The organism is Proteus sp. G2673, from assembly GCF_009915125.1.
GTDB lineage: Bacteria > Pseudomonadota > Gammaproteobacteria > Enterobacterales > Enterobacteriaceae > Proteus > Proteus penneri.
In genome coordinates this window covers 115,343-173,013 of sequence record NZ_JAABLT010000018.1, presented here as the reverse complement: position 1 = coordinate 173,013, position 57,671 = coordinate 115,343, and the positions used below count along the sequence as shown (strand labels likewise).

The following is a 57,671-nucleotide window of genomic DNA, read 5'->3' as shown; positions in this document are numbered from 1 at the left end:
GAATAAGCCAAATGACATTTCCTGCAGCTAATGCGCTGGTCAGTAATGAGAGCAACAGTGCCGCTTGCACTAATGCTTTCTTACCTATTCCGCACGCATTCATGACGGTTATCTCACTTTCAACATAAAGTTTGCTGTAAGTCATCAGAAGCCCAAGAAAAAGGCTTAATGGAAGAATAAGCTGTGCCATCTCAGGAATTCCCAGCCACAGCAGAGAAACCACGAGGTTTGTAGGAATGTTACCTTCAACAGCAGCCCCTAAAATTTCAACCAGTTTCTGGCTAAAAAAGATAAGCATCAAAATAAATAAGATGGCTATCTGGCTTTTAAGGGTTTCCCGAGCTAAATATCGAATTATAATCACGCTAGTTATGCCTGTGAAAACTTGTCTTTTTGCAGGAAAATCGCTAACTTCGTTGTATATCTATCATTTGTGCATCTCAGTTAGACATTCTTGCAGCCCAAATGATATCAAAACATGCTATAAACAGGTTCCCAATAAGAACAAGCTTATAAGTTAGCTAAATTAGTTGTGTTCAATTAATGCATTTAGCTTAACATAAAAAGTAAACTTTCTATGGGGTAGATTAATGCGGATCACTATTCTAAACGATACTTTCCGTTTTTGTCTTTAATATTCAGGAGAACGCATGGAGTTTAATGTAAAAAGCGGCAGCCCAGAGAAACAACGCAGCGCTTGTATTATCGTGGGGGTGTTTGAGCCTCGTCGTTTATCTCCGATCGCGGAGCAACTTGATAAAATCAGTGATGGCTATATCAGTGCCTTATTACGCCGAGGTGAGCTGGAAGGCAAAGTTGGACAATCACTGCTGTTACATCATGTACCTAATGTTCTCTCTGAGCGCGTTTTACTGATTGGTTGTGGTAAAGAGCGTGAATTGGATGAACGTCAGTATAAACAGATCATTCAAAAAACCATTAACACGCTCAATGAGACTGGCTCCATGGAAGCCGTATGCTTTCTGACTGAGTTACATGTTAAAGGTCGTAATAATTACTGGAAAGTACGTCAAGCGGTTGAGACTGCAAAAGACTGCCTCTATACCTTTGATCAACTAAAGAGCAATAAGACAGAATTACGTCGCCCATTACGTAAGATGGTCTTTAATGTTCCTACTCGCCGTGAACTACCTAGTGGTGAGCGAGCCATTGCTCATGGCTTAGCTATCGCATCAGGCATTAAAGCATGTAAAGATTTAGCAAACATGCCACCAAATATCTGTAATGCTGCTTATTTAGCTTCTCAAGCGCGTCAATTAGCAGACTCCTCTTCAAATGTTTCTACGCGTGTTATTGGCGAAGAGCAAATGAAAGAGCTCAATATGAATGCTTACCTTGCGGTAGGACAAGGCTCTCAAAATGAATCTTTAATGTCGATTATCGAATATAAAGGCAATAAAGATCCTGAAGCTCGCCCAATTGTGTTAGTCGGTAAAGGGCTGACATTTGACTCGGGTGGTATTTCTATCAAACCTGCTGATGGCATGGATGAGATGAAATATGACATGTGTGGTGCTGCAACGGTTTATGGTGTGATGCGTGTTGTTGCTGAACTCCAGTTACCGATTAACGTCATTGGTGTACTTGCGGGCTGTGAAAATATGCCGGGTGGAAAAGCCTATCGTCCTGGTGATATCTTAACAACAATGTCCGGCCAAACCGTTGAAGTATTAAACACCGATGCTGAAGGTCGCTTAGTATTATGTGATACGTTAACTTATGTTGAGCGCTTTGAGCCTGAGTTAGTTGTTGATATCGCAACATTAACAGGTGCATGTATGGTGGCTTTAGGGCATCACTATAGCGGATTAATGTCTAACCATAATCCATTAGCACATGAGTTAATGAATGCATCAGAGCAAGCGGGTGACCGAGCTTGGCGTCTACCATTAGGCGATGAGTTCTATGAACAAATCGAATCTAATTTTGCTGACTTAGCAAATACAGGTGGCCGTTTAGGTGGCGCAATTACTGCCGGTTGTTTCTTAGCGCGTTTTGCGACGAAATATAACTGGGCTCACTTGGATATTGCGGGTACAGCATGGCGTTCTGGTAAAGCCAAAGGCGCAACAGGTCGTCCTGTTTCTTTACTGTCTCAGTTCTTACTTAATCGCGCGGGTTTGAATAGCGACGAGTAATACCGCATAATTATCAGGGTTAAGGTATTACCCTATTATTAGGGTAAATAGAGCAGACTCCAAGAAGGGTATTGCAACGCAATACCCTTCTGTTATCGGGATATCATGAAAAACGCCACGTTTTATTTAATGGAACACCCATCAATACACGATGATTTACAGGCTCATGAGTGGCTTGCCTGTCAACTTACCGCTGAACATTGGCGATTAGGCAAACGTATTTTGTTGGTTTGTGAGTCTCAGGCTCAAGCTGAATTGCTTGATGAGGCATTATGGGCAAGAGAACCTCATCAGTTTGTTCCTCATAATCTTGCAGGTGAAGGGCCTCGTTATGGCGCTCCTGTTGAATTATGTTGGCCTGGAAAACGTGGTAATGCACCTCGTGATCTCTTGATTAATTTGCAATCTCAATTCGTAGACTTTGCCACAGCTTTCCATGAAGTGATAGACTTTGTACCTATCGATGAACAATTAAAACAGTTGGCGCGTGAACGATATAAAATTTATCGTAGCGTCGGCTTTACTTTGACAATGGCTACGCCGCCAACCTATTGAATACGTAAAGAATATGGAAAATAAATCCGCACCGAAAGAGCCATCGCTCGACACAACTTATAACCCCGCAGAGATTGAACAACCTCTGTATCAGCATTGGGAAAAAAACGGCTATTTCAAAGCCAATGGCGATACAACAAAAGAAAGCTTCTGTATCGTGATCCCACCGCCAAACGTCACAGGTAGCCTACATATGGGTCATGCTTTCCAGCAGACCATTATGGATACCATGATCCGTTATCAGCGCATGCAAGGTAAAAACACCTTATGGCAGTCAGGGACTGACCATGCGGGTATCGCGACTCAAATGGTCGTTGAGCGTAAAATTGCCGCTGAAGAAGGTAAAACTCGTCATGACTATGGTCGTGATGCGTTTATCGACAAAATTTGGGAATGGAAAGCCGAATCAGGCGGTAACATCTCTAACCAAATGCGTCGTTTAGGTAACTCGGTTGATTGGGAACGTGAACGTTTCACCATGGACGAGGGTTTATCTAAAGCGGTTAAAGAAGCTTTTGTGCGTTTACACAAAGAAGATCTTATCTACCGTGGTAAACGCCTTGTTAACTGGGACCCTAAATTACACACTGCGATTTCTGATCTTGAAGTCGAAAACCGTGAAGTTAAAGGATCTATGTGGCATCTGCGTTATCCTTTAGCGGATGGGGCAAAAACAGCAGAAGGTAAAGATTACCTGATTGTTGCAACAACACGTCCTGAAACCATGTTAGGTGATACTGGTGTTGCGGTTAACCCAGAAGATCCTCGCTATAAAGATTTAATTGGTAAAGAAATTATTCTACCAATCGTTAACCGTCGTATTCCTATTTTAGCGGACGAACACGCGGATATGGAAAAAGGTACCGGTTGCGTAAAAATCACCCCTGCTCACGACTTTAATGACTATGAAGTTGGACGTCGTCATCAATTACCAATGATTAATATCATGGATTTTGACGGCAATATCCGTGTGAGTGCAGAAGTATTAGATACTAATGGTGTTGAGTCTGATATTTACAGCACTGAAATTCCAGCAGCCTACCAAGGTATGGAACGCTTTGCTGCCCGCAAAGCAATTGTCGCTGAATTTGAACGTCTAGGTTTACTAGAAGAGATCAAGCCTCACGATTTAACCGTACCTTACGGCGACCGTGGTGGCGTGGTTATCGAGCCTTTATTAACAGACCAATGGTATGTTCGCACAGCACCTTTAGCGAAACCCGCAGTTGAAGCCGTTAAAAATGGCGATATCCAATTTGTACCAAAACAGTACGAAAATATGTACTTCTCATGGATGAATGATATCCAAGATTGGTGTATTTCTCGTCAACTGTGGTGGGGTCACCGTATCCCTGCTTGGTACGACAATGAAGGTAATGTCTATGTCGGTCGTGACGAAGAAGAAGTTCGTCGTGAAAACAATATCGCCGCTAATGTGGCATTACGCCAAGATGATGACGTATTGGATACATGGTTCTCATCTGCACTATGGACATTCTCAACATTAGGCTGGCCTGAAAATACTGAAGCACTGAAAACATTCCATCCAACGAATGTCTTAGTCAGTGGATTCGATATTATATTCTTCTGGATCGCTCGCATGATCATGATGACCATGCACTTTATCAAAGACGAAGACGGTAAACCGCAAGTTCCATTTAATACGGTTTATATGACAGGTCTTATTCGTGATGAAGAAGGCCAGAAGATGTCAAAATCCAAAGGTAACGTACTAGATCCTCTGGATATGATCGACGGTATTTCATTAGAGAACCTGTTAGAAAAACGTACTGGTAATATGATGCAGCCACAAATGGCTGAAAAAATTGCTAAACGTACTCGCAAAGAGTTCCCAGAAGGGATTGAAGCACACGGTACAGATGCGCTGCGCTTTACCTTAGCCGCATTAGCGTCAACAGGTCGCGATATTAACTGGGATATGAAACGTCTATCTGGTTACCGTAACTTCTGTAACAAGCTGTGGAACGCAAGCCGCTTTGTTCTGATGAATACTGAAGAGCAAGATTGTGGTTACCAAGGTGGCGAAATGACATTCTCACTCGCTGACCGTTGGATCTTAGCTGAATTTAACAATACCGTTAAAGCCTATCGTGAAGCATTAGACAACTATCGTTTCGATATCGCTGCCGGTATTTTATATGAGTTCACTTGGAACCAATTCTGTGACTGGTATCTGGAGCTATCAAAACCTGCAGTACACAAAGGTAATGATGCACAAAAACGCGCAGCTCGTCATACTCTGATTGAAGTGTTAGAAGGCTTACTGCGTCTTGCTCATCCAATCATTCCATTTATCACAGAAACCATCTGGCAACGAGTGAAGGAAGTGAAAGGCATTGAAGGTGAAACCATCATGCTACAAGCTTTCCCTGAGTTTGATGCTTCGCTGGTGGATGAACAAGCACTTAACGATCTTGAGTGGATCAAAGAAGTGATTGTTGCCGTTCGTAATATCCGTGCTGAAATGAATATTGCACCAGGTAAACCACTTGACGTTATCTTACGTGGCGCTGATGACAATGCTAAACGCCGTGTTAGTGACAATATTGGTTTCTTAAAAGCTATGGGTCGTTTAGCTGATATTCGTCCATTAGCAGAAGGTGAAGAAGCACCATTATCAGTGACTAAACTGGTTAGCGGTGCAGAATTGCTGATCCCAATGGCTGGCTTTATCGATAAAGATGCAGAGCTTGCACGTTTAGATAAAGAGATTGAAAAAGTAGAGAAAGATATCACAACTTTAGACAGCAAATTATCTAACGATGGCTTTGTTAGCCGTGCGCCAGAAGCAGTTGTTGCTAAAGAGCGTGAACGCTTAGCGACATGTCTAAGCGCAAAAGAAAAGCTCATTGCACAGAAAGTCTCTATCGCCTCTTTATAAGCACTATCGCTTTAAAGTCACAGAGATTGATAATGAAAACCCGCGTTTATCGCGGGTTTTTACTTAGTTTCTTTCAGTCAAAAAATAAAACCATTTTTCACTTTATTTCTTATTATTCTCGGTTCTATTCTCGTTAATATGTCTTTCTATTACTTATTTTCTCTTAAATTTAATCACCCACTAAAATATAACGCTAGCAATAAAGAGGGTAAGTAAGCAAAGAAAAAAGGTTTACGGTTTACAAACACGCTTAATCAATTAAGATAGTTTTTGTAGCCATCCGCGCTACTTTCAATGAAGAAGTTCCTTTCCGGTGCTCTCTCAATAAATAATCAAAAAATATTCTACTAATAAGTGAAACGATGAGTGCAACTATGACTGCAATCCAAACTATAACCCCAAATATTGTTATCCGAGCTATTGAAGAAAAAGACAACGCAGGTATTGCACGCGTTATTCGTGAAGTCTCTGCGGAGCATGGTTTAACTGCTGATAAAGGCTTTGCGGTTGCCGATCCGATTTTAGATACTCTCTATGAAGTTTATCATCAACCGCGCAGTGCTTACTGGGTGGTAGAAATGGATGGAGAAATTGTTGGCGGTGGCGGTGTCGCACCACTTGCTGGTGGTGATGGCAATACTTGTGAATTACAAAAAATGTATCTTTCATCCAAGCTGCGCGGCAAAGGTATTGCGAAAAAAATCGTTCTGCAATCTCTTGAATTTGGTAAAGAGCAAGGCTTTAGCCGCTGCTATTTAGAAACCACAGATATCTTAAAAGCGGCTGTCGGTTTATACGAAAAACTAGGATTCGAATTTATTGATGAAGCATTAGGTAACACTGGACATAGTGATTGTGAGATCCGTATGGTGAAGCCACTTTAAGCGTTCTTGCTGTTCCCTACGCCATACCATAAATAAAATAAGCTCTACTTTACCCGTATTTCTTATGCGGGTTTTTATTAGCCCCAATAGCATCTATTAGCACAAATTCTATTCATCAAAATGGTATAAACACAGTATATTTCTATGTTTGTTTTCATAATTAGTTTCTTAATTAAATATCATTAAAAAATTATTAATGAATTTTTTATCTTAAATATTATTAAAACTCACAAGTTTAAATTATTTTCCATTTTACTCTAGATAATTAGATCCCCCCTCTTAAATAAAATATTATTTATCTTGTTTTATATTTTAAAAAAAAGATTTTTTTATATTGCTATTTATAGCTAATTTAATATCTTTATACAGATAAAGTCATGTGTTGGCTTTTATAACTCTAAAATTTAAAAGGAATTTTTGATGAAAAACTTTGTTAAAATTGCACTTATTGCTTCTGTCATTACTGTAATGACTGGTTGTACTGGTAGCGTATACAATAAAGAAAAAGACTGTAACTATGACTACTTACTGCACCCAGCCGTTTCTGTTTCTAAAATTATTGGTGGTTGTGGCGACACAAATAAATAAAGTTTAAGAAACAATCGTATTAATAAACTACATTCTGGCTTATTGTTGCTAAGAAAGAATGTAGTTTTTTCTATTTAATAGAAAAAACAATAATTAAATTTATTCAATTAAAATATCCTTACTCAATTATTCAAATATAACCTATTTATTGTTTCTATTTTCTTTATTACAGATCTTTTATTTTTATCCACTCAAGTTATTCATTTTTTTTGAACACCATCAACAAAATCCCCCTATTTTGTTCATATCGCGAACACTTTATGATCAGCTTCATTAAGAAATCGCAATAATCTGTATTACCTCCTTCTGTGTCTTGGTTATTGCGGTTTCTTTCCTAAACTTGGAGAACAATCATGACTATCAGACAGATTAATCATATTTATTCGGCGCCAAATTCACACTGGGTAGGCAATGGCTTTCCAGTCAGCACCTTATTTTCCTATCAGGAGAATGGTGAGAAACATAGCCCGTTTCTGCTGATGGATTATGCTGAACCGACACTGTTTAAACCTGTTACCAATGCCCGTGGTGTAGGCGCGCATCCTCATCGTGGGTTTGAAACTGTGACAATCGCTTATCAAGGTGAGGTTTCTCATCATGACTCTAAAGGCCATGCAGGAACTATTACCGCAGGTGATGTGCAATGGATGACCGCTGCTTCTGGTATTTTGCATAAAGAATATCACTCTGAAAAAATGACCAAAGAGGGTGGCGTATTAGAAATGGTGCAACTTTGGGTAAACCTGCCGACCGCATACAAAATGACAGAGCCTCGTTATCAGGCGCTGAAAGCAGAGGATATCCCTCATGTTGAATTACCTAATAGCCAAGGCTATGTCAGAGTGATTGCGGGTGATTATGCCAATACACAAGGTGTGGCAATGACCTACTCACCGCTAAATGTGTGGGATCTGCGTTTAAATCGCGCGGGTGTTTCACATCACAGTATTCCTGAAGGCCATAATGCAATGCTGTTTGTGGTGAAAGGTGCTGTACATATCAATGACAGTGAAATTGCACGTCAACACGATATGGTGATGTTAGATAATCATGGCGATACACTGACATTAGAATCAATGGGTGACACCATTGTTTTAATTCTAACTGGTGAGCCCATTAATGAGCCTATTGCAGGACAAGGGCCTTTTGTAATGAACACGCCAGAAGAGTTACAACAGGCTTTTGATGATTATGACAATGGCAAATTTGGTGTGATGGATTAATAGCTCTCCCCTTAAAACCAATAGTACCAGTCACAAAGTAACGATTTTGTGGCTGGTACTATTATTTTGCACTGATAAATCAGGTACAAAGGGACAACATTTAGCAAAAATTAATGTAAGCGTGATGACTTATCAGACTCTTCTTCTTCGCCGTCTTCGTCGTCACTGTCTTCATCATCATACTCTGCGTCAGGATCTTCAAAATAAGTCCCCCAACCATCGTAATAGACACCCATTTTTTCAGCTAAATTCATTAATTGCTCAACTTGAGCATCAATAAGTTCAGCATTCAAACCACTTTCACTCACAGCATCAAAGCAAAATAAGATCTCACCTGATTCGACTTCGATTTCCTCAGGCTCTGTCACTTCGTAACCTAATTTAAAAACTTCAACAGCTGCTTTTTCTAGTGTTTCAAAATTTTCACAAGAAATATGGTGCTCAATGGCATACAGTGCATCAGGATCACTGCCATCTTCCAGTAATTCTTCAATAATAAGACGTGTTTCTTCACGTTGTTCTGCTAACTCTTTGCTGTCCGCCATAATCATGCTCCGCAATAGTCTGAAAAGGTATCTTGTTCATTCTCCCACAGGCAGGATCAACACTCCATACTTAATATGATGCCCTTATCGCATACTGTTTAAATTAAAAGTTTTCCTTTAGGGGTTGATGGTGAATATTTATTGATATAAATTGAATATAAATTCAACGACAGGATATCACTCTATGAACCCTTTTTATCAAAAATCATTCTTACGTTTACTTGATTTTTCACCTGCAGAAATTCAGCTATTGCTGGCATTGTCAGCACAATTGAAAAAAGCCAAAAAATCAGGCAAAGAAACTCAATATCTTACTGGAAAAAATATCGCACTGATTTTTGAAAAAGACTCAACACGTACCCGTTGTGCATTTGAAGTTGCTGCATTTGATCAAGGTGCAAGAGTGACTTATTTAGGGGGTGGAAGCCAAATTGGGCATAAAGAATCGATAAAAGATACCGCTCGAGTATTAGGGCGTATGTATGATGGTATTCAGTACAGGGGTTACGGACAAAAAACGGTAGATGCACTTGCACACTATGCAAGTGTACCTGTTTGGAATGGTTTAACCAATGAATTTCACCCAACACAGTTATTAGCAGATTTATTAACTATCACTGAACACCAAACTAAACCATTATCAGAAACAGTCTTTGCTTACCTTGGTGACGCTCGTAATAATATGGGAAATACCATGCTAGAAGCGGCAGCATTAACTGGTATGGATTTACGTTTAGTTGCACCTAAAGCATGTTGGCCTGAAGCAAGTTTAGTGGCTCAATGCCAAGACATTGCCAAGAAAAATGGTGGAAAAATCACACTCACTGAAAATGTGGCTGAAGGTGTCGAAAATGCTGATTTTCTTTACACCGATGTATGGGTCTCTATGGGTGAACCAAAAGAAGTTTGGAAAGAGCGTATTGCGTTACTGAAGCCTTATCAGGTTAATATGGATGTAATTAAATTAACAGGCAATCCAGACGTTAAATTCCTTCACTGTTTACCCGCTTTTCATGATGAAGAAACCACAATGGGTAAAACATTAGCTAAAGAGTTTAATTTATATGGTGGTTTTGAAGTCACTGATGAGGTTTTTGAATCAAAACACAGCATTGTGTTTGATGAAGCAGAAAATCGTCTTCATACCATAAAAGCTGTGATGGTAGCGACCCTTGCCAATCCGTTCTAAAATACATAATCATGCAAAACACCTATTTTTTATTGATGAAAAAATAGGTGTTTTCTTCGTTTTACCTCAAGCTTATTGATTTTTAAATTAAAAAAATTTTTTTTGTAAAAAGCAAAAGCAAACGCTTGCGCACAACACTAAGATGCGTATAATGCGCCACAATTTGTCAGGAGGAAAGATGAAACAGCGCCTATTCCAATTCGTAACAAAAACAAGCACCTTAACTGGTCGCAAGCGCATTCTCTTTTTTCCAATAATTCAATTTTTTAAAACCCCTCTTATTGAGGGGTTTTTTTTGGCCTATAAAAAACCACTCATCGCACAATTCATCGCTAAAGGAGAACTCTAATGACTAATCCGCTCTACCAAAAGCATATTATCTCCATCAATGATCTGGACAGGGAAGATTTGGAGTCTGTTCTTCACGTTGCTAACAAACTAAAACAGCAACCTAATAACGAATTGTTGAAAGACAAAGTGATTGCGAGCTGCTTTTTTGAAGCATCAACACGCACTCGCTTATCATTTGAGACAGCTATCCAGCGCCTCGGCGCATCAGTTGTTGGTTTTTCAGATGGAAGCAACACGTCACTGGGTAAAAAAGGTGAAACATTGGCAGATACCATCTCAGTTCTTCGTACTTATGCTGACGCCATTGTGATTCGCCATCCTCAAGAAGGCGCAGCGCGATTAGCTTCTGAGTTTGCTGGCGATATTCCGGTACTCAATGCAGGTGATGGCGCAAACCAACATCCAACACAGACTTTGCTAGATTTGTTTACCATTCAAGAAACACAAGGCCGTTTAGATAATCTCAATATCGCGATGGTCGGTGACTTAAAATATGGTCGAACTGTGCATTCTCTGGCACAAGCATTAGCGAAATTTAAAGGTAATCATCTCTATTTTATCGCCCCTAAAGTACTTGCGATGCCAGAGCATATTCTTCATTTACTGGAAGAAAATGGCGTTGAATATAGCCAGCATGAAACCTTAGATGAAGTGATGCCAGAGCTGGATATTCTCTACATGACACGCGTACAGAAAGAGCGTTTAGATCCCTCTGAATACGCGAATGTAAAAGCACAATTTGTTTTAACTAGCGCAGATTTAGTGAATGTTAAAGACAACCTCAAGATCCTACATCCACTGCCACGTATTGATGAAATTACGACAGATGTCGATAAAACACCTTACGCTTATTATTTCCAACAAGCAGGCAACGGTATCTACGCACGTCAGGCATTACTTGCCTTAGTTCTAAATAAAAACTTAGTTCTTTAATAAGGAGCACACCATGACACATGATCACAAACTAAAAGTTGAAGCTATCAAACGTGGGACTGTTATTGATCATATTCCAGCGCAGGTGGGCTTTAAAATTCTTTCGCTGTTTCGCTTAACAGAAACGGACGAAAGAATAACAGTAGGTTTTAATTTACCTTCAGAAAATTTAGGTAAGAAAGACTTAATTAAAATCGAAAATGTCTTTTTAACCTCTGAGCAAGCAAACCGTTTAGCCATGTATGCACCTCAAGCAACGGTCAATATTATCGATGATTATCAAGTCGTTAATAAGATGGCATTAAGCTTGCCAGAATTACTTGAAGATGTGGTGCCTTGTCCTAATAGCAACTGTATTAGCCATAACGAGCCAGTACAAAGTAGTTTCCGAGTCAAAAAACTGGCCTCAGATGTTGTATTAACCTGCAAGTACTGTGAAAAAGAATTCGAACGCCACGCGGTTATTCGTTAATTCTTTTAACTATCTGCTCGCAAGGGCAGATAGTTTTTTATAAAAAAAAGAATAATTATCTCTTAAAAGCCTCAAGACTATTTTTAGTAAAAATGGAAATAGTCTATTTCCTCTTTTTTATAAAAAATATTACTATAGCTTTAGTATTTTTATGGGCTAAAACTAGCGCTAAACCGTAATTCAGCTCTATGTTCATTTTCTTTTTATACTTACAGACTTTATGATAAAGCCTGATATCTGTCATATTGCTAACTTACAGCACTGGCTATAATAGCGCCGTGCTAATCAAGCGTTAGTCTTAATCTTATAAAAAACAGGAGTTCTACATGTCTTACGAAATTAATACCGATAAAGCCCCTGCAGCAATTGGCCCTTATGTACAAGGCGTTGATTTAGGTAATTTAGTGATCACTTCAGGTCAATTACCTGTTGATCCTGCGACCGGTGAGTTTGTTTCTGATAATGCAGCAGAACAAGCTCGTCAATCTTTAGAAAACGTAAAAGCAATCATCGAAAAAGCAGGTTTAACTGTTGCTAATATCATCAAAACAACTGTTTTCGTAAAAGATTTAAATGATTTTGGTACAATCAACGCTGCCTATGAAGCATTCTTCAAAGAGCATAACGCTGCATTCCCTGCTCGCTCTTGTGTTGAAGTTGCACGTTTACCAAAAGATGCAAAAGTAGAAATCGAAGTTATCGCTATCCGTTAATTTCGTCTCAATAGCAAGCCATAAAAAAGCAAAGGTCTCTTTATGAGCACTTTGCTTTTTTTATGTTCTCACTTTTTGATGAATAATTTATCACTTCTGTTTTTGGCGCATATTTACAATTCTGCCAATCCCTCTTGATGCCTGATGTAGCAAAAATACCTTGATGTAGATCAGTTTTAATGAAGATTATTTTCCTGCCAATAACTATATATTGTGCTTTAATACATACAGACCTACAACATATAGTAATTATACACATCTTATCCACAATGAGCCTGAATGCTGTGCCATCACCTGCTTTTATGGGATTTGAGCCTGTGGATAAATAGTTAAGGAGTAAGATTGTGAAAACCATAGTGATAAAACGAGACGGATGTAAAGTCTCTTTTGACCAAACCCGCATCAGCGATGCTATCAAAAGAGCCGCCGTAGCTTGTGAGATCACTGATGATGATTATTGCGTATCTGTCGCTCAATCTGTTTCACAATCTCTCGCAGGACGTTCGAATGTCGATATCCGTGAGATCCAAGACGCCGTAGAAAATCAGCTGATGGCTGGCAAGCATAAAGATGTTGCCAGAGCCTATATTGAATACCGTCATGACCGAGATGTTGCCCGTGAGCAACGAGGAAGATTAACTCAGGAAATCCGAGGTCTTATCGAACAAAGTGATGTCTCTATTCTTCATGAAAATGCGAATAAAGACAGTAAGGTTATCCCTACCCAACGTGATTTACTTGCGGGTATTGTGGCTAAACATTACGCAAAATTACATATCCTGCCAAGAGATGTGGTACTCGCTCATGAGCGTGGTGAAATTCATTATCATGATCTCGATTATTCACCGTTTTTCCCTATGTTTAACTGTATGCTAATTGACCTTAACGGCATGTTAAACAATGGTTTTAAAATGGGAAATGCGGAAATAGAACCCCCTAAATCTATTTCAACAGCAACAGCAGTAACTGCACAAATTATCGCACAAGTGGCAAGCCATATTTATGGTGGTACAACGATAAATCGTATCGATGAAGTATTAGCGCCGTTTGTAAAATCAAGTTATGACAAACACTATAAAGTCGCGCAAGAATGGCAAATTGCTGATAAAGAAGCCTATGCCAATGCGCGCACTGAAAAAGAGTGTTACGACGCATTCCAATCTTTAGAGTATGAAGTTAATACACTACATACCGCTAATGGACAAACACCATTTGTCACTTTTGGTTTTGGCCTTGGTACGTCAAAAGAAGCACGTTTAATTCAACGTTCTATTCTTGAAAATCGTATGGCGGGTTTAGGCAAAAACCGTAAAACGGCGGTTTTCCCTAAACTCGTTTTTGCCATTAAAGATGGATTAAACCATAAATTTGGTGATCCTAATTACGATATCAAACAACTTGCTCTTGAATGTGCAAGTAAACGCATGTATCCCGATATCTTAAATTACGATCAAGTGGTTAAAGTAACGGGTTCATTTAAAACGCCGATGGGATGCCGTAGCTTCTTAGGTGTTTACGAAGAAAATGGTGAGATGATCCATGAAGGTCGTAATAACCTAGGCGTTATCAGCCTGAACTTACCGCGTATCGCTATTGAAGCTCAAGGTGATGAAGCCACGTTTTGGTCACTACTTGACTCTCGCCTCGAATTAGCGAAAAAAGCACTGATGACACGTATTGCTCGTTTAGAAAACGTCAAAGCCCGTGTTGCCCCAATCCTTTATATGGAAGGTGCTTGTGGTGTTCGCTTAAAAGCAGATGATAATGTAGCTGAAATCTTTAAACATGGCAGAGCATCAATCTCATTAGGTTATATCGGTGTCCATGAAACCATTAATGCACTGTTTGGTACTCAAACTCACGTTTTTGATGACGAGATCTTAAGAGAAAAAGCGGTGGCGATTATCAATCGTCTACGCGAAGCAACAGATCAGTGGAAAGCTGAGACAGGTTATGGCTTTAGCCTTTACAGCACACCAAGTGAAAACTTATGTGATCGCTTCTGTCGTTTAGATGCAGCTGAGTTTGGCATTATTCCTGGTGTTACAGATAAAGGTTATTACACCAATAGCTTCCACTTAGATGTTGAAAAGAAAGTAAATCCATACGACAAACTAGATTTTGAAGCACCTTATCCACCATTAGCCAATGGCGGTTTTATTTGCTATGGCGAATATCCCAACTTACAACATAACCTTAAAGCATTAGAAGATGTATGGGATTACAGCTATACCCGAGTTCCTTATTACGGGACAAACACTCCGATTGATGAATGTTATGACTGTGGTTATACCGGCGAATTCTCTTGCACTAGCAAAGGGTTTACTTGCCCACGTTGTGGTAATCACAATCCAGCAAGAGTGTCTGTTATTCGCCGTGTATGTGGATATTTAGGTAGCCCAGATTCACGTCCATTTAATGCGGGTAAGCAAGAAGAAGTTAAACGTCGTGTGAAACATCTGGCAAATGGTCAGTTAGGTTAAGAGTGTGAATTACCATCAATATTACCCTGTTGATGTTGTCAATGGTCCAGGTACTCGTTGCACCCTGTTTGTTTCAGGGTGCATACACCAATGCCGAGGCTGTTATAACAAATCAACGTGGTCATTAACGTCAGGCAAGCCATTTACACAAGAGATGGAAGATCAGATTATTGCCGATCTTCAAGACAGTCGAATCAAACGACAAGGATTATCACTTTCAGGTGGCGATCCCCTACACCCTCAAAATCTTTCTGCTATATTAAAATTGGTAAAACGTGTTAAAACGCAATGCCCTGAAAAAGATATTTGGGTTTGGACTGGCTATTTGCTAGCAGACTTAACCCCAGAGCAGCAAGAAGTCGTTAACTATATTAACGTACTGATTGATGGAAAATTCATACAAGAACTTTATGATCCCGCATTACTGTGGCGTGGTAGTCGTAATCAGGTGATCCATAAGTTGAAATAATACACATTGAATTAACTGGAGGATGTATGCCTTTAAGTGATAATAAATATGTAAGCTTTTCTGAAGATCATGAACTGAACTACCATTTAAAAAAATGGGGTAAGAAGCAGTCTAAAGCGAATCGAGAACAACTCGTGAAGCTAGGCACTGAATTGAAAAAGAAACTCGGTGTTAAACATCTTCAACACACTGAAATAGATGCAGAGATAGAAAAAAATCTTTCATCATTTGAATAACACCTAAAAGCCCATTTTTTGAAGTGGATCCTTGAAATTGGACACTTTTATTAAGTAACTTGTAAGGCCTGATTCCGATATTCAACTGGGATCAGGCCTTTTAATATAATCAATAATTATTTAAATATTCTCATTTTTCATTTCAACTATAAATTTAATTAAAAATATCAAAATAAAAAATAAAAAATAAAATAATTATTATTAAATCAATATATTTAAATATAATTAAAATACAAAGAAATTAAAATAACCGCATCTATTAATAAAAGATTCAATTTGGTAAAAAAATATTGATCAGGATTTTTTTATGTAATATGTTTTTAACAACCCATATTTTAATTAAAGATTTAAAATTATGATTGCATTATTTATCTTTTCTATAATTCCAGATAGAAATTAAATTAGAGATCAATAAATATGAAATACATACATCATTATCTAAAGCGATTAAATATAGATCTTCCATTAGTTGCAAATTATAAATTTCTATCTAAATTTCATCATGCACATTTTTATTCTATTCCGTTTGAAAATATTGAAATGAAAAAAAACACTTTTAAACTTCTTTCTTATCAAAATATTGCAAATAGAATAATATTTAATAAAAGAGGTGGCATTTGTTTTGATTTTTCTATTTTAATTAAATCATTCTTTGAGCACATTGGCTACTCGTATAGTGTTAGGTTAGCAAGGCTTTTAACTCCATTAATAACACCTACAACACATCTACTCTTTATTGTAACAATTGATGAAACCAAATGGATATTTGATATTGGATATGGTGCAAAAGGACCTCGCTCACCACTGATGTTGATAGATGGTTATGTACATGAGCATTCTTTTCTTTCTTCAAAAGTTAATTGGCATTCTGAATTTGGGTGGATTGTTTCAATAAAGGAAAATAGTCAACATGATGCAATTTGGGAAAATATATATGCCTTTCACGATATAGAGGCACTAGAACCCGATATAAGTATGGCTCATTTTTACACAATTAATTCCTCAGAAAGTCTTCTTAATACCAATATAGTTGCTAGTTTACCAAAAGAAAATGGAAGAATAAGTATCCGAAATAATGTTTTTACTGAAGTTAGAGGATATCTATCTTCATCTTTTCAAATTGCGAATAAACGAGAACTATCGGATTTGTTATTAGAAAATTTTGGCATTGAAATTCCCTTTCAACAAATACGAGAGGAATAAATTAAATGAAAGCAACTTATCTCATCGTTCCTGGATATACAAATTCTGGTGCAGATCATTGGCAATCCTATATGGAAAAAAAATATACCAATGTCACTCGTGTACAACAAAATGATTGGAATAATCCCTCCCGTTCTGAGTGGATTGAAAAACTTAACGAAATTATTAATAAAACCGATGGAGATATTATACTTCTTGGTCATAGTTGTGGTGCAGTCACTATTGCGCAGTGGGCATCTTCTAACAGATGTAACAAAATAAAAGCCATTATCCTTGTAGCACCAGCCGATGTAGATGCTAAATCAGCAATCTCTCCAATTCATCAGCAACGACCACTACCATCAACACCATTAGGTGTACGATCATTACTGATATATAGCGATAATGATAAATACCTCAGTAAAACTCGTGCACGTGCACTCGCTGAATTGTGGGGAAGTAAAACATATTGCGTTCAAGGGGCTGGACATATTCATAGCGCATCTGGATATGGCGAATGGATAGAAGGTGAAAAATTATTTGAAGAATTCACGAGGATCCCATTATTACATACAAGAAAAAAGGTATAACAATGTTTAGAAAGATTAAACATTTCAATCCTATTGTGCTTCACTTTCTTATCGCAACATTTTTGATGGGATTAAGTAATGGGATATTCGATGCTATATATAATTTTTATCTTGAAACTCGTGGTGTAGACAAGACTACGACAGGTTACATATATGCAATAGCAATGGTAATGATGGCTTGTGCCGTAATTCCTCTGATCTATTTGAGTAGACGAATGTCTCAAAAAAAGTTACTCCTTCTTTTTTCATTTGTTTATGCAATCCCATTTATTTTACTTCCAATACTGACATCCGTATGGAGTAGTGCTATCGCATTAGGATTTATCCTTTCTGGCATGATAGCTCTCTTATCTTTGGGAAATTCTTTGATTGGTTCCAACATTAAGGTTGAATATAGAACAACATTATTCAGTTATTTCTTTGTTTCTTACTTATGGGCAGCAATGATAGGTTCAGTAGTAACCAGTTTAGTAACCTATTATTCTCCCGCAACAGCCTTAACCAATTACCAAGGGCTTCTCATTGCATCTTTTATAGTTTCTCTTTTAATGATTTATTTTCGTGCGAAATCTATCCAAGGTATCTCAGAACCTGAACGAGATATTAGAAAATTTACTTGGGATAACAATATGGAGTGGAAGAATTTCGTCGCTCTATTCATTGCATCACTACTTCTAGGAGCCTCTATTACTCTCATTTTTCGATTTATAAATATTGTGATTAGCCTAGCTTACTCCATAAATGTCAGTGAAATAGCCTTAATAATGGGAGGAGATAAAATTGTTAGCATCATTGGTGCATTATGTGCCCCACTTTTAGTTAAAAACTTCCCCCTAAAGCCAACTATTATTATTGTGGGTATACTAACTGCGTTATGCCTCTATCTAGCCTCATATAATATACCGTTAATCATTTTCACCTCACTCTATTTTATTAGGCTATTTCTCAACTATTGCCTAATGCCATTATTGGATACTCTTGCAATTACAGGTTTTGCCAAGAAGAGAATGCTTTTATCTACAAGTATACGACAGCTTGCCTTTTATCTGGGTAGTGCGCTATCTGCTGTCTTTTATGGAAAACTATTAGATGAGGCCCAATGGGAATATACATTAATAATTTCTTCTATTTTCGCACTTATAGGTGCCATTTTTATGAGTTTTATTCGCAGGGAAAATAAGTAGGAAATTAATATTTAAAAGGAATTAATTATGACAAAGGATATTGTAATACCAGATAGTGAAAATGTTGCATTTATGCTGAAAAAACTTTCTGCACTCTGGAAAAACCGAGCAGCGGTAAACAACAAACACACTGATTATTCTGAATTAGCTTTTGAACCATCAAAGAGTGATTTTAGCGAATCGTTATTGCCATTTCGAAACCATGATGCATGGAGAGAAGCATCTCAAGATATTAAAAGCCGTTGCTTATCTTATGCATGGGGTATTTATAACCTAAAAACAATCTATATAGAATGCGATGTCGTGACGCCTGCCTGTGAAGATATTATAAAACGTCCTCCAATAAATTCGATAAATAGAGTGGAATTACAGGATGTAATGTCCGAAGCCCTTTTGGATGAAGCATTACATACTAGAATGTCAATAATAGCCTGTAACTATATATACGACCGTCGAAGATTAGAGCCTCTACATTATACAGATTTTAATTTAATTAAATGTCGCCAGATGATGCTTGCTGATTGTAATGCAGAATGGCAAAGAAGGCTTACTTGTTTTGCAGTAGCATGTGCGAGCGAAACCCTCATAACTGATTATCTGAAAGTCATGGCTGAAGATAATAGTATTCAAAGACTTTGCCATGAAGTCACAAAAGTTCATGCTCAAGATGAATGGAGCCATTCAAGCGTATTCAGCTATGTTGCTTATGATATTGTGCGAGATTTAACCTTTAGTGAACGCAAGCACATGAAAAATATTATGTTAAGAACTGCTGATTTATTTGCCAATAATGAACTGGGAGCTTGGAAAGAAGCCTTCAGACTTTCTCGCATGCCCTATGCGAGAGAAATCATTGAAGAAACAGATAATTGTAATGAGATAAATATTTATCTTGAATCTGTGGAAGCTATTATTTCTAGAATTGGCTTATAGCGCCAATAATGAGCTAAAAATGGAATCTATCTGCATTATTCAAGTCCAGGATCTTAATTGTGAATTATTAGTCGATAACAATAAAAGTGTTCTTGATAATCTGTTACATCACAACATTCCTATTAGACACAAATGCCATTTGGGAATATGTGGTAGTTGTAAATATAAATTAAAAAATGGAAAAGTCAGAAATAATCCCGATTTTTGTTTATCAGAAAAGGAAATAGCTGAAAACATCTACCTTGCTTGTTGTTCCTTTCCTGATGAAGATTTCGAGATTGAAATTATATAAGGAGGTTAAATGAACGATAAATATGTATTGATCGTAGATCCATTTTCCAGTGGCGCTATTTTTGCAAATAGAGTTAAAGAACTTTATGGATATAACGTTATTGCTCTGATTACAAATAATAATCTTCCTCCTACGATTGTGTCTACGTTCAAGGAAGAGGATTATTCTGCTGTGTTTAATTATGCTTCACATGAAGAAGCTGCACAGCAAATAGAATTAGCACTGGGGCGTGCACCTGATTTCATCATATGTGGTTCAGAGCCTGGAGTTCTTATTTTTGATCTACTTTGTCATAGATGGAATCTACTCCCTAATCTATTTAAACTCAGCCAAGCTAGGCGTGATAAATATCTGATGCAGAAACAATTGATGCTTGATGGGATTCGTTACATTCCTCACTATCGCTCGGGTCAATTATCCAAAATATTAACATGGTGTGAAGAAAACCCCTTCAAGGAATATGTAATAAAACCCGTTTGTTCCTTTGGAACCGAAGGTGTATTTTTCTGTAAAAATACGGCTGAAATAAAAAATGCATTTAACTTGTTAATAAATACATTTGATTACTCTGGAAATAAAAACAAAGAATTACTTATTGAACAAAAAATCAATGGTATAGAATATGTAGTAGATGCAGTGAGTAGTAATGGTGTACATTTCATTGTAAATATATTTAAGTATCTAAAACAAAAAGTAAATGGCATTCCAATTTATCATCAGATGGTTACGGAGCCTGTTAATCTATTTCCAGAACTGGTTGACTATACAAAATCTGTACTTACTTCACTCGGTATCAAAAATGGTACTTCACATAATGAGATAATTATGTCTTCAAATGGCCCAGTACTGATTGAATCTGGAGCAAGAATGCATGGAGGTCTTGGACCAAGCCTTGTTGAACGATGTAATTCACACTCTCTAATAGATATGAGTCTACTAGTCCGTATAGCCCCCCACCAATTCACAGACGCAATTTGCACTTCACCTGTTTTACAACGTTATGCAGTCGAGTATTTTCTCTGCGCCCCCAATCAAGGGCATATAAAAGAAATAAATATTGAGAAACAGTGTAGTACCTTAAAAAGCTATGGTTTTACCATCTGTAAATACAAACCTAATGATTATTTACAAAAAACGACTGATTTAGTGACATCTTATGGAAGAATTGTTTTGTTTAATGAAGAATATTTGGCTTTGTCAACCGATGTACAAGTTGTAGCTGATTTAGAAAAAAAAGGAGCATTAATTAGTATTATATAACTCACTAAATCTTACGATATTGGTCTTTATATATTTTATCCAGTAGTAGGTTATCCAAATACTTACTTAATCACTCCTGTTATCAAATGCGAATCATTTTCAAAAAAGATGGTAAAAGTGATTAGTTTTGTTTTATTATTAATACTCTTAACTATTCTTTTTATGATGATATTTGATATGAAATTGGCCCTCTTCTCTGTATTTTCAATGATCTTACTTTCGGGTTGCAGCACTACTTGGGAACCTCAAGGTGCATCAGATTACACGTTACAAGAAGCAAAACTCATTTGTGATTTCGATGCCAATACTCGCTACCCTATCCGCAAAGAAGTGCTACAACGGACTGTCTATCGTGATGTACAAAAGACATGTCGTAAGGATGATAAAGACCATTGTGGTGATAAAAAAACCTACACTGAACGTGTACCCATGACAGAAAGCTATGTTGAAGACATTAATCAAGAAGACAGAAAAACCTTCTACACTTCTTGTATGTCTTTAAAAGGATGGGAACAAAAAAATCATTATTTTTGGGAATAGTAGAAAGTTAAGAAAAAATAAGTTTAGTCACGCTGCCAATAGAGCTTAGTTCCAAAGCCTAACTGATTATTGACCATCTTAATTTCTTGTAATTGCAATTCCCATAAAGGCACATGGATGGCGGCTAATGCAACAGGAAAACGTAAACAATAATGTTTTCTTGCATTGATGTCGTCCTTACCAGCCAATAAAGCAACCGAACCTGTAAATTGAATACCTTGCAGATCGGATACTGCAATTTCTTGGGTACTAATACTTCCTGCAACTAATAAATTTTCCTGCATCATTTGAGCATGCCGTGTTTTCTTTTCAGAAAGAAAAACAAGTCTCATCTGATTTTCATCAAACCAATAAAAACAATTAGCACACCAAACATCACTCAATGAACGTGTTGTGCATAAGGTAAACACATGCTTATCACGTATATATTGTTTAATTATTTTGATCGAATCTGAAGAAGACATAATATACCTGTATAGACACACAAAGAGACGCTGTTTAGTTGATAATTATATCACCAAAACGAGCGTCTTTCCGAATGTCTCTTATTGCAGGTTATTTATCTGGAATAGTTAATATTAACGATAAATTTCAGCATCTACAGTGAGGTAATTATCACCTGTTGCGCCTACAACTTTAAAGCTTTTTGCGCCTTCATCTTTTACGATTTGGGCAATCTTAGCAGTTAAACCATCTAAAGTATCACTACCTGTGATTGTGATATACTCACCATTCATCGAAGAACTTTTTGATACACTATCAGATGCGATTGAACCAAATGAAATAGCGCTTAAAGCTAATGTAGCAGCGATTAATGTAGATTTTTTCATAATAAACTCCAAATATATTCTAATTTTGCTAAGTATCGCGGAGTGTCTCTCTGTGATGTGGATCATATTATGCACTTTCGTTTAACTTTAAAATTAGCAATAATTGCTGTTCATTTTCAAAAAAATTGAATGTTATTTTTTAAATGGTAGAACCTATTGTCACAAATATTTCACAACATACTGATATATCTAATAGATTTTATTTTGATAAAACGATAAATTACTCACTTAAAAAATTAAGAAATATTATTTATCAAAAGAAAAAATAGCACGAAAAGGAAAAAATGATGACGGAGACAATATGGTCACTCTATATCGTTAGAAATCGTCTCGGTTCTCTTTATACAGGGATCACAACAAATGTTGAGAGGCGTTTTCAACAACATCAGAATGGAACTGGCGCTAAAGCACTGAAAGGTAAAGGCCCTTTATTACTAGAGTTTTATTGTCAGGTAGGAGATAGACAACGAGCTTCTCAACTTGAATACCAATTAAAGCAGCTGAAAAAAACGCAAAAAGAAAAGCTGATCATTGACCAGCCTTCAGACATTGCACTGTATTTAATACAAGATAAATAAATTTAGCTAAATTGGTCAAACAATGGTGAATAGTTGACTAAACCATGGATATCATCAACATTGCCATTTTCTAACGCATAAAGCTGAAAAGCATCTTCTGTATCAGGCCATTTGCAATGTAAGCCTTGTGACTTAGCTGGGATAAATCCTGATTTTTGATAGTACTCAGGCTCACCCAACACCACAACTGCACCGTAACCAAATTCATTTAGACTATCTAGCCCTTCATTAATCAGTTGACGTCCAATACCTTGGTTTTGGAAATCAGGCGCAACAGCAAGTGGTGCAAGCCCTACCCACTGACAATCTTTTCCATCAATATCAACAGGTGTAAAACCGATATAGCCAATCAATTGGCCCTCATCGCTAATTGCCACCATGCCTAATGTTAATAACCCTTCTTCACGTAAGTGTCCGACTAAATCAGCTTCAGCACTTGTCGGAAACGCTTGGCGTAAAAGGTTATCAATTGCAGGAATATCAACGGGAATTTCAACACGTATTAGCATGAAGTTGAGCTCAGTTCATGGCTGTGTAGCGTGTCTTCTTTTTCTTCTTGAAGCCCACTTTTTACAAACTCAGCCAGTTGTAATAAACCAAAACGCAACACAGATGGCATTGAGTCTAATTCAATTGCATCCATCAGGTTCTTAACATATAACCCGAGTTCTGTATCACCCTCAATTTGTAGACGACGTTGGAAAAATAAGGTGTCAGGATCTTCTTTGCGGGCAGCTATTAAAATAAGATCATTAGCATTTCCACTAAAGCTGACATCTTCTTTCTCTAAGCGACTAACCACTAATTTATCATCACGAACACTGATAAACCACTGTAAATGTAAGTCTCTTATCTCAACTTTTAGCCATTTATCTTCTAAAAAGTGTAAATCACCTTCAGCTAACGATTCACGAAATTGCCAACTTAAGAACTGTTCTAAAATGTCACGTTGCAAAGCAAATGGCGTAACTTGTAAAGGGTAACGTAAAAAACGAGGTCCCTCTTTAACCAAATGGGTACGAATTTTGTTAAACACGTTCGGACTCCTATAAATAAAATTACGGGCTATTGTGCCAGATATAGACAGATATTCTGCGATCCTATATCAATATTCGGTTAATCCGTTGTTCACATTTTGAGTTCTTTGATTTTACTTAAGCAAAAAACAGAGTTCTCTGCCCTAAATCAAAACCTTTTTTTATCTTGCTCATTACAATTTCTGATCATTCTTAATTTCTAAAGGGAAGTGAAGATGGAATTGCTGTGCCCAGCGGGTAATTTACCTGCCTTAAAAGCGGCCATAGATAATGGTGCGGATGCCGTTTATATCGGCTTAAAAGATGATACTAACGCAAGACATTTTGCTGGTTTAAATTTCACAGAAAAGAAGTTACAAGAAGCGGTTAATTATGTTCATCGCCACCAGCGAAAATTGCATATTGCAATAAATACCTTTGCTCATCCTGATGGATTTGACCGCTGGCAAAAAGCCGTTGATATGGCAGCATCTTTAGGTGCGGATGCTTTTATCTTGGCGGATATCGCCATGTTAGAGTACGCTGCAGAGCGTTATCCTCATATTGAACGCCATGTTTCTGTACAAGCCTCAGCAACTAATACACAAGCTATTGAATTTTATCAACGTAACTTCGATGTGGCACGTATTGTTCTTCCTCGTGTTCTATCTCTTCATCAAGTGAAACAATTAGCACAAACGAGTCCAGTACCTTTAGAAGTTTTTGCCTTTGGTAGCTTATGTATTATGGCTGAAGGTCGATGCTATCTTTCTTCTTATTTAACAGGTGAATCTCCTAATACCGTTGGTGCTTGCTCTCCTGCTCGTTTTGTACGTTGGCAACAGACTCCACAAGGCATGGAATCTCGTCTTAATGATGTGCTTATCGACCGCTATTCACCCAATGAAAATGCAGGTTACCCGACATTATGCAAAGGACGCTATTTTGTTGATGATCACTGTTATCACGCATTAGAAGAGCCAACGAGTCTCAATACACTGTCTCTCTTACCTGAACTCATGGCGATGAATATAGCATCCGTCAAAATTGAAGGTCGCCAGCGTAGCCCTGCTTATGTCACTGAAGTCGCAAGAGTTTGGCGCGCTGCAATTGATCAATGCAAGAAAGATCCTCAAGGTTTTAGTACTCACCCGCGTTGGATGAATGCATTAGGAAAAATATCAGAAGGAACGCAAACAACCTTAGGTGCTTATCACCGTAAATGGCAATAATAAGGATATAAAAATGAAATATGCATTAGGTTCTGTACTTTATTATTGGCAAAAAGAGACGCTTGAAACCTTCTATGAAAAAGCAAAACAGTGTGATGCAGATATTATCTATTTAGGTGAAACAGTTTGCAGTAAGCGCAGGGAAATCAAGCCTCAAGATTGGATAAATCTCGCCAAAGAAGTCGCTAAAAGTGGTAAACAAGTGGTTCTTTCTACCTTAGCGTTATTACAAGCACCTTCTGAATTAAAAGAAATTGCTAAGTTAGTTGATAACGGTGAATTTTTAGTTGAAGCGCATGATTTTGGTGTGATCAACATGCTTTATGAGCGTAATCTTCCTTTTGTCGCAGGCCATGGGTTAAATTGCTACAACGCTTATGCACTACGTTTATTGTATAAGCAAGGCATGATACGTTGGTGTATGCCTGTTGAGCTTTCTCGTGAGTGGTTAAATAATCTGTTAATTCAATGCGAAGAATTAGCGATTAGAGATAAATTTGAAGTTGAAGTATTGGCTTACGGGCATCTTCCTTTAGCCTATTCTGCGCGTTGTTTTACTGCCCGTTCTGAAAATCGCTCTAAAGATGATTGTGAAACTTGTTGCCAAAAATACCCTCAAGGCCGTGAAGTATTATCGCAGGAGAACCAACAAGTCTTTGTTTTAAATGGCATTCAAACGCAAAGTGGCTACTGTTACAATTTAGGGAATGATTTAGCGTCAATGGCAGGTCTAGTGGATATTATCCGCTTATCTCCTGAATCTGACACGATTTTTGATACCTTGCAGCAATTTCGACAAAATGAACAAGGTCAACAACCACTGACAACAATTCATCATCATGACTGTAATGGCTATTGGCGTAAATTGGCAGGATTGGAATTAGTAGAGTAAAAATATAATATGTTGGAATAAAAAGCCCATAAGGGCTTTTTATTTTGACTCACCGCGATGATGTAACCAATGCTTAAATTGGTGCGTAATATGTCTTAATTCACCATTACGTAACATACCCACCAGTACACCTAATACGGTGTAAATCACACCTAAAACCAGCATCATCACGATATCACCTAATATACTTTGGAATGACAATCCCATCTGGTTAATTCCAGCCATGGCGTTTACTGCCCATGTAGAAGGTAATGCAGATGAAATGGCAAATACCCAGTTAGGCATCGCTTGTAATGGCCAAATCGTACCGGAAATATAGAACACAGGGGTTGTAACAAATGCCAGTGTTAGATAAATCATCTCAACACTACGTAAGCATTCTGTAATTAATTTACCTAATCCTAAGACTGCCAATAAGAATGGAAATGTCAGCATCCAGATTTGATAAAGTGGAGCCTCTTGGCGATAACCTAATACCCAAGGCCATAATGCAAAGAATACCGCGGATAAAAATAACCAAATCGGAATAAGTGCCGATAGCGCTCCTAAATAGACCGCTAATGGTGGCTTTCCTTTTGGCGTACTTCTCACGGCAATACTGACACGCACACAAGCAATTAAAAGGGAATGTTGCAATAACATCACTAATAATCCTGGAAAAATAATCGCGGCAAAACTTACCCCAGGGTTATACATCGCAATAGTTTCACCCTGAATAGGCTTTAATAGGATTTTTGATTGCTTAACACTAAAGCCTGCATTTTGTAAAATGCGCCCATTGTAAGAATCTAATAACTGTTGATAAGCCAACATTAATTCCTGCTGAATTTGCCCGCTAGCAAGACGGTTTGTGGCATCACCAAAGACAGGAACAGTGACATCTTTACCATTGAGTAATTTCTTCTCAAAATCAGTTGGTACAATAATGATGGCAAAAAGCTCTCGCATAATCATATCGTGGCGTGCTTCATCTAAATTATCATAGTTCTTGATGCTTAATTTAGGTGTCGAGTTTAATGCGCGAATAAGTGAATAACTGGCAGGACTGTGATCTTGATTGATAACAGCGACAGGTAGATCCCATAAAACAGGTTTGGCATAAACCAAACTCATCACACACAGAGAAACAATTAACAACATCCACATAGGTTTTTCTAGCATACCTAATAGAACGCGCTTAAAGGTTTGGAAGTACATCTGCATCATGCAACACCTACCTGTAATTCCAATCGTTTAAAAATACGTTTGCGAACTAAGAAGGCGATAGCAAAAGGATAAATCAGCAAGAGTGAGCAAACATACAAAATACCTTGTAATGATACTTCTCTTAAGAAGATATCAAACATCGCATTTAAGGCGTGAGTTAAAGGTTCTAGATTCGAAATAATTTGTGCAGGTAATATCATTGAGAGTTCAGGTACAGCCATGCCTGAAAATGCTAATGCAATACTCACCAACATCCCTATCATACTGTATGCCGTGATCGCACTATTGGTAAACGCAAAAAGCAGTAATCCCACACTTTGAGCCGCAATAATATAAAAGAATCCGACCAACACCATATATAGCGGATTACCATTCACCTTCGCCCCCGAAAAATGCACTAATGCTGCTAATTCAATAATTAATAAGGTTAAGAAAAATAGAGTGTAAGGAGTGAGCTTACCTATAAGTGCAAATGTGAAGGGCTTAATATTCAAGAGCATATTACCGCGCGACAACGAATAAATCGTACAGGTCACGACAAATAGTTGAAGCATATGGATCGTAGCCGCAAATTGCTGATAATAAATATAACTACCACTGGCATTAAACAAACTGTCATAAGAGAAAGTCACTTTTGCCAATGGTGGAACAGGTTTATTCATTTCTTGCGCTAAGACCGTGCGATATTGCGCATTAAGTTCTGCAATTAGTCCACTAAAATCCTGTATTGCATAACTCCCAGCAGCATAATATAACCCGTTGTAATACATACGTGTGGTGGGTTGCTTTCCAGCTAATACGTTGCTTTCAAAATGGCGGGGGATCGTAAGTATCGCGTAATCCTTTGCGCTACCAAGCCGTTCCATTGCAGTACGAGGATTACCATCTAGCGTATTTAATTGCGCATGAGAGCCTGCATTTAAGTCTCTGATCAGTGTTCGCGATAATGGGCTATTATCATTATTGATCACAGAAACTGGCAAATTCAGCAATGTACCTTCAGAAAAGTTAGCGCTAATTAACGTGAACAACATTAATGGAAATAACCAGCTTAGCCAGTGAAAAACCGGGCTACGAACTGCCATATGAGTTTCTCGTGAAAATGCGCTACTAAAGCCACGCCAAGCTGCTTTTACTCTCATTATTCGCCCTTATTTATCCCAGCGCCATAACGCACTCATTCCAGGACGTAGTCCCTCAATCGGCGCCACAGGATACAGTCGAATTTCAAACGTTTTTAAATCGAAATCACCCGTTGCTCTTGTCGCTCTTTTGGTTGCGTAGTCACCCATTGGTGCGATATAACGAATTTCAGCTTCTACCTCTTTATTACCTAATGCAGGAACCGTAATCGTAATACGATCACCTTTGCGAATATTCGCTAAAATATCTTCACGAAGGTTATAAACAAAATAAGCTTCAGGAAGACGAATAAGGGTAGCAAGCGGGCTATTGGCATTAAAAAGTTCACCTATTTCCGCAGGAATAGGACCAACTTCTCCGTCCACTGGCGCTTTAACTTGGAGATCGTTTTGTTGGATCTTCAATTCAATAAGTTGTTGTTCTGCCTGTTGTACTGCTGCTGTATATTTATGGCGTAATTCAATACGATCGCCATTTTTGGCTTCATCCAATTCTGCTTGCGCTGCTCTTACGCGTTGTGATGCAACATCTCGGCTACGGCGTGCATTATCCAATTCTGTCGCTGATACATAGCCTTGGCTAGCCACTGTGCTAATACGCTGATAATCTCTTGTCGCATTTGCTGCTTCTACTTTGGCTTGAGCCAGCACCGCTTCTAGGTTGCGAATGCTCTCTTCTCTTGTGCCATGTAATGACAAATCTAATTGAGCTTGAGCTTGTGCTTTAGCGGCCTCAAGTGCAGCAACTTGCGCATTGAGTTCAGGGCTTTCTAATGTGATCATCAACTGCCCTTTTTTAACATCATCACCTCGCTCTATATGACGTTCAATAACACGACCTTTGGCTTTAGAGGCAACAATCACTTCTGGAGCATCAACTTCTCCTTGCAATAATAAATATTGATTATGCGCGCGGAAAAGTACGGCTAATGCAATTAGTATTAGCATTAATAAAATAAGATAAATGGCTCTTTTTTTCATATAACGATTAGACCTTAATAGTGAAGTAGAACACTCACTGACTGAGTTATATTACACAATAACTCAGAATTTCTTTAAGAATTTTGTGCGCCAGATCACTGATGCAAAGGAATATTTTCTTTGATAGTGCGATTAAGTTATTCTTATATCGAACTTTATTGCCTAATTAATATCCCGCTTTATCTGAACTTTTTATATTTATCAGATAGAAAAGAGAACGGTACTCAATACTTATGTATGAATTTGATCTTATTTTGCTGTTATTACAGCAAATGTGCGTTTATTTAATTATTGCTTGGTTTTTAAGCAAAACACCTCTATTTACGCCACTTTTACAGGTCACTATAAAGCTACCACATAAATTGATGTGCTACGTCATATTCTCTATTTTCTGCATTATGGGTACTTATTTTGGGCTACATATTAATGATTCTATTGCTAATACGCGTGCTATTGGCTCCGTCTTAGGTGGGTTGCTAGGCGGCCCTTATGTCGGCTTTCTCGTTGGTTTTACGGGAGGCTTACATCGCTATTCGCTCGGTGGTATGACTGCATTTAGCTGTATGGTATCAACTATTGCAGAGGGATTAATTGGTGGGCTAGTTCACCGTTATTACGTAAAACACGGGCAGATGCACCGAATATTTAATCCGTGGACGGCAGCGGCAGTTACCTTCTTTGCTGAAATAATACAGATGAGCATCATCTTATTATTGGCACGCCCGTTTAATGAAGCACTTGCCTTAGTTAAAGATATTGCCGCCCCTATGATCGTAGCCAATACCATTGGTGCGGCGATGTTTATTCGAATATTACAAGATAGACGCGCTATATTTGAAAAATATACCAGTGCATTCTCAACACAAGCATTAAAAATCGCCGTTTGCACCGAAGGTATTTTGCGTAAAGGATTTAATCAAGACAATAGTACCCGAGTTGCAAAAGTTATTTATCAAGAATTAAGAGTCAGTGCGGTTGCTATTACAGATAGAGAAAAGCTGCTGGCTTTTATTGGTATTGGCGCTGATCACCATTTACCCGGTACGCCTATTTCATCAGAACAATCGAAACAAGCCATTAATAATAATGAAGTTGTTTATGCTGACGGTAATGAAACACCCTATCGTTGCACCCTTTCCCCTCATTGCAAACTAGGATCAACCTTAGTTATTCCGCTAAGAGGTGAAAATAATCAAGTCATTGGAACAATAAAACTTTATGAAGCTAAAAATCGCCTGTTTAGTTCAATTAACCGTACTTTAGGAGAAGGTATTGCTAGTTTATTATCTGCGCAAATTCTGGCAGGACAATATGAGCGAAATAAGCAATCACTTTTAGAATCAGAGATTAAACTTCTGCATGCTCAAGTAAATCCACATTTTCTTTTTAATGCGTTAAATACACTACAAGCCGTTATTCGCCGTGATAGTGAACAAGCAAAACAATTAGTGCAATTTCTTTCTGCGTTCTTTCGTAAGAATTTAAAAAGACCTGAAGCCGTAGTGACATTAAGTGACGAAATTGAACATGTGAATGCGTATTTACAAATCGAAAAAGCGCGTTTTCAGGAACGGTTACAGATTGATATTCAAATTCCTGAAAATTTAGCTAATGCACGCTTACCGGCATTTTCTCTTCAACCCATGGTCGAGAATGCAATTAAACATGGAACATCACAGTTATTGGACACAGGAAAGATTACAATTAGAGCATATCAAGAGCACCATTTAATCATTATCGAAATTTGTGATAATGCCGGACTTTACCGTCATCAATGCCCATCGCATCAATTAGGTTTAGGCATGAGACTAGTGGATAAACGATTAAAATTACGCTATGGCGAGCTTTATGGTGTTTTAGTTGAATGCCAAGCCGATAAATATACAAAGGTGAAAATCTGCTTACCTCTCGAAAAAAGCATGGATAAAACTACATAAAAATGAATATATTAATCGTTGATGATGAGCCGTTGGCTCGTGAAAACTTACGTTGTTTACTTGAAGTTGAAAAGGATATTCATATTGTTGGTGAATGCAGTAATGCGATTGAAGCCATAGGAGAAATACATCGAAAAAAGCCTGATGTTGTTTTTCTAGATATTCAAATGCCTCGTATTACTGGTCTTGAAATGGTCACAATGTTAGATCCTGAACATCGCCCTTATATTGTCTTTTTAACTGCATTTGAAGAGTATGCAATTCAAGCTTTTGAAGAGCACGCTTTTGATTATTTACTCAAGCCATTGGAGCAAGAGCGTTTAACAAAAACATTAAATCGTTTACGCCAAGGTAAGAAACAGAATATTGATCTCTTAACACCTCCTGAAGAGCGTTTAAAGTGTATTCCCTGCACAGGTCATAGCCGTATTTGGTTAATGCCCATTGATGAAGCTGTATTTGCCACATCAAGACTCAGTGGTGTTTATGTCACCAATAATCAAGGTCAAGAAGGCTTTACTGAATTAACACTACGTACATTAGAAACACGCACACAATTAGTTCGTTGCCATCGCCAATATTTAGTGAATATGGATTATGTTAATGAAATTATTTTTGGTGACAATGGGCAGGCTGAATTGATATTACACAATAATAGCCAAATTCCTGTTAGTCGCCGATATTTAAAACCATTAAAAGAAGCGATTGGTTTAAGTTAATTTTTCATCAATTTAAGGGACAATAAATAGCATACGGATTGTTAAAAGTAGAAATTCGCTTATGTAATGAGATCCTTGCGGCTGGGTTTAGTAACAAATATAAAAATCATGATTAATGCAAAACTCACACCACAGATAGAAACAAAAGTGATTGAGCTAATTAATAAAGCCTAGCAATAAAAATAAATACGCATAAAAAAACCAGCCAACTTTCGTTGACTGGTTTTTATTTTTTATCATCGACTCAATTTAATATTGAGTCGATTGTAGGCTCTTATTGGTGATGAGAGCTGCTACGACGACGTGGAGTACCTTCGTTATTACGACTACGGAAGTTACCGCGTTCGCCACCACGATCGTTATTACCACGACGTTGTGGTTGGTCACCGTTACTAAAACGACGACCACCTTGTGGCTGACCATCACGACGGCTGTTATTACGACGCTCACGGAAAGGCTGAGATTGAGCATCACCCACTAATTGCATATTCAGTGGTTTGTTCATAATACGCGTACGTGTGAAATGGCTTAATAAATCAGTTGGCATACCTTTTGGTAATTCGATGGTTGAGTGAGAACCATACAACTTGATATTACCAATGTAACGGCTGCTGATATCGCCTTCGTTAGCAATCGCACCAACGATATGACGAACTTCAACACCATCATCACGACCCACTTCGATACGATATAAATCCATTTCGCCAGCATCACGACGTTCACGACGAGGAGAACGCTCGCGATCGTTATCACGGCGACGATCGTCACGATCGTTAAATTCACGACGAGGACGACGAACGGGATCAGGTGGCAGAATAAGTGCGCGCTCACCTTGAGCCATTTTCAGTAATACCGCAGCCAGTGTTTCCATATCCAGCGCTTCTTCACCTTGTGGAGCTAATTTAGGTAACAGAGCACGGTACTGGTCAAGGTTGCTAGTTTCTAATTGTTGCGCGATTTGCTGTGCAAATTTTTCCTGACGACGTTGGCTGATGAGTTCTGCATTTGGCAGTTCTACTTCAGGAATTGTCATCTTCATTGTACGTTCGATATTGCGCAGTAAACGACGCTCACGGTTATCAACAAATAAAATTGCGCGACCAGCACGGCCGGCACGACCAGTACGACCAATACGGTGAACATAAGATTCTGAATCCATTGGGATATCATAGTTCACAACAAGGCTGATACGGTCAACATCAAGACCACGAGCTGCAACATCAGTCGCGATTAAAATGTCTAAACGACCATTTTTCAAACGCTCTAACGTTTGCTCACGCAATGATTGGTTCATGTCACCATTTAATGCGGCACTGTTATAGCCATTACGTTCTAATGCTTCAGCAACTTCTAATGTTGCGTTTTTAGTACGAACGAAAATAATTGCTGCATCAAAGTCTTCCGCTTCTAAGAAACGAATTAATGCTTCATTTTTACGCGCACCAAATGTCATCCAGTAACTTTGGCTGATATCTGGACGAGTTGTTACACTGCTTTGAATGCGAACTTCTTTAGGATCATTCATGAAGCGACGTGTAATACGACGAATAGCTTCTGGCATGGTTGCAGAGAACAGCGCAGTTTGGTGTTCTGCTGGGATCTTACTTAAGATATTTTCAACATCTTCAATAAAGCCCATACGCAACATTTCATCAGCTTCATCTAAAACTAAACCTTTCAGTTTAGATAAATCTAATGTGCCACGGTTTAAATGGTCTAATAAACGACCTGGTGTACCTACAACCACTTGTGGTCCTTGACGTAACGCACGTAATTGAACGTCGTAACGCTGACCACCATATAAAGCAACAACATTTACTTTTGGTAAATGCTTAGAAAAATCTTCAATTGCTTCAGCAACCTGAACCGCAAGTTCACGAGTAGGCGCTAAAACTAAAATTTGTGGTGCTTTTAATGATTCATCAAGATTATGTAATAATGGCAGGCTAAATGCGGCAGTTTTACCACTACCGGTCTGTGCCATACCTAAAACATCATTACCGTTTAAAAGGAAAGGAATACATTGTTGCTGAATTGGAGAAGGCTTCTCGTAGCCTAAGTCATTCAGTGCAGTCAAAATAGGTGCTGATAAACCTAGATCAGCAAAAGTCATATCGGTTTCAGTAGTCATGTCACTGTGCCTCATTCATTATGGCAGCCAGTTGACATAACATACCGCATGGTTTGTCGGTCTTTATCATCTAAAATGTGAACTGGCTCAAATTATATTATTAAACGAACAAACAAGCCCTCATCCTATACAGATGATGGCTTTCAAACTGATCAGAGAAATGTTCGTCAGCTATTGCTGGTCCGATTCCGCTAGGTCTTCTTGTTGGCCTAACAGTGCTAATTCCAACAATGCGTAGCGGTGCTCAACAAAGTTATGTGCGTTGTTGGCAACCGTCAGCTTGAATAACGCTTCTGCGCTATCCGTATCCCCCAGACTTAGGTAATACTTACCTAAATAGAAGTTAGTTTCACTAAGATGCTCAGCGAGCGAAGTGTTATCGGTTGAAGCCTCATTTAGTTTCAACATTAATGTTTTCTCATTAATGTCGCCTAAATAAAACTCAACTATATTCCATCCCCATTGTCCCGTTTTATCCGCCTGCTGGTATCGCTGTTTTAGCTGTTGTTTAGCCAAATCAGTGTTTATCTCTTTTTCTACAAGATATAACCAAAGCGAACGAATGGGATCATTTGGATCGACCTGATAAAACGCCTGCAGATCATCCTGCGCCAATTTCAATCGGCCACCGTAGTACGAAGCGATACCACGATTAAAACGCGCATTATTGTAAGTTGGATCAAGCTCTAAAACAGAATCAAACGCTTCATAAGCAGCATCGTAATTCGCTGCTTGCGTAAAATAGATACCTAGAAAATTAAAAATTTCTAGCATATCTGGTCGTATTGATAGCGCCATTGAAAAATCATTACGCGCTAAAGCTCGTAAACCGAGACTATCATACAGCACACCACGCTCATATAAAAGCTGTGCGTATTCATCTTCGGTTAATGAGCGGCTCGCTAGGATTTGTTCTATACGAGCTAATATCACTTCTTGTTGTAAAGAAGGCTGCAATGGTGTGGCAAAAACCGCATTCTGACGCCATTCTGGACTAGTGCTGCATCCGGAAATAAAGATGAAAACAGCAATAGAACAACTGCGCAGAAATGTTTTCATTTCTCACTCCCAAAGTCAGACCTTTCAACAAAAAGCGTTCTAGACGTCCTACTTGTCAATCATAATAAGTCTCTACCGATACCCATGTCTAGATATCGGTAGTAGAGTATCATTAATTAGCAGAATCTTCAGAAGAAGTTTCTGTTGCTTCCTGCTGATTAGCTTGAGCTTCTTTCATGCTTAAGCGAATACGGCCTTGACGGTCAATTTCCAGTACTTTTACTGGAACTTCTTGACCCATTTCCAAGTAGTCACTCACCTTCTCAACGCGTTTGTCTGCAATTTGAGAAATATGAACCAGACCTTCTTTGCCGCCACCGATAGCAACGAATGCACCGAAATCTACAATACGAGTGACTTTACCGTTGTAGATACGACCCACTTCAACTTCTGCAGTGATCTCTTCGATACGTGCGATAGCTTGTTTTGCTTGATCGCCACTTGTTGCAGCAATCTTCACAGTACCATCATCTTCGATTTCGATCGTTGTGCCCGTTTCTTCCGTTAATGCACGGATAACTGAACCGCCTTTACCGATAACGTCTTTGATCTTGTCTGGATTAATTTTGATAGTATGAATGCGTGGTGCGAATTCAGAAATATCAGCACGAGGTTTGCTAATTGCATCTTCCATTACGCCTAAAATATGTAGACGTGCGCTTTTCGCTTGGTTTAATGCGACCTGCATGATTTCGCGAGTGATACCTTCAATTTTGATATCCATCTGTAATGCGCTGACACCGTTACGGCTACCCGCAACTTTAAAGTCCATATCACCTAAATGGTCTTCATCACCCAGAATATCGGAAAGAACAACAAAGTTGTCGCCTTCTTTAACTAGACCCATTGCAATACCTGCAACAGATTCTTTAATTGGTACACCTGCATCCATCAGTGCTAAAGAAGCACCACATACAGATGCCATTGAAGAGGAACCATTTGATTCAGTAATTTCAGAAACCACACGAACAGTATATGGGAATTCTTCAATTGTTGGCATTACAGCTAACACACCACGTTTTGCTAAACGACCATGACCGATTTCACGACGTTTTGGTGAACCCATCATGCCTGTTTCACCAACAGAGTATGGAGGGAAGTTATAATGCAGTAAGAATGTATCAGTGTGCTCACCCATGATGTCATCAATAGTTTGAGCATCACGTGCAGTACCTAATGTTGCCGTTACCAGAGCCTGAGTTTCACCACGAGTAAACAGTGCTGAACCGTGGGTACGTGGTAATAAACCCGTGCGAATATCTAATGCACGTACCATGTCTTTTTCACGACCATCAATACGTGGTTCGCCAGCTAATACGCGAGCACGAACGATGTTTTTCTCAAGACCTGAGAAGATTTCGCTAATTTCAGCTTCATCTAAAGTTTCATCTTCAGCGAGTAATGTCGCGATAACTTCATCACGGATAGCTTCGATTTGCTCATAACGTTCTTGTTTTTCAGTGATACGGTAAGCATCACCAATACGAGCTTGTGCTAATTGTGCAATACGGTCATGTAAAGTTTGGTTGATAGCTTCTGGCGCCCAATCCCATTTCTCTTTACCCACTTCTGCAACTAATGCATTGATGTTTTCGATCACAACTTGTTGTTGATCATGACCAAATACGACTGCACCTAACATTTCTTCTTCTGATAATAAATCAGCTTCTGATTCTACCATCAGTACCGCGCCTGCTGTACCGGCAACCACTAAGTCTAATTTACTAACTTTTAGCTCATCAACAGTTGGGTTTAGAACATATTGCCCATCGATAAAACCAACACGAGCACCACCAATAGGACCATTGAATGGAACACCTGACAGCGCTAATACCGCAGAAGCACCAATCATTGCAACGATATCTGGGTTAACTTGTGGATTAACTGAAACAACGGTAGCAACGATTTGAATTTCGTTTAAGAAACCTTCTGGGAATAATGGACGTAAAGGGCGGTCAATTAAACGTGCAATTAACGTTTCGCCTTCACCAGGACGACCTTCACGACGGAAGAAGCTACCAGGAATACGACCAGCAGCGTATGAACGCTCTTGGTAGTTAACCGTTAATGGGAAGAAATCTTGTCCAGCTTTAACTTTTTTCTTTGCAACAACAGTAACAAAAACAGCAGTGCCGTCCATGTCAACCATAACAGCAGCTGTTGCTTGACGAGCCATCATACCTGTTTCTAATGAAACAGTATGTTGACCGTATTGAAATTTACGAACTGTAGGATTCAGCAAAATAATATCCTTTATCTTATTGTCGCCAGATGTTTAGCGACGATGAATGATCTTTTCTCCGCTACGTCCCCTCGCGACTAATGAAAATATTAACCACTTAATGATAAACACTTTCATTAGCCGCGCGAATTGTCGTAACTAGAGAGACTAAATAACAATCACCACATTAAAACATAACGACTAATATTAAAAATAGCACTTTCTAGTAGAAAAGGGGCCAACAGGCCCCTTTCCACTGAAACTCTCTTGATTAGCGACGCAGACCTAAACGTTCAATCAGTGCAGAGTAACGAGCAACATCTTTACGTTTCAGGTAGTCCAGCAGATTACGACGGCTGGAAACTTTACGCAGCAGACCACGACGGCTGTGGTGATCTTTTTTGTGCTCTGAAAAGTGACCTTGCAGGTGGTTGATTTCTGCAGTCAGCAGTGCAATCTGAACTTCGCTTGAGCCAGTATCGTTAGCATCACGACCAAATTCAGCAACGATTTTTGCTTTCGCTTCAGTACTTAGAGACATAATAAACTCCAAATTAAGTAAAATTTTCAGATAGCCAATCTCTAATTCAGCTATCCAACTCAGCCACCTAAACAGATAGCCGCATTATTCTACGCTCCAAACACTTTTAGCGCAAGATTGCTATTAAGTGTTATCTTGTGCGCTATAGTCTACAACGACTCTTTTTGGTGCAACTAAGCCATCTTTAATGATAGCAAGACCAATGAATTTTTTTTCATCACCTTCAGTTACTCTCACCCATTCGCCTTCATTGATATCATGATTAACGCGAACAGGCTGTCCTAACTTGAGATAACCCGCAATAATCGTGGTCAGATTCACAGCAGGAAAATGTGCAACAGCGGTATCCATAGGCAATAACAGAGCATCAAGTGCCGCGAAAGGATCTTCTTGTGCAGTTTGTGCATTTTCTTTCATCGCGCTTAATTGCTCTAACGTTACCATTCGTTCTTTAGGATAATCGGCAACTTCTAGTCGACGTAAGAAAATAACGTGAGCACCACATTGTAATTTCTCACCAAGATCATCAATAATTGTTCGAATATAAGTACCTTTGGAACAATGAATTTCCAGCTCTAATTCATCACCTTCCCAGCGAATAAACTGAAGTTCATAAACGGTAATCGGTCTTGCTTCTCGCTCAACTTCTATGCCTTGTCGAGCATATTCATAAAGCGGTTTACCTTGATGTTTTAAGGCAGAGTACATTGAAGGAACTTGCAATGTTTCACCACGAAAACTATCCAAGGCATCATCTAAAACTTGCTGTGTAAATTGCACAGGGCGCTCTTGAATAATCTCGCCATGTGCATCAGAGGTGTCGGTTCGTTGCCCTAAACGGGCAATAACACGATAACGTTTATCCGAATCCAATAGAAACTGTGAAAATTTCGTTGCTTCACCTAAACAAATAGGAAGCATACCTGTTGCTAAAGGATCCAATGCCCCCGTATGCCCTGCCTTACTGGCATTAAACATACGGCGGACTTTTTGAAGTGCATCGTTAGAAGAAATATCTTGGGGTTTATCGAGTAGCAATACGCCGTTAATCTCGCGCCCCTTACGACGACGCCCCATTATTTGTCCTCTTTATGACGGCGCTCTTCATCGCTTTTAACGACGTTAGAAACTAAGTTAGACATACGCATACCTTCAACTAATGAGTTGTCATAAGCAAATGTCAGTTCAGGCACAATTCGTAAACGCATTGCTTTGCCTAATAAAGAACGAATAAAACCAGCGGCTTCATTAAGTGCGGTTAAACCCTCTGCAACCATTTCTTCTTCGCTTTTTTCACCACCAGATAAGTTTAAAAAGGTGACGAATACTTTGGCATAAGCCAAATCACGAGAAATTTCAACGCCAGACACAGTGGCCATTCCAATGCGAGGATCTTTGACTTCACGTTGTAGAATGATGGCGATTTCTTTTTGCATTTCCTGAGAAACACGCTGACTACGGCTAAAATCTCTTGCCATTTTATCTCTCCCTGACAATAGGGTATCGCCCTGATTGTCATTATTAATTCAAATCTAAAATTAATGATATCTAAAGAGTATACATGAAGTGGTATTTAACAACCGCTTTCTCTGATTTCTTTCTTTAGAAATAAAATGTTTCTTTGGTGCTATTTTACCCTGTTATTTCACTTTCATAAATTACTGAAAGGCTGTCTATTTCGGTTATATTGAAAATTGGAGAGGAAATAAGCGAAGAATACAACAAAGAAAGGAATAAGAAGGGAGCCCTTAAGCTCCCTTTTAAAACAAGACGTACTAAATTAATCAATAGAACGTTTGATTTCGATAACTTGGAAGACTTCAATCATGTCGCCGACACGGACATCGTTGTAGTTTTTCACACCGATACCACATTCCATGCCATTACGCACTTCGTTGACGTCATCTTTAAAGCGACGTAATGACTCGAGTTCGCCTTCATAGATAACCACGTTATCACGTAGAACACGAATTGGGTTATTACGTTTGATGTTACCTTCAACCACCATACAGCCCGCAATCGCGCCGAATTTAGGTGATTTAAACACATCACGGACTTCTGCAAGACCCATGATTTCTTGTTTATATTCAGGTGCCAACATACCGCTCATTGCCAGTTTGATTTCATCAATCAGGCTATAGATGACGGAGTAGTAACGTAAATCAACGCTTTCTTGTTCAATGATACGGCGAGCAGATGCATCAGCACGAACGTTGAAACCAAGAATGATTGCGTTAGAAGCGGCCGCTAATGTTGCGTCAGTTTCGGTGATACCACCTACGCCCGAACCGATGATTTTCAGTTTAACTTCATTAGTAGACAGTTTAACTAATGCATCAGTAATCGCTTCACAAGTACCTTGAACGTCTGTTTTCAGAACGATGTTCAGTTCAGAAGTTTTACCTTCTTCCATGTTAGCAAACATGTTTTCCAGTTTAGATTTCTGCTGACGAGCCAGTTTAACATCGCGGAATTTACCTTGACGGTATAATGCAACTTCACGCGCTTTCTTCTCGTCACGAACAACCGTTGCTTCATCACCCGCAGAAGGAACATTAGACAGACCTAAAATCTCAACAGGCATTGATGGGCCAGCAGATTGAACGTCTTTACCTAATTCGTTACGCATTGCACGAATACGACCGTATTCGAAACCACACAGAACGATGTCACCTTTATTCAGTGTACCTTCACGGACAAGAATTGTTGCAACTGGGCCACGACCTTTATCAAGGTAAGATTCGATAACAACACCGCTTGCCATACCTTCTTTAACTGCTTTCAGTTCGAGAACTTCAGCTTGTAAAAGAATAGCATCCAGCAGTTCGTCAATCCCTAAACCTTGTTTTGCAGATACATGGATAAACTGAGTTTCGCCACCCCAATCTTCTGGCAGAATGCCATATTGAGACAGTTCAGTTTTAACGCGATCTGGATCAGCTTCGTGTTTATCAATTTTGTTCACTGCAACAACAACAGGTACATTTGCTGCTTTTGCGTGTTGAATTGCTTCGATAGTTTGTGGCATGACACCATCATCTGCCGCAACAACCAGAACAACGATATCCGTAACCTGAGCACCACGAGCACGCATTGAAGTAAACGCGGCGTGACCTGGAGTATCTAGGAAGGTGATTTCACCTTTGTCAGTTTTAACGTGATAAGCACCGATATGCTGGGTGATACCACCCGCTTCGCCTGATGCTACTTTCGTTGAACGAATGTAGTCCAGTAATGATGTTTTACCATGGTCAACGTGACCCATAATAGTCACAACTGGAGCGCGAGATACTGCACTTTCTTCGCCAGTATCACGATCGCTCATAACTTGTTCTTCTAACTCGTTTTCACGACGTAAGATAACTTTATGACCCATTTCTTCAGCAACAAGCTGTGCAGTTTCTTGGTCTAAAACCTGATTAATGGTCGCCATCGCACCCATTTTCATCATAGTTTTGATAACTTCAGACCCTTTCACTGCCATTTTGTTAGCTAGTTCAGCAACAGAAATAGTCTCACCGATAATAACATCACGGTTTACAACAGCCGCTGGCTTATTGAAGCTTTGCTGTAATGAGCTACCTTTACGTTTACCTTTCTTGTTAGTACGACCAGCAGCACGTGCTTCTTCACGATCTGCTTTTTCAGAATGGCGGTTGTTCTTCTTAGGACGAGGAGCCTTAGCATTGCGACCACGACCGCGGCCACCTTCAACTTCAGCATCACTTTCATCTTCTGCATCACGAGCATAACGTGATGTTGTTACATGATAGTCTGAGCCTTCAGTTTCTGGTGCTTTAGGTTCAGCAGTCCATTTTTCAGCATTTTCTTCAGCTAAACGACGTGCTTTTTCTGCTGCTATACGTGCTTCTTCTTCCGCTTTACGGCGCTGTGCTTCTTCCGTTTTACGCTTCAGTTCAGCCTGTTCAGCATTGCGACGTGCTTTTTCCTGATCTGCTGCTTTATCAGCTTTTGGTTTATCGTTTTGTTTCACTTTATCTTTTTCCGCTGCTTCGCGCTTAGCTAATTCCGCTGCTTCACGTTTTGCTTCTTCAGCTTTACGTTTCGCTTTTTCTTCGGCGTCTTTCTTTGCCTTTTCAGCTTCACGTTTTGCTTTTTCTTCAGCTTCGCGCTGTGCTTTCTCTTGTGCTTCGCGCTGGGCTTTTTCTTCGGCTTCGCGATGCGCCTTTTCTTCCGCTTCACGCTGAGCTTGCTCATCCGCTTGCGCTTTTTCAATGGCGTCACGGTTCACATAAGTGCGTTTTTTGCGGACTTCGATGGCTACTGATTTACTTTTGCCACCTGTACCAGGAACACTTAACGTACTACGCACTTTGCGTTGTAACGTTAACTTTTCTGGTTGGTTGGTTGATACGTCTTTATCACGATTCAACCAAGCCAGTAAGGTTTCTTTCTCTTTTTGGGAGACGGAATCAGAGACGGTCTTCTTAATACCGGCATCAGCAAACTGCTGTACCAAACGTTCAACCGGTGTCTGAATCTCTTCTGCCAGTGATTTTACTGTTTCATCTGTCATTCTGTTCCTTCCTGCTCAGTTGTTACGCATCATTCCCAAACCAGCAGATATTACGTGCGGCCATAATGAGTTCGCCTGCGCGCTCACTATTTAAACCTTCAATATCAGTTAGGTCATCGATACCCTGTTCGGCAAGATCTTCCAGTGTGCAGATACCACGGGCAGCTAGATCAAATGCTAAAGAGCGCTCCAAGCCTTCGAGAGCTAATAAGTCCTCAGCTGGCTGGTTATCGCCTAGGCTTTCTTTTTGAGCCAACTCAATCGTTGTTAGTGCAGCTTTTGCTCTTTCACGTAGAGCTTCAACGGTGTCTTCATCTAATCCGTCAATAGCCAGCAGTTCACTGATTGGCACATAAACTAACTCTTCAAGGGTAGAGAAACCTTCTTCAACTAAAACAGTTGCGAAGTCTTCATCAATGTCGAGATGCTTAGTAAATATTTCAATGGCTGCGTTTGCTTCTGCCTGATGTTTTGCATTCAGTTCATCAGCAGTCATGACGTTTAATTCCCACTTGTCATCACCACGATGTTTTTTCAGTAACTGTGCTGCCAGACGAACGTTTTGACCATTACGGCCGATTGCCTGTGCAAGGTTACTGCTTTCGACTGCAACATCCATTGTGCATTTGTCTTCATCGACAACAATAGAAGCAACATCTGCCGGAGCCATTGCATTAATGACGAATTGTGCAGGATTATCATCCCACAAAACAATATCAATTCGCTCGCCGCCCAATTCACTGGAAACGGCTTGTACACGTGCACCACGCATACCAACACAAGCACCCACGGGGTCAATACGCTTGTCGTTAGTTTTTACTGCGATTTTGGCACGAGAACCTGGATCACGCGCTGCAGCTTTAATTTCAATGATTTCTTCGCCAATCTCTGGTACTTCAATACGGAAAAGTTCAACCAGCATTTCAGGGCGAGAGCGTGTCACGAAAAGTTGTGCACCACGAGTTTCTGTACGTACGTCGTATAAAACACCACGTAAACGGTCACCTGGACGGAAGTTTTCACGCGGTAACATATCTTCGCGTAAAATAACCGCTTCGGCGTTATTACCTAAATCTAAAGTGATATTTTCACGGTTCACTTTCTTCACAACACCCGTGATAATTTCGCCTAATTGTTCGCGGAATTGATCAACAACCATTGCTCTTTCAGCTTCACGTACTTTTTGTACGATAACTTGTTTAGCAGTTTGTGTTGTAATACGGTCGAAAGTAACAGATTCAATCTGATCTTCAATATAACCACCTAGTTCAATACTAGGATCTTCATATTGAGCAGCTTCAAGTGTGATTTCACGAGTTGGTTGAGTCACTTCATCAACAGCAACCCAACGACGGAATGTATCAAAGTCACCGGTTTTACGGTCGATACAAACGCGAACGTCAATTTCTTGCTCGTATTTTTTCTTAGTTGCTGTCGCTAGTGCGGTTTCCAGTGCTTCAAAAATCTTTTCACGAGGAAGAGATTTTTCGTTAGAGACCGCTTCCACAACAGCCAGAATCTCTTTGTTCATCCTAGTTGCCTCTTCAAAACTTAAAAGTGGGGTACCAGGTTAGCTTTCTGGATGTTGCTCAGTGCGAACACTTCGTCTTTACCATCCACAGTAACCGTGATCATTTCGCCAGCGACAGACTTAATAATGCCCTGCCATTTACGGCGGTTTTGCATTGCAATTCGTAATACAATAGCGGCTTCTTCACCGATAAATTGTTCATAATGCGTTGCAGTGAATAAAGGTCGTTCTAAACCAGGAGAGGAAATCTCAAGGTTATAAACTGTTTGAATTGGATCTTCAACATCCAGCACAGCACTGACCTGGTGGCTAACATCAGCACAATCATCAACAGTGATACCGTCTTCACTATCAATATAGATGCGCAATGTTGATTCTCGGCCACGAATAAACTCAAGACCGACAAATTCAAAGCCTAATGCTTCTACTGGTGCTGAAACCATCGCTGTTAATTTTTGCTCTAATGTGGACAAACCCACCCCCAAGGCATAAAAAAAGGGCCTATAGCCCAGTATTCTATTCTCTGATAACAAAAAACCCCGAAATTCGGGGCTTTATGCAACTGGACCCTGTAACTTGCCATTCGAGAATAACCTCTTCTTACGGCACATTCCACTCAGGATCATAATCGGTTCAACAAGATGATTAATGAGAAAAGTGCTGTATTGTTAGAAGTGGTTGCGGGGGCCGGATTTGAACCGACGACCTTCGGGTTATGAGCCCGACGAGCTACCAAGCTGCTCCACCCCGCGTTCGAAAAACGTGGCAAATTTTACGCTGATAACAAGCAAAACGCAAGCTATCTGGAATAATGGTGCCGAGAACGGGACTTGAACCCGTACGCCCGTTTTATAGGCACTACCACCTCAAGGTAGCGTGTATACCAATTTCACCACCTCGGCACTTAATGAGACTGTCACTGCGTAAATATTAACAATCTCATTTAAATCTTTACTTAGTTTACTGCGGAATATCTGTATTTGCTGGCGCTACAGGCGCTGCTAACTGCTCAGCTTTTTTAGCTTCTTCTGTAGTCTGCTCGATAGACATCCATTTGCTGTCTTCACGCACAGTTTTATTGGCACTTAGATTACCTAAAATAAGGGCAAGTACAATAAAAGCTGTCGCTAAAACAGCGGTCATACGGGTCATAAAATTAGCTGAACCGCTTGAACCAAATACTGTACCGGAAGCACCTGCACCAAAAGAAGCGCCCATATCAGCACCTTTACCCTGCTGTAACAGGATCAGACCAACTAGCCCTGTTGCTACAATGATAAGAATAACAATGAGTGCCGTATACATTTGCGTTACCTTTTCTATGGAACTTATCGACTTAACGATAACCTTCGATTGCTTCACCCGCTTTAGTTCAAGACCTTACTAAGCGGGTGTGAATACTAACCAAAGCTGAACTGACAAGCAAGGTTATTTTACTACAAAGTGATTGATTGAAGAAAAAATCATCAATTAACCAACGTGCTTCACTGCGTCAGCAATACGATTTGCCATCGCAGTCACTTGCTCTTCATTTTCACCTTCAACCATGACACGAATTAAAGGTTCTGTACCTGATTTACGCAATAATACACGACCTTTACCAGCCAGTTCGTCTTCAACTGCTTTAGCGACTTTCTGAACTTCTGCTGTTTGTAGCGGATCATGGCTACCCGTAAAGCGAACATTCACTAAAACTTGTGGTAATAGTTTCATGCCACTACATAGATCATGCAGACTCATATGGTTACGCACCATTGCACTTAAAACTTGTAAACCTGCAACAATACCGTCACCTGTAGTCGTTTTATCTAATAAAATAATGTGGCCTGAATTTTCAGCACCTAAACGCCAACCTTTCTCTTGTAATTTTTCAAGCACATAGCGGTCACCCACTTTTGCTCTGACAAAAGGAATACCCAGTTGTTTAAGTGCAATCTCTAATCCCATATTACTCATTAGAGTACCAACTGCACCACCACGTAATTGGCCTTGGCGTAACGCTTCTCTTGCAATAATGTAGAGAATTTGGTCACCATCAACTTTTAGACCTTGATGATCAACCATAATGATACGGTCACCATCACCATCAAAAGCTAAACCAACATCAGCGCCTTCTTCTAATACGCGTTTTTGCAACATACGAACATCTGTTGCGCCACACTCTTCGTTAATATTGATACCCGTTGGCTCACAACCAATAGTGATCACTTCAGCGCCTAATTCACGAAATACGTTTGGCGCAATATGGTATGTTGCACCATGAGCACAATCGACAACCACTTTTAAACCATTAAGGTTGTTTTCATTCGGAAAAGTCCCCTTACAGAATTCAATATAACGACCTGCCGCATCCACGATACGATTTGCACGACCAAGCTCGGCTGATTCAACACAAGTAATTGGCTTTTCCATTTCAGCTTCAATAGCTTCTTCTACTTCATCCGGTAATTTTGTGCCATCAATAGAGAAGAATTTGATCCCGTTATCGTAATAAGGGTTATGAGAGGCCGAAATGACAATCCCAGCTTCAGCGCGGAATGTACGCGTTAAATAAGCAACAGCAGGTGTTGGCATTGGCCCAGTAAATGAGGCTGATAAACCTGCAGCCGCTAAACCCGCTTCTAATGCTGATTCCAGCATATAGCCTGAAATACGAGTATCTTTACCAATAATGATTTTGCGAGAGCCATGACGTGCTAATACTTTACCCGCAGCCCAACCTAGTTTTAAGACAAAATCAGGTGTAATCGGACTATCACCTACTTTTCCACGGATACCATCTGTTCCAAAGTATTTACGTTCGCTCATTCATTATTTTCCTTTGCAGAAAGAGTCGCTTGTACGACTTTCATCGCATCAACAGTCTCTTTAACATCGTGTACACGAATAATTTGTGCGCCTTGCATCGCTGCAATAACTGCACAGGCCACGCTACCAGCAACACGCTCTTGTGGTGGCACATTCAATAATTGTCCAACCATTGATTTGCGTGACATTCCGGCAAGTATAGGTAGGCCAAAGTGATGAAGTTCACTTAAGTGTGCTAATAATTGGTAATTATGCGCTAAATTTTTACCAAAGCCGAATCCTGGATCAAGAATAATTTGATTTTTTTCGATCCCAGCATCAACACAACGCTGAATATTTTCTTGTAAAAAACGATCGACATCCATCATCACATTCTCATAATGTGGTGATTGTTGCATAGTTTTGGGGTTGCCCTGCATATGCATAATACACACAGGCAAACCTGTTTTAGCGGCTGCTTCAAGTGCTCCCGGCTCTCGTAAAGAGCGAATATCATTGATAATTGAAGCACCTACGTTTGCTGATTCAGTAATGACCTGAGCTTTGGATGTATCAACAGAGATCCAAATATCAAAACGCTGACGAATAGCCTCAACAACAGGAACAACACGCTGCAACTCTTCATCAATAGAGACATCACTTGCGCCAGGTCTAGTAGACTCACCACCAATATCGATGATAGTAGCCCCTTCAGCGATTAATTTTGCCGCATGATCAACTGCATCATTAAGTGAATTATGAGTGCCACCATCAGAAAAAGAGTCTGGAGTAACATTCAAAATCCCCATAACTTGAGGTGCTGATAAGTTAAGTTCTGTTCCTCTCGCCATTAATTTCATTTCATTGATACCTTCATAAAAAAACCCCAGAAGCCTGGGGTTTGTATTTATAGCTTACTCAATGTGCATAACCCGATAAGGATTAGTGAGTATTTTTATCAGAAGGTGTATCACTTTCTGACTCTGGCTTATCTTTTGGCTCACTCGCTACATGCGCTTGTGCTGGCTGGGCAGTAGTTGTACTACTATTGCCATTATTGCCTTCCCAACCCGCAGGTGGACGAACATCACGACGATTCATTAAATCATCAATTTGAGGCGCATCGATAGTTTCATAAGTCATCAGTGCATCTTTCATTGAGTGCAGAATATCAAGGTTGTCCATTAAGATCTGACGAGCACGAACATAGTTACGATCAACGATAGCTTTAATTTCTTCGTCAATTGTACGCGCTGTTTCATCAGACATATGCTGCGCTTTAGCAACAGAACGACCTAAGAACACTTCACCTTCTTCTTCTGCGTACAGCAATGGTCCTAATTTTTCAGAGAAGCCCCACTGTGTCACCATATTACGTGCAATATTAGTTGCCACTTTGATGTCATTAGAAGCACCCGTAGAAACATGCTCTGCTCCATAGATAATTTCTTCAGCTAAACGGCCACCGTAAAGTGTTGAAATTTGGCTCTCTAACTTCTGGCGACTCGCACTAATTTGATCGCCTTCTGGTAAGAAGAAAGTCACACCTAATGCACGTCCACGAGGAATAATCGTTACTTTATGCACAGGATCATGTTCAGGTACTAAACGTCCAATAATTGCGTGGCCAGCTTCATGATAAGCAGTTGATGCTTTTTGTTCTTCCGTCATCACCATTGAACGACGCTCTGCACCCATCATTATCTTATCTTTCGCTTTCTCAAACTCGACCATTGAGACAACACGTTTATTACCACGTGCAGCGAATAAAGCGGCTTCATTAACTAAGTTAGCTAAGTCAGCACCAGAGAAACCTGGCGTACCACGTGCTAAAATTGCTGGATCAACATCTGGTGATAAAGGCACGCGGCGCATATGGACTTTAAGGATTTGCTCACGTCCACGCACATCAGGTAAACCAACAACCACTTGGCGGTCAAAACGACCAGGACGAAGTAATGCTGGGTCTAACACATCAGGACGGTTAGTTGCCGCAATAACAATAATACCTTCATTACCTTCGAAGCCATCCATTTCAACGAGCATTTGGTTCAGTGTTTGTTCACGTTCATCATGACCACCACCTAAACCAGCACCACGTTGGCGACCAACCGCATCGATTTCATCGATAAAGATGATACAAGGTGCTGCTTTTTTAGCTTGTTCAAACATATCACGAACACGAGAAGCACCCACACCCACAAACATTTCAACAAAATCAGAACCTGAAATGGTAAAGAATGGAACTTTCGCTTCACCCGCGATGGCTTTCGCTAATAACGTTTTACCTGTACCAGGAGGCCCCACCATCAGAATACCTTTAGGGATTTTACCCCCTAACTTCTGGAAGCGACCCGGATCACGCAAATATTCAACTAATTCGCTTACTTCTTCTTTCGCTTCATCACAACCTGCAACATCAGCAAAAGTTGTTTTGATTTGGTCTTCTGTCAACATGCGCGCCTTGCTTTTCCCGAAAGACATCGCACCTTTACCGCCACCACCTTGCATTTGGCGCATAAAGAAAATCCAAAGACCAATAAGTAATAGCATTGGGAACCAAGACACAAAAATTTGAGTCAGAAGACTTTGGCCTTCAAGTGGTTCGCCCGTTACTTTTACATTACGGTTCATTAAAGTGGTCAGCAGGTTGTCATCACGCATAGGCATATACGTGCTGTACTTTGAGTTATCTGTTTTAGTTACATTAATATCATAACCACTTATGCTGACCTCGCGTAATTGGTTATTAGTTAACTCATTGATAAAGGTAGAGTAATCCACCTTACGACTATTCGAATCGCTGGGTCCGAAGCTCTGGAATAATGACATCAAAACGACTGCAATAACTAGCCAGAGGATCAGGTTTTTCGCCATGTCACTCAAGGGATTAACCTCATATTACAACTGTGTTAACAAATAGCTTTAGGGTACTAAAGTTTACGCCCTGTGGCTACAATATATACTTCACGAGAACGAGACCGCGAAGCGTCTGGTTTACGAACTTTCACTTTCGTAAACAGGGAGCGTATTTGCCCCAGGTACTCATCAAAGCCTTCTCCCTGAAACACCTTGACAATAAAACTTCCCCCGGGAGCCAGTACATCACGACACATATCAAGCGCTAACTCTACTAAATACATGGATCGAGGGATATCGACCGCGGGTGTACCGCTCATGTTTGGAGCCATGTCAGACATGACAACCTGGACTTTGTTTTCACCTACTCTATCAAGCAATGCCTTCAACACAAGTTCATCACGAAAATCGCCTTGAAGGAAATCGACTCCGACTATAGGATCCATAGGTAAAAGGTCACATGCGATGATTCGACCTTTGCTTCCTAACTTCTGTACAACATATTGAGACCACCCTCCTGGGGCTGCTCCTAAATCGACAACGGTCATACCTGGTTTAAAGATATTGTCACTTTGCTGAATTTCTTCAAGTTTAAACCAAGCACGAGAGCGAAACCCTTTTTTCTGTGCTTGCTGAACATATTTATCACTAAAATGTTCTTGTAACCAGCGGCTAGAGCTTGCCGAACGTTTTTTATTGGCCATTGCGTTTTCCAACTATCATACACTTAGCTATCAATATTTTTACTCTTTCACTCATTTAACCCCGTATTAACGACATTTTATGGTGATAAATGAGAGATGGCGTTAGAATAGATCGTTTTCAATCCCAACAAAGCAAAAATTAATGATGACTCTTAACAAAAAACAAATTCAACACCTGAAAGGGCTCGCTCATCACCTGAATCCAGTCGTTATGATTGGTAACAACGGGTTGACTGAAGGCGTTCTTGCAGAAATTGAACTCGCTCTGGCGCACCATGAGCTTATCAAAGTCAAAATCGCAGGCGAAGATCGAGATGTTAAAAACTTGATCGTGGCTGCGATTGTACGCGAAAGCGGTGCACAGAATGTACAAGTTATCGGAAAAATTCTTGTTCTTTATCGTCCTTCAGAAGCACGCAAAATTATTTTACCGAAATAAAACTTGTATCTTTATATAAAAATGCCATAACTAACTCTATGGCAAAAAAGGCCTTTTAAGGCCTTTTTTATATTACCACAGGATGGCACTCTAGTTTTCTATAGAAACGTAAAATTATAAATTAAATATATTCTACGTTTAAAACTTCATACTCGACTTGTCCACCAGGTGTAGTAATAACAACGACATCATCTAACTCTTTTCCAATCAACCCACGCGCAATCGGTGAATTAACAGAAATTAAGTTTTCTTTAATGTTAGCTTCATCATCACCAACAATGCGGTAAGTTTGCTCTTCTTCATTTTCAACATTTAACAGTGTAACTGTTGAACCAAAAATAATACGGCCATTGTTATTCATCTTAGTAATATCAATAACTTGAGCATTTGATAATTTTGCTTCAATTTCTTGTATACGACCTTCACAGAAACCTTGTTGCTCTCTTGCAGCATGATATTCCGCGTTTTCTTTTAAGTCTCCATGTTCACGAGCTTCTGCAATAGCTGCAATAATCTCGGGACGACGAACATTTTTTAAATATTCCAGCTCTTCGCGTAATTTTTCTGCACCTAGAACTGTCATAGGGATCTGATTCATGTGTTAATACCTCAATACTATTCCTAATAAAAAATAGGTATCATCCTGATTTTTTATACTAACAACACAGAGAAAAGGATCTATTTACTCTTCTCAAGACAAAAAAAGACACAGGCAACCTTAAATTGGGCCTGTCTCTACGTATATTCGGTGAATGAGGGGCGCTAATATATTCCCAACTCATGCTATTGGGACGTAAACTAAACCACCCATACTTAAAACTAAATCTAACACAACAGAAGCATTGCTTCACGCCTTATCTCTCTTTATGAAGAGATAAACAGACTTTTTCCGATAATGGGCTAATCCTGCTTGTTACCGTTTACTTTTGCCCTCATTGCCCTTTAGTATTAGCCTCTGGCAATCAATACTGTAACGTTACACGTTATAGTCACAGATAGAGAAATTATGCGCTTACTATCAACATTTCGACGGATACTTTACACATTAAGTATCATCAGTTTTTCAACCCAAGCGATACCTGTTGAAAACTATATATCCCTTCTTCCTGAAGGAACACAAGTGGGTTTAATAACTCAACCCGTTGGCGCTGCTTCTCCTAATCTTAACTATCATGCCGATCAATTAGCACTTCCTGCAAGTACTCAGAAAGTAGTGACCGCACTTGCTGCATTACTTCAATTAGGGGGAGATTATCAATTCACCACAACAATGGAAACAGAAGGTAAAATAAAGGACAATCAGCTTAATGGTGATTTGATCTTTCGTTTTACAGGCGATCCTACATTAAGTCGCCAGCAATTAAGAGCAATGGTTGCCGTATTAAAGCAATCCGGCGTTACAAAAGTACAGGGTGATTTGCTTATTGATACCTCTGCTTTTTCAAGCCACGATAAAGCACCAGGTTGGGTTTGGAATGATCTAACTCAATGCTTTAGTGCCCCTCCTAGTGCCGCGATTGTTGATAAAAACTGCTTTTCCGTTTTATTGCAAAGTGGTAACAAAGAAGGTGATATTGCCACAATACGTAAAGCTTCGTTCTATCCTGTAACCGTTTTAAGTGAAGTTGAAACTTATGAAAAAGGATCAACTCATACCCGTTTTTGTGAATTAGACGTCACTGTTCGAGACTTAAATACTTATGTCATCACAGGTTGTATTCCTAAACGTGACGATGCTGTACCTTTAATGTTTTCTATTCAAGATGGAGCTCATTGGGCCGGTACAATTTTAAAAGAAGAGTTACAGCGCGCCAATATTGAACTTGATGGCTATATCAAACGTCGATCTCAACTAAAAGCACCTGTTACTGTACTCGCACAGACGCAATCAAAACCGTTACATAACTTACTGACTACCATGCTAAAAGAGTCTGATAATATGATTGCAGACACCGTTTTTAGAACCATTGGTCGTGAGTATTATGGTGTTGCAGGGACTTGGCGATCTGGTGCAGAGGCAACCCGTGCTATTTTAAAACAAAAAGCCGGAATTGATTTAGGAAATACCGTTATGGTTGATGGCTCTGGTCTTTCTCGCCATAACCTCATTTCACCTGCAACCATGATGCAAGTCCTTCAATATATTGGACAGCATGAGAGTGATTTAAACTTTATCACGATGCTTCCCCTTTCAGGGCATGACGGTACATTACAATATCGAGGCGGTTTTCATGAAGCGGGTGTTGATGGCAAAGTTTCCGCCAAAACCGGTTCATTAAAAGGGGTTTACAATCTTGCGGGCTTTATGACCACGGCAAATGGGCAGAAAGTTGCGTTTGTACAGTACGTTTCAGCGTATTCACCTCCCACAAAGAATCGCAATGCTGGACGCGCTTATTTAGTGCGTTTTGAAACGAATCTGTATAAAGATATGTACAATAACCGTTAGATTTACACGAGATAAGCAACAGATACAAAAAACGCCTAATTAATCAGGCGTTTTTTATTTTAATCACAACCAGAATGATCCTTAACGTTGGTAGATAAATTCAATACCATCATCGTCTTCTTCATCCCAATCATCGTCATCATCTTCTTCGAAATCAGGATTTTCAAGCTGTTCTTTGTGATAATCATCCCACATAAAGTCAACTTTTCCTGACTCTGCATTTGTTGCAACAACATCTTGCTCACGCGGAGTAACATTCAGGAATTCCATGATATTCCAGCAAAGTTTTTTTACACCTTCTTGGTTGATGGCTGCTATCATATAATAGTTTTCATCCCAACCCAGTGCTTCAACAATTGCTTTTGCCTTCTCTTTTGCTTCTTCAGCATCAAGAAGATCAACTTTATTGAACACTAACCAACGTGGCTTCTGTGCTAATTTTTCGCTGTATTTCTCTAGTTCAGAGACAATAATTTTTGCATTCTCCACAGGATCTGATCCATCAATAGGATCAATATCGATCAAGTGTAATAACACACGGCAGCGTTCTAAGTGCTTTAAGAATTGGATCCCAAGACCTGCGCCATCAGCAGCGCCTTCGATTAATCCGGGAATATCTGCAACCACAAAGCTTTGGTGATTATCCATACGCACCACACCTAGGCTTGGTACTAACGTTGTAAATGGATAATCAGCAACTTTAGGCTTTGCTGCTGATACTGCACGAATAAATGTGGATTTACCCGCATTCGGCATACCTAACATACCTACATCGGCTAATAACATTAGCTCTAAGAGAACTTCTCGAGATTCACCCGGAGTACCCATAGTACGTTGGCGTGGAGCACGGTTAACCGAAGATTTAAAGCGAGTATTACCTAAACCATGAAAGCCACCTTTAGCAACCATTTGCTTTTGACCATGGACAGTCAAGTCAGCAATAATTTCATTAGTAGCTAAATCACGGACGCGTGTTCCAACAGGAACACTAATTGTAATGTCTTGACCACGCTTACCGGTGCAGTCACGACTGTGACCATTTTCACCACGTTCTGCGCGATAAGATTTTGTAAAACGGTAATCAATTAAGGTGTTGAGGTTTTCGTCCGCAATCATGTAGACATCACCACCATCACCACCATCACCACCGTCTGGTCCCCCATTAGGGATATATTTTTCGCGACGAAAGCTCACACAGCCGTTACCACCATCGCCCGCGACGATTAGGATCTTGGCCTCATCAACAAATTTCATGATTTTACTCCGTATAGTAGCCATTAACGTGCTGGATGGCCGAAATTACCCAGAGATGGCCTTTTTTAAATATAAAAAGCCCCGCAACAGATTTGCAGGGCTTTTGACTCGGTGCTTAAAGGACCAGTAATTATTCAGCTTCGATGCTGATAAATTTACGGTTGTTTGGACCTTTAACTTCGAACTTAATTTTTCCGTCAGCTAATGCAAACAGGGTGTGGTCACGACCACAACCAACGTTAGTACCTGCATGGAACTTAGTACCACGTTGACGAACGATGATGCTACCTGCTAATACAGCTTCACCACCGAAACGTTTAACACCCAGACGTTTTGCTTCGGAATCACGACCGTTACGAGTCGAGCCGCCAGCCTTTTTATGTGCCATTGAACTACTCTCCTAAACCTTAAGCGATACCAGTGATTTTAACATCAGTAAACCACTGACGGTGGCCCTGTTGTTTACGGCTGTGTTTACGACGACGGAACTTAACAATCTTAACTTTATCGCCGCGACCGTGAGCAACCACTTCCGCTTTAACTTTAACGCCCGCAAGGATTGGAGCGCCAATTTGAATGTCATCGCCATTAGCGACCATCATTACAGTATCAAACTCGATTGTTTCGCCAGTAGCTACTTCCAGCTTCTCTAAACGAATAGTTTGACCTTCGCTGACTCGGTGTTGTTTACCACCACTTTGGAAAACCGCGTACATATAAACTCCGCTTTCCGCACACTCCCAATATGTATAATTTGAGTGCACAATTAAAATATTCACATAGGGCGCGAATTCTACGCAAATTTAGTGCCGATGACAAGTACAGATCGCAAACTAGCGTTAAAAAAAAGAGTTTTTTACACGATATTTATTTCAGCCATTTTTAAAGTACAATCTAAATTATAAGAGAGTAAAATCTATGGCATGATCATTTTTTATTAATAATAACGCGCTCATTGGCGAGCCAAAGTCGAAAAAACATGAATTTAGAATCTATTATAAAACTAACATCCGCTGATATGACTGCGGTAAATGAGGCAATCCTTTACCAGCTTAATTCAGATGTTTCTTTGATAAACCAACTTGGTTACTACATCATTAGTGGTGGTGGTAAAAGGATCCGACCAATGATCGCTGTGCTCACTGGACGAGCATTGGACTATCAAGGTGACAAACATATCTCGGTCGCCGCGCTGATCGAATTTATTCATACTGCAACATTGTTACATGATGATGTTGTTGATGAATCTGATATGCGCAGAGGAAAACAAACGGCAAATGCTGTCTTTGGCAATGCTGCTAGTGTACTTGTTGGCGACTTTATTTATACACGATCTTTTCAAATGATGACGGATCTTGATTCGATGCGTGTACTAAAATTAATGTCTAGCGCCACCAATGTGATCGCTGAAGGTGAAGTTTTACAGCTAATGAATTGTAACGATCCTGACATTTCTGAAGATGACTATATGCAAGTTATCTACAGCAAAACAGCTCGTCTTTTTGAAGCCGCTTCTCATGCATCAGCAATCCTTTCGGGTGCAACGCCTGAGCAAGAAAAAGCATTCCAAGATTATGGTCGTTATCTTGGGACTGCTTTTCAGCTCATTGACGATTTGCTTGATTATGATGCAGATAACAACCAGTTGGGTAAAAACACTGGTGATGATCTCGATGAAGGTAAACCAACGTTGCCATTGCTTCATGCTATGCATAATGGCAATGAAGAAGAATCCAAATTAATTCGCCAAGCCATTGAGCAAGGTAATGGCCGTCATTTATTGGATACTGTTTTAAATACTATGAAACAGTGTGGCTCTTTGGAATATACCCGTCAAAAAGCAGAAGAAGAAGCAGACAAAGCGATTGAAGCTTTATCAATTATACCTAACTCACCGTATAAAGATGCACTTATTGGGCTTGCTCACGTCGCTGTGCAACGTCAATCATAACATTAATGTAATAATGTAAAGAAGCCCGCTAGAGCGACTACATCGATTCTGGTGGGCTTTTTAATTTATTGAGAACTTCTTCGTTTTCTCGTTCGATAGCATCTTGATTATCCGCATCAATATAGCTAATAAGCTTTGCTAGCCCTTCGCGCAGTACGAATTTCACAATCTTTTCTCGTTCTGATTTAGTCAATTGATAATAGGCTTCAACCCAAATCAAAAAGGCATCCTGACGTTTAGATAAATACTCTGCTGGAGGTTCATGTGCAGCGAGCACACTAATCACCTCATCAGGCAGACTTTTTACGGAATACTCGACAGCTTTACCCTGCACGCCACGTTTACGACGGTTTTCCCATCCTTCACGACGCGCCATCAAGTTAACTCCCTGCGGGGAGTTAGGTAACCCCGCAAGCCCCACTAATTCTTTCGCTGTATACCATTCTTTTTTCATGATCTCATCTCACATTCAACTAAGAGGTTAGTCAGATAGATATCTGTTGCGGATAACGCAATAATAGATTCTTTAAAATCACCTAATCATTAACGAATTTTTCTAAAAAACTTCTAATACCATCCCGCAATATCAGCTCTGTTAATGTTTTTTGTTCACCATCATTTAGTTGTTGGAATGCTTTCACCCAGATAACGAGTGGCTCCTCTTTTTTATTTAGTTTGTAATGTGCTAATGGCTCATAAAGTTCTAGAGCAATTAATGTTTCTTCTGGTAAACAAGAATAATGATATTCAACACCATTACCTTGCTTATTTTTTACATTCTGTTTTTGCCAAGACTCGCGTCTCGCTTTTGAATTTACACCTTGTGGTGATTTAGGTAATCCACCTATACCCGTCAATTCCTTTGCCGTATACCACTCTTTTTTCATTATGTTTATCTAAAATTGTTATCAACTTCAAAAAAGAAATTATTAAGAAAAAAATCAGAAATCTTTTTAGAAAAATAATGTTATTTTATTTTCTAAATAATCAGT

The 57,671-nt window shown here is 39.5% G+C and carries 58 protein-coding genes and 2 tRNA genes (1 of these 60 cut by a window edge); 29 read left to right on the top strand and 31 right to left on the bottom strand.

From position 1 onward, the window contains the following. Positions 1–364, bottom strand: the beginning of a protein-coding gene (gene lptF, locus GWI59_RS09395) for an LPS export ABC transporter permease LptF (protein WP_072064533.1). Its footprint begins 734 nt before the window's first position; only the first 364 of its 1,098 coding nucleotides appear in the window; its start codon is at positions 362–364; its stop codon lies beyond the left edge, outside the window. Positions 365–650: 286 nt separating this feature from the next. On the opposite strand from lptF, the gene pepA reads away from it, so the two are divergent. From pepA to GWI59_RS09365, 6 genes are all read left to right on the top strand, one after another. Next, the gene (pepA, locus tag GWI59_RS09390; RefSeq protein ID WP_006535637.1) at positions 651–2,159 is read left to right on the top strand and encodes a leucyl aminopeptidase; all 1,509 of its coding nucleotides are present in this window, start codon (positions 651–653) and stop codon (positions 2,157–2,159) included. 105 nt (positions 2,160–2,264) lie between these two features. After that, positions 2,265–2,714, top strand: a complete 450-nt coding sequence (locus GWI59_RS09385; protein ID WP_006535638.1) for a DNA polymerase III subunit chi — start codon at positions 2,265–2,267, stop codon at positions 2,712–2,714. Positions 2,715–2,727: 13 nt separating this feature from the next. Beyond that, positions 2,728–5,616, top strand: coding sequence for a valine--tRNA ligase (locus GWI59_RS09380; RefSeq protein ID WP_161724522.1), 2,889 nt, complete (start codon positions 2,728–2,730; stop codon positions 5,614–5,616). A gap of 374 nt (positions 5,617–5,990) precedes the next feature. Beyond that, positions 5,991–6,500, top strand: a complete 510-nt coding sequence (locus GWI59_RS09375) for a GNAT family N-acetyltransferase (protein WP_161671012.1) — start codon at positions 5,991–5,993, stop codon at positions 6,498–6,500. 420 nt (positions 6,501–6,920) lie between these two features. Then, positions 6,921–7,088, top strand: a complete 168-nt coding sequence (locus GWI59_RS09370) for a YhfL family protein (RefSeq protein WP_006535641.1) — start codon at positions 6,921–6,923, stop codon at positions 7,086–7,088. A gap of 353 nt (positions 7,089–7,441) precedes the next feature. After that, a complete protein-coding gene (locus GWI59_RS09365; protein ID WP_161670993.1) occupies positions 7,442–8,311 on the top strand; it encodes a pirin family protein in 870 nt (289 codons plus the stop codon). Positions 8,312–8,421: 110 nt separating this feature from the next. On the opposite strand, the gene rraB is transcribed toward GWI59_RS09365, so the two are convergent. After that, complete coding sequence (rraB, locus tag GWI59_RS09360) at positions 8,422–8,856, bottom strand: ribonuclease E inhibitor RraB (RefSeq protein WP_109399640.1); 435 nt, start codon at positions 8,854–8,856, stop codon at positions 8,422–8,424. A gap of 184 nt (positions 8,857–9,040) precedes the next feature. Here rraB and argF point away from each other — a divergent pair, with 184 nt between their 5' ends. From argF to GWI59_RS09290, 15 genes are all read left to right on the top strand, one after another. Continuing rightward, positions 9,041–10,045, top strand: a complete 1,005-nt coding sequence (gene argF / locus GWI59_RS09355; RefSeq protein WP_115065045.1) for an ornithine carbamoyltransferase — start codon at positions 9,041–9,043, stop codon at positions 10,043–10,045. A gap of 178 nt (positions 10,046–10,223) precedes the next feature. Next, a complete protein-coding gene (locus GWI59_RS17415; protein ID WP_162556766.1) occupies positions 10,224–10,394 on the top strand; it encodes a hypothetical protein in 171 nt (56 codons plus the stop codon). Further along, complete coding sequence (pyrB, locus tag GWI59_RS09350) at positions 10,394–11,329, top strand: aspartate carbamoyltransferase (protein ID WP_006535647.1); 936 nt, start codon at positions 10,394–10,396, stop codon at positions 11,327–11,329. Before GWI59_RS17415 ends, pyrB begins: the two co-directional genes overlap by 1 nt. A 13-nt stretch (positions 11,330–11,342) precedes the next feature. Further along, positions 11,343–11,801, top strand: a complete 459-nt coding sequence (gene pyrI / locus GWI59_RS09345) for an aspartate carbamoyltransferase regulatory subunit (RefSeq protein WP_006535648.1) — start codon at positions 11,343–11,345, stop codon at positions 11,799–11,801. 326 nt (positions 11,802–12,127) lie between these two features. Continuing rightward, positions 12,128–12,514 carry a RidA family protein gene (locus GWI59_RS09340; protein ID WP_006535650.1) on the top strand — a complete coding sequence of 129 codons (387 nt, stop codon included), beginning with the start codon at positions 12,128–12,130 and terminating at the stop codon, positions 12,512–12,514. A gap of 344 nt (positions 12,515–12,858) precedes the next feature. Then, positions 12,859–14,997, top strand: coding sequence for an anaerobic ribonucleoside-triphosphate reductase (nrdD, locus tag GWI59_RS09335; protein WP_072064538.1), 2,139 nt, complete (start codon positions 12,859–12,861; stop codon positions 14,995–14,997). Between the two features lie 4 nt (positions 14,998–15,001). After that, positions 15,002–15,466 carry an anaerobic ribonucleoside-triphosphate reductase-activating protein gene (nrdG, locus tag GWI59_RS09330; RefSeq protein WP_161669232.1) on the top strand — a complete coding sequence of 155 codons (465 nt, stop codon included), beginning with the start codon at positions 15,002–15,004 and terminating at the stop codon, positions 15,464–15,466. 26 nt (positions 15,467–15,492) lie between these two features. Beyond that, complete coding sequence (locus tag GWI59_RS09325; RefSeq protein ID WP_072064540.1) at positions 15,493–15,702, top strand: hypothetical protein; 210 nt, start codon at positions 15,493–15,495, stop codon at positions 15,700–15,702. A 417-nt stretch (positions 15,703–16,119) separates the two neighbouring features. Continuing rightward, positions 16,120–16,905 carry an arylamine N-acetyltransferase family protein gene (locus tag GWI59_RS09320; protein ID WP_161669360.1) on the top strand — a complete coding sequence of 262 codons (786 nt, stop codon included), beginning with the start codon at positions 16,120–16,122 and terminating at the stop codon, positions 16,903–16,905. 5 nt (positions 16,906–16,910) lie between these two features. After that, positions 16,911–17,474 (top strand): RBBP9/YdeN family alpha/beta hydrolase, encoded by a 564-nt coding sequence (locus tag GWI59_RS09315; RefSeq protein ID WP_109399646.1) that lies wholly within the window; start codon positions 16,911–16,913, stop codon positions 17,472–17,474. 2 nt (positions 17,475–17,476) lie between these two features. After that, positions 17,477–18,658, top strand: coding sequence for an MFS transporter (locus tag GWI59_RS09310; protein WP_006535659.1), 1,182 nt, complete (start codon positions 17,477–17,479; stop codon positions 18,656–18,658). A 27-nt stretch (positions 18,659–18,685) separates the two neighbouring features. After that, entirely contained in the window at positions 18,686–19,591 is a 906-nt protein-coding gene (locus tag GWI59_RS09305) for a diiron oxygenase (RefSeq protein ID WP_006535660.1), read from the top strand. Positions 19,592–19,610: 19 nt separating this feature from the next. Then, complete coding sequence (locus GWI59_RS17695; protein WP_006535661.1) at positions 19,611–19,883, top strand: 2Fe-2S iron-sulfur cluster-binding protein; 273 nt, start codon at positions 19,611–19,613, stop codon at positions 19,881–19,883. 9 nt (positions 19,884–19,892) lie between these two features. Then, positions 19,893–21,143 (top strand): ATP-grasp domain-containing protein, encoded by a 1,251-nt coding sequence (locus GWI59_RS09295; protein WP_109399649.1) that lies wholly within the window; start codon positions 19,893–19,895, stop codon positions 21,141–21,143. Positions 21,144–21,320: 177 nt separating this feature from the next. After that, positions 21,321–21,683, top strand: coding sequence for a hypothetical protein (locus GWI59_RS09290; RefSeq protein WP_082147380.1), 363 nt, complete (start codon positions 21,321–21,323; stop codon positions 21,681–21,683). Between the two features lie 23 nt (positions 21,684–21,706). Here GWI59_RS09290 and GWI59_RS09285 read toward each other — a convergent pair whose 3' ends face one another. After that, positions 21,707–22,147 carry a YhbP family protein gene (locus tag GWI59_RS09285; protein WP_072064541.1) on the bottom strand — a complete coding sequence of 147 codons (441 nt, stop codon included), beginning with the start codon at positions 22,145–22,147 and terminating at the stop codon, positions 21,707–21,709. A 114-nt stretch (positions 22,148–22,261) separates the two neighbouring features. Then, positions 22,262–22,513 (bottom strand): YdgH/BhsA/McbA-like domain containing protein, encoded by a 252-nt coding sequence (locus GWI59_RS09280; RefSeq protein WP_115065043.1) that lies wholly within the window; start codon positions 22,511–22,513, stop codon positions 22,262–22,264. A gap of 287 nt (positions 22,514–22,800) precedes the next feature. Here GWI59_RS09280 and GWI59_RS09275 point away from each other — a divergent pair, with 287 nt between their 5' ends. Beyond that, positions 22,801–23,091, top strand: coding sequence for a GIY-YIG nuclease family protein (locus tag GWI59_RS09275; RefSeq protein WP_072064543.1), 291 nt, complete (start codon positions 22,801–22,803; stop codon positions 23,089–23,091). A 2-nt stretch (positions 23,092–23,093) separates the two neighbouring features. Here GWI59_RS09275 and GWI59_RS09270 read toward each other — a convergent pair whose 3' ends face one another. Continuing rightward, entirely contained in the window at positions 23,094–23,600 is a 507-nt protein-coding gene (locus GWI59_RS09270) for a GNAT family N-acetyltransferase (RefSeq protein WP_006535668.1), read from the bottom strand. Then, positions 23,594–24,127 carry a ubiquinone anaerobic biosynthesis accessory factor UbiT gene (gene ubiT / locus GWI59_RS09265; protein WP_006535669.1) on the bottom strand — a complete coding sequence of 178 codons (534 nt, stop codon included), beginning with the start codon at positions 24,125–24,127 and terminating at the stop codon, positions 23,594–23,596. Before ubiT ends, GWI59_RS09270 begins: the two co-directional genes overlap by 7 nt. A gap of 216 nt (positions 24,128–24,343) precedes the next feature. On the opposite strand from ubiT, the gene ubiU reads away from it, so the two are divergent. Further along, on the top strand, positions 24,344–25,339 hold the full coding sequence (gene ubiU / locus GWI59_RS09260; RefSeq protein WP_006535670.1) for a ubiquinone anaerobic biosynthesis protein UbiU: 996 nt from the start codon (positions 24,344–24,346) through the stop codon (positions 25,337–25,339). 13 nt (positions 25,340–25,352) lie between these two features. Further along, complete coding sequence (locus tag GWI59_RS09255; protein WP_109399650.1) at positions 25,353–26,231, top strand: U32 family peptidase; 879 nt, start codon at positions 25,353–25,355, stop codon at positions 26,229–26,231. Between the two features lie 39 nt (positions 26,232–26,270). Here GWI59_RS09255 and GWI59_RS09250 read toward each other — a convergent pair whose 3' ends face one another. Genes GWI59_RS09250 through GWI59_RS09240 form a run of 3 tightly spaced genes read right to left on the bottom strand, consistent with a single transcriptional unit; the run spans position 26,271 to position 29,560 of the window. After that, entirely contained in the window at positions 26,271–27,434 is a 1,164-nt protein-coding gene (locus GWI59_RS09250; RefSeq protein WP_072064545.1) for an ABC transporter permease, read from the bottom strand. Then, positions 27,434–28,579: an ABC transporter permease gene (locus tag GWI59_RS09245; RefSeq protein WP_109399651.1), complete on the bottom strand. Its 1,146-nt coding sequence runs from the start codon at positions 28,577–28,579 to the stop codon at positions 27,434–27,436. Before GWI59_RS09245 ends, GWI59_RS09250 begins: the two co-directional genes overlap by 1 nt. Before the next feature lie 9 nt (positions 28,580–28,588). After that, positions 28,589–29,560: an HlyD family secretion protein gene (locus tag GWI59_RS09240; RefSeq protein ID WP_109399652.1), complete on the bottom strand. Its 972-nt coding sequence runs from the start codon at positions 29,558–29,560 to the stop codon at positions 28,589–28,591. Between the two features lie 233 nt (positions 29,561–29,793). Here GWI59_RS09240 and GWI59_RS09235 point away from each other — a divergent pair, with 233 nt between their 5' ends. After that, positions 29,794–31,497 carry a sensor histidine kinase gene (locus tag GWI59_RS09235; protein WP_109399653.1) on the top strand — a complete coding sequence of 568 codons (1,704 nt, stop codon included), beginning with the start codon at positions 29,794–29,796 and terminating at the stop codon, positions 31,495–31,497. Between the two features lie 2 nt (positions 31,498–31,499). Further along, positions 31,500–32,216 carry a two-component system response regulator BtsR gene (gene btsR, locus GWI59_RS09230; protein ID WP_006535679.1) on the top strand — a complete coding sequence of 239 codons (717 nt, stop codon included), beginning with the start codon at positions 31,500–31,502 and terminating at the stop codon, positions 32,214–32,216. Positions 32,217–32,490: 274 nt separating this feature from the next. Here btsR and GWI59_RS09225 read toward each other — a convergent pair whose 3' ends face one another. The 16 genes from GWI59_RS09225 to rlmE all read right to left on the bottom strand — a co-directional run bounded on the left by GWI59_RS09225 (position 32,491) and on the right by rlmE (position 50,586). Beyond that, on the bottom strand, positions 32,491–34,347 hold the full coding sequence (locus GWI59_RS09225; protein ID WP_161724508.1) for a DEAD/DEAH family ATP-dependent RNA helicase: 1,857 nt from the start codon (positions 34,345–34,347) through the stop codon (positions 32,491–32,493). 171 nt (positions 34,348–34,518) lie between these two features. Further along, positions 34,519–35,406 (bottom strand): lipoprotein NlpI, encoded by an 888-nt coding sequence (gene nlpI, locus GWI59_RS09220; protein WP_072064550.1) that lies wholly within the window; start codon positions 35,404–35,406, stop codon positions 34,519–34,521. Between the two features lie 112 nt (positions 35,407–35,518). After that, positions 35,519–37,648 carry a polyribonucleotide nucleotidyltransferase gene (gene pnp / locus GWI59_RS09215; protein ID WP_109847951.1) on the bottom strand — a complete coding sequence of 710 codons (2,130 nt, stop codon included), beginning with the start codon at positions 37,646–37,648 and terminating at the stop codon, positions 35,519–35,521. Positions 37,649–37,898: 250 nt separating this feature from the next. Continuing rightward, positions 37,899–38,168 (bottom strand): 30S ribosomal protein S15, encoded by a 270-nt coding sequence (gene rpsO / locus GWI59_RS09210; protein WP_072064551.1) that lies wholly within the window; start codon positions 38,166–38,168, stop codon positions 37,899–37,901. A 123-nt stretch (positions 38,169–38,291) separates the two neighbouring features. Continuing rightward, entirely contained in the window at positions 38,292–39,245 is a 954-nt protein-coding gene (truB, locus tag GWI59_RS09205; protein WP_006535686.1) for a tRNA pseudouridine(55) synthase TruB, read from the bottom strand. Continuing rightward, positions 39,245–39,646, bottom strand: coding sequence for a 30S ribosome-binding factor RbfA (rbfA, locus tag GWI59_RS09200; protein WP_006535687.1), 402 nt, complete (start codon positions 39,644–39,646; stop codon positions 39,245–39,247). The genes truB and rbfA overlap by 1 nt, the downstream gene beginning before the upstream one ends. Before the next feature lie 302 nt (positions 39,647–39,948). Beyond that, positions 39,949–42,705 carry a translation initiation factor IF-2 gene (gene infB / locus GWI59_RS09195; protein ID WP_115065040.1) on the bottom strand — a complete coding sequence of 919 codons (2,757 nt, stop codon included), beginning with the start codon at positions 42,703–42,705 and terminating at the stop codon, positions 39,949–39,951. A 22-nt stretch (positions 42,706–42,727) separates the two neighbouring features. Then, complete coding sequence (nusA, locus tag GWI59_RS09190) at positions 42,728–44,236, bottom strand: transcription termination factor NusA (protein WP_006535691.1); 1,509 nt, start codon at positions 44,234–44,236, stop codon at positions 42,728–42,730. Positions 44,237–44,256: 20 nt separating this feature from the next. Next, positions 44,257–44,709 carry a ribosome maturation factor RimP gene (gene rimP / locus GWI59_RS09185; protein WP_036914691.1) on the bottom strand — a complete coding sequence of 151 codons (453 nt, stop codon included), beginning with the start codon at positions 44,707–44,709 and terminating at the stop codon, positions 44,257–44,259. A 202-nt stretch (positions 44,710–44,911) separates the two neighbouring features. Then, positions 44,912–44,988 (bottom strand) — tRNA-Met (locus GWI59_RS09180). 60 nt (positions 44,989–45,048) lie between these two features. After that, positions 45,049–45,138: transfer RNA gene (locus GWI59_RS09175), tRNA-Leu, on the bottom strand. Between the two features lie 58 nt (positions 45,139–45,196). Continuing rightward, positions 45,197–45,541: a preprotein translocase subunit SecG gene (gene secG / locus GWI59_RS09170; protein WP_036914692.1), complete on the bottom strand. Its 345-nt coding sequence runs from the start codon at positions 45,539–45,541 to the stop codon at positions 45,197–45,199. A gap of 165 nt (positions 45,542–45,706) precedes the next feature. Next, positions 45,707–47,044, bottom strand: a complete 1,338-nt coding sequence (gene glmM / locus GWI59_RS09165) for a phosphoglucosamine mutase (RefSeq protein ID WP_006535694.1) — start codon at positions 47,042–47,044, stop codon at positions 45,707–45,709. Continuing rightward, on the bottom strand, positions 47,041–47,883 hold the full coding sequence (folP, locus tag GWI59_RS09160) for a dihydropteroate synthase (RefSeq protein WP_006535695.1): 843 nt from the start codon (positions 47,881–47,883) through the stop codon (positions 47,041–47,043). Before folP ends, glmM begins: the two co-directional genes overlap by 4 nt. Positions 47,884–47,965: 82 nt before the next feature. Then, positions 47,966–49,909, bottom strand: coding sequence for an ATP-dependent zinc metalloprotease FtsH (gene ftsH / locus GWI59_RS09155; RefSeq protein WP_072064556.1), 1,944 nt, complete (start codon positions 49,907–49,909; stop codon positions 47,966–47,968). A 47-nt stretch (positions 49,910–49,956) separates the two neighbouring features. Next, positions 49,957–50,586 carry a 23S rRNA (uridine(2552)-2'-O)-methyltransferase RlmE gene (gene rlmE, locus GWI59_RS09150; protein ID WP_006535698.1) on the bottom strand — a complete coding sequence of 210 codons (630 nt, stop codon included), beginning with the start codon at positions 50,584–50,586 and terminating at the stop codon, positions 49,957–49,959. 145 nt (positions 50,587–50,731) lie between these two features. On the opposite strand from rlmE, the gene yhbY reads away from it, so the two are divergent. Beyond that, positions 50,732–51,025: a ribosome assembly RNA-binding protein YhbY gene (gene yhbY, locus GWI59_RS09145; RefSeq protein ID WP_036914752.1), complete on the top strand. Its 294-nt coding sequence runs from the start codon at positions 50,732–50,734 to the stop codon at positions 51,023–51,025. A 121-nt stretch (positions 51,026–51,146) separates the two neighbouring features. Here yhbY and greA read toward each other — a convergent pair whose 3' ends face one another. Continuing rightward, positions 51,147–51,623, bottom strand: coding sequence for a transcription elongation factor GreA (gene greA, locus GWI59_RS09140; RefSeq protein WP_006535701.1), 477 nt, complete (start codon positions 51,621–51,623; stop codon positions 51,147–51,149). A 408-nt stretch (positions 51,624–52,031) separates the two neighbouring features. Between greA and dacB the strand changes: the two genes are divergently transcribed. Next, positions 52,032–53,474 (top strand): serine-type D-Ala-D-Ala carboxypeptidase, encoded by a 1,443-nt coding sequence (gene dacB, locus GWI59_RS09135; RefSeq protein ID WP_109847953.1) that lies wholly within the window; start codon positions 52,032–52,034, stop codon positions 53,472–53,474. 81 nt (positions 53,475–53,555) lie between these two features. On the opposite strand, the gene cgtA is transcribed toward dacB, so the two are convergent. The 3 genes from cgtA to rplU form a co-directional block, all read right to left on the bottom strand. After that, entirely contained in the window at positions 53,556–54,728 is a 1,173-nt protein-coding gene (cgtA, locus tag GWI59_RS09130; protein ID WP_109399660.1) for an Obg family GTPase CgtA, read from the bottom strand. A gap of 130 nt (positions 54,729–54,858) precedes the next feature. Next, on the bottom strand, positions 54,859–55,116 hold the full coding sequence (gene rpmA / locus GWI59_RS09125; protein ID WP_006535706.1) for a 50S ribosomal protein L27: 258 nt from the start codon (positions 55,114–55,116) through the stop codon (positions 54,859–54,861). A gap of 19 nt (positions 55,117–55,135) precedes the next feature. Then, positions 55,136–55,444: a 50S ribosomal protein L21 gene (gene rplU / locus GWI59_RS09120; protein WP_006535707.1), complete on the bottom strand. Its 309-nt coding sequence runs from the start codon at positions 55,442–55,444 to the stop codon at positions 55,136–55,138. 263 nt (positions 55,445–55,707) lie between these two features. On the opposite strand from rplU, the gene ispB reads away from it, so the two are divergent. Then, positions 55,708–56,679, top strand: a complete 972-nt coding sequence (gene ispB, locus GWI59_RS09115; RefSeq protein WP_006535708.1) for an octaprenyl diphosphate synthase — start codon at positions 55,708–55,710, stop codon at positions 56,677–56,679. A 37-nt stretch (positions 56,680–56,716) separates the two neighbouring features. On the opposite strand, the gene GWI59_RS09110 is transcribed toward ispB, so the two are convergent. Together GWI59_RS09110 and GWI59_RS09105 are read right to left on the bottom strand one after the other, a co-directional pair. Next, positions 56,717–57,133 (bottom strand): DNA-binding protein, encoded by a 417-nt coding sequence (locus GWI59_RS09110; protein WP_006535709.1) that lies wholly within the window; start codon positions 57,131–57,133, stop codon positions 56,717–56,719. A gap of 82 nt (positions 57,134–57,215) precedes the next feature. Next, positions 57,216–57,566, bottom strand: a complete 351-nt coding sequence (locus GWI59_RS09105; RefSeq protein ID WP_109399661.1) for a DNA-binding protein — start codon at positions 57,564–57,566, stop codon at positions 57,216–57,218. Positions 57,567–57,671 lie beyond the last annotated feature (105 nt).

Bases quoted from the DNA above. Each gene is read 5' to 3' on its own strand.
- pepA (WP_006535637.1), top strand. From the start codon at position 651: ATGGAGTTTAATGTAAAAAGCGGCAGCCCAGAGAAACAACGCAGCGCT.
- GWI59_RS09385 (WP_006535638.1), top strand. From the start codon at position 2,265: ATGAAAAACGCCACGTTTTATTTAATGGAACACCCATCAATACACGAT.
- GWI59_RS09380 (WP_161724522.1), top strand. From the start codon at position 2,728: ATGGAAAATAAATCCGCACCGAAAGAGCCATCGCTCGACACAACTTAT.
- GWI59_RS09375 (WP_161671012.1), top strand. From the start codon at position 5,991: ATGACTGCAATCCAAACTATAACCCCAAATATTGTTATCCGAGCTATT.
- GWI59_RS09370 (WP_006535641.1), top strand. From the start codon at position 6,921: ATGAAAAACTTTGTTAAAATTGCACTTATTGCTTCTGTCATTACTGTA.
- GWI59_RS09365 (WP_161670993.1), top strand. From the start codon at position 7,442: ATGACTATCAGACAGATTAATCATATTTATTCGGCGCCAAATTCACAC.
- rraB (WP_109399640.1), bottom strand. From the start codon at position 8,856: ATGGCGGACAGCAAAGAGTTAGCAGAACAACGTGAAGAAACACGTCTT.
- argF (WP_115065045.1), top strand. From the start codon at position 9,041: ATGAACCCTTTTTATCAAAAATCATTCTTACGTTTACTTGATTTTTCA.
- GWI59_RS17415 (WP_162556766.1), top strand. From the start codon at position 10,224: ATGAAACAGCGCCTATTCCAATTCGTAACAAAAACAAGCACCTTAACT.
- pyrB (WP_006535647.1), top strand. From the start codon at position 10,394: ATGACTAATCCGCTCTACCAAAAGCATATTATCTCCATCAATGATCTG.
- pyrI (WP_006535648.1), top strand. From the start codon at position 11,343: ATGACACATGATCACAAACTAAAAGTTGAAGCTATCAAACGTGGGACT.
- GWI59_RS09340 (WP_006535650.1), top strand. From the start codon at position 12,128: ATGTCTTACGAAATTAATACCGATAAAGCCCCTGCAGCAATTGGCCCT.
- GWI59_RS09325 (WP_072064540.1), top strand. From the start codon at position 15,493: ATGCCTTTAAGTGATAATAAATATGTAAGCTTTTCTGAAGATCATGAA.
- GWI59_RS09320 (WP_161669360.1), top strand. From the start codon at position 16,120: ATGAAATACATACATCATTATCTAAAGCGATTAAATATAGATCTTCCA.
- GWI59_RS09315 (WP_109399646.1), top strand. From the start codon at position 16,911: ATGAAAGCAACTTATCTCATCGTTCCTGGATATACAAATTCTGGTGCA.
- GWI59_RS09310 (WP_006535659.1), top strand. From the start codon at position 17,477: ATGTTTAGAAAGATTAAACATTTCAATCCTATTGTGCTTCACTTTCTT.
- GWI59_RS09305 (WP_006535660.1), top strand. From the start codon at position 18,686: ATGACAAAGGATATTGTAATACCAGATAGTGAAAATGTTGCATTTATG.
- GWI59_RS17695 (WP_006535661.1), top strand. From the start codon at position 19,611: ATGGAATCTATCTGCATTATTCAAGTCCAGGATCTTAATTGTGAATTA.
- GWI59_RS09295 (WP_109399649.1), top strand. From the start codon at position 19,893: ATGAACGATAAATATGTATTGATCGTAGATCCATTTTCCAGTGGCGCT.
- GWI59_RS09290 (WP_082147380.1), top strand. From the start codon at position 21,321: ATGAAATTGGCCCTCTTCTCTGTATTTTCAATGATCTTACTTTCGGGT.
- GWI59_RS09285 (WP_072064541.1), bottom strand. From the start codon at position 22,147: ATGTCTTCTTCAGATTCGATCAAAATAATTAAACAATATATACGTGAT.
- GWI59_RS09280 (WP_115065043.1), bottom strand. From the start codon at position 22,513: ATGAAAAAATCTACATTAATCGCTGCTACATTAGCTTTAAGCGCTATT.
- GWI59_RS09275 (WP_072064543.1), top strand. From the start codon at position 22,801: ATGACGGAGACAATATGGTCACTCTATATCGTTAGAAATCGTCTCGGT.
- GWI59_RS09270 (WP_006535668.1), bottom strand. From the start codon at position 23,600: ATGCTAATACGTGTTGAAATTCCCGTTGATATTCCTGCAATTGATAAC.
- ubiU (WP_006535670.1), top strand. From the start codon at position 24,344: ATGGAATTGCTGTGCCCAGCGGGTAATTTACCTGCCTTAAAAGCGGCC.
- GWI59_RS09255 (WP_109399650.1), top strand. From the start codon at position 25,353: ATGAAATATGCATTAGGTTCTGTACTTTATTATTGGCAAAAAGAGACG.
- GWI59_RS09250 (WP_072064545.1), bottom strand. From the start codon at position 27,434: ATGCAGATGTACTTCCAAACCTTTAAGCGCGTTCTATTAGGTATGCTA.
- GWI59_RS09245 (WP_109399651.1), bottom strand. From the start codon at position 28,579: ATGAGAGTAAAAGCAGCTTGGCGTGGCTTTAGTAGCGCATTTTCACGA.
- GWI59_RS09240 (WP_109399652.1), bottom strand. From the start codon at position 29,560: ATGAAAAAAAGAGCCATTTATCTTATTTTATTAATGCTAATACTAATT.
- GWI59_RS09235 (WP_109399653.1), top strand. From the start codon at position 29,794: ATGTATGAATTTGATCTTATTTTGCTGTTATTACAGCAAATGTGCGTT.
- btsR (WP_006535679.1), top strand. From the start codon at position 31,500: ATGAATATATTAATCGTTGATGATGAGCCGTTGGCTCGTGAAAACTTA.
- GWI59_RS09225 (WP_161724508.1), bottom strand. From the start codon at position 34,347: ATGACTACTGAAACCGATATGACTTTTGCTGATCTAGGTTTATCAGCA.
- nlpI (WP_072064550.1), bottom strand. From the start codon at position 35,406: ATGAAAACATTTCTGCGCAGTTGTTCTATTGCTGTTTTCATCTTTATT.
- rpsO (WP_072064551.1), bottom strand. From the start codon at position 38,168: ATGTCTCTAAGTACTGAAGCGAAAGCAAAAATCGTTGCTGAATTTGGT.
- truB (WP_006535686.1), bottom strand. From the start codon at position 39,245: ATGGGGCGTCGTCGTAAGGGGCGCGAGATTAACGGCGTATTGCTACTC.
- rbfA (WP_006535687.1), bottom strand. From the start codon at position 39,646: ATGGCAAGAGATTTTAGCCGTAGTCAGCGTGTTTCTCAGGAAATGCAA.
- infB (WP_115065040.1), bottom strand. From the start codon at position 42,705: ATGACAGATGAAACAGTAAAATCACTGGCAGAAGAGATTCAGACACCG.
- nusA (WP_006535691.1), bottom strand. From the start codon at position 44,236: ATGAACAAAGAGATTCTGGCTGTTGTGGAAGCGGTCTCTAACGAAAAA.
- secG (WP_036914692.1), bottom strand. From the start codon at position 45,541: ATGTATACGGCACTCATTGTTATTCTTATCATTGTAGCAACAGGGCTA.
- glmM (WP_006535694.1), bottom strand. From the start codon at position 47,044: ATGAGCGAACGTAAATACTTTGGAACAGATGGTATCCGTGGAAAAGTA.
- folP (WP_006535695.1), bottom strand. From the start codon at position 47,883: ATGAAATTAATGGCGAGAGGAACAGAACTTAACTTATCAGCACCTCAA.
- rlmE (WP_006535698.1), bottom strand. From the start codon at position 50,586: ATGGCCAATAAAAAACGTTCGGCAAGCTCTAGCCGCTGGTTACAAGAA.
- yhbY (WP_036914752.1), top strand. From the start codon at position 50,732: ATGACTCTTAACAAAAAACAAATTCAACACCTGAAAGGGCTCGCTCAT.
- greA (WP_006535701.1), bottom strand. From the start codon at position 51,623: ATGAATCAGATCCCTATGACAGTTCTAGGTGCAGAAAAATTACGCGAA.
- dacB (WP_109847953.1), top strand. From the start codon at position 52,032: ATGCGCTTACTATCAACATTTCGACGGATACTTTACACATTAAGTATC.
- cgtA (WP_109399660.1), bottom strand. From the start codon at position 54,728: ATGAAATTTGTTGATGAGGCCAAGATCCTAATCGTCGCGGGCGATGGT.
- rpmA (WP_006535706.1), bottom strand. From the start codon at position 55,116: ATGGCACATAAAAAGGCTGGCGGCTCGACTCGTAACGGTCGTGATTCC.
- rplU (WP_006535707.1), bottom strand. From the start codon at position 55,444: ATGTACGCGGTTTTCCAAAGTGGTGGTAAACAACACCGAGTCAGCGAA.
- ispB (WP_006535708.1), top strand. From the start codon at position 55,708: ATGAATTTAGAATCTATTATAAAACTAACATCCGCTGATATGACTGCG.
- GWI59_RS09110 (WP_006535709.1), bottom strand. From the start codon at position 57,133: ATGAAAAAAGAATGGTATACAGCGAAAGAATTAGTGGGGCTTGCGGGG.
- GWI59_RS09105 (WP_109399661.1), bottom strand. From the start codon at position 57,566: ATGAAAAAAGAGTGGTATACGGCAAAGGAATTGACGGGTATAGGTGGA.